This window comes from Nocardioides sediminis, assembly GCF_003047295.1.
Classification (GTDB): domain Bacteria; phylum Actinomycetota; class Actinomycetes; order Propionibacteriales; family Nocardioidaceae; genus Nocardioides; species Nocardioides sediminis.
Map to the genome: position 1 here is coordinate 282,310 of NZ_PZYZ01000004.1, position 56,184 is coordinate 338,493.

Below are 56,184 nucleotides of genomic sequence, written 5' to 3' on the forward strand. Positions count from 1 at the left end.
ACGATGACCCGGGGCGGCGTCGGCCCGGCCAGCAGTCGCCGGGTGGCCTCGACCCCGTCGAGGCGGGGCATCCGGACGTCCATCAGCACGACGTCGGCCGCGGTGACCGCGAGTCGCTGCAGCGCCTCACCGCCGTCGCCGGCCTCGCCCACCACCACCATGTCGTCCTGGCTCTCCACCAGCATCCTGAAGCCCGCCCGCACCATCTGCTGGTCGTCGACCAGGAACACCCGCACCGGTCCGCCGTCCGTCGCCCTCATCGCGCCCCCTCCCGCACCGATCGCACCGACAGGGGCAGCCTCGCAGAGACCGCGAACCCGCCGCCGGGGGCGGGGCCCGCCTCGAGGGTGCCGCCGTGGACCGTGGCCCGCTCGCGCATCCCCACCAGGCCGAGCCCGCGGCCGTCCGTGGCCGCCGCGGCCCCGCGCCCGTCGTCGCTCACCTCCACGCGGACGTCGGGACCGACGGCGACCCGCAGCCCCACCGTGGCGCCCGGACCGGCGTGCTTGCGGACGTTGGTGAGGGCCTCCTGCACGATCCGGTAGGCCGCGAGGCCGATGCCGTCCGGGACCTCGGGCACCGGGTCCGGCAGGTCGGCCTCCACGCGGGTGCCGGCCGCGCGTGCCTCGTCGACGAGGTGGCGTACGTCGCCCAGCCCCGGCTGCGGGGCGACCCCCGTGTCGCCGTCGCGCAGCAGGCCGAGGAGGCGGCGCATCTCGGTCAGCGACTCGCGACCGGTGGTGGCGATGGTCGCCAGGGTCCCGACGGCGACGTCGGGGTCCTTCGCCGCGGCGTAGCGTGCGCCGTCGGCCTGGACCACGATCACCGACAGTCCGTGGGCGACGACGTCGTGCATCTCCCGGGCGATCCGGGCGCGCTCGTCGCGGGCCGCGAGCTCGACCTCACGCTCGGCCATCCGCTCGGCCTGCTCGGCGCGTTCCACCAGCCCCGCGACGTACCTCTCCCGCTGCTGGGCGGCGAAGCCCAGCGCCCAGGCGGCGGTCACGATCGCGGAGATCGTGACGAGGTACGGGGCGAGCCCACCGAGGGTGACCCCGTAGGCGGTGTAGCCGGTGAGCCATCCCCAGGATGCGACGATCGCGCCGGCGTAGCCCACCAGCAGGGCGCTCACACCCTGCCAGCGCGGCCGCCATCGAGCCACCGAGTACACAGCGACGGGGAAGGCGACCTGGCCGATGACAGGCTCCTGCAGCAGGACGGCCTGCGCGGCACTGGCGAGCGCCACCGCGACGAAGACGCTGCTCGCGTGCCGGCGCCGCCAGTAGAGGGGCGCGACCTCGGCGATCGTGAGCAGCGCCGCCAGCGGGCGTCCCGCTGCCGCGTGGCCGAGGCCGCCGAGGACGAGCAGACCACCGGTCAGCAGCACGTCGAACCACCACCGGCCGCGCGCGCCGAGCCGCCAGGGGTGCGAGTCCATGGTGCGGACCCTAGACGGCCGCGGGGACGGGCGCGTCAGCCCGCGGGAGGACCCGAGTCCTCCCCGAGTAGGGTGCGAGCCATGACGCAGAACACGACGACCTGGGAGTACCAGGTGGCGCCGATCCCGCTCCACAACGAGGCGCTCATGCTCAACAACTTCGGCCAGGACGGGTGGGAGCTCGTGGCGATCCACACCAACGCCCAGGGCGGGCTGGTCGCCTTCCTCAAGCGCCCCAAGGCGGCCTGACGTGGGCGCGGAGGCACGGCTCGCCGAGCTGGGCATCACCGTCCCCGAGGTGGTCCCCCCGGTCGCCGCCTACCAGCCCACCGCGCGCACCGGGAACCTCGTCTTCACCGCCGGCCAGCTGCCGGCCCGTGACGGCGAGATGATCGCCGTCGGCAAGGTGGGCGGCGAGGTCAGCGAGGAGCAGGGCTACGAGTGCGCCCGCCAGTGCGCGCTCAACGCGCTCGCCGCCGTCAAGGCCGAGATCGGGTCCCTCGACCGTGTCGTGCGCATCGTCAAGGCCGTCGTCTTCGTCGCCTCCACCCCCGACTTCACCGCCCAGCCCAAGGTCGCCAACGGCGCCTCCGAGCTGCTGGGCGAGGTGTTCGGCGACGCCGGCAAGCACGCCCGCTCCGCCGTCGGCGTGTCCGTCCTGCCGCTCGACGTGCCGGTCGAGGTCGAGCTGGTCGTGGAGATCGAGTCCTGACCGTGGACCGCATCCCGCTGCCGCAGGCCCTCGTCGACCAGGCGCGCTCCTTCGAGTCGGGCGAGGCCGTGCCCGCCGAGCCGCGGCACGCCGCGACGGTGGTGCTGCTGCGGGACGGCGGCGCGGGTCCCGAGCTCTACCTCCTGCGACGTCAGGCCTCGATGGCGTTCGCCGGAGGGATGTGCGTCTTCCCCGGCGGCGGGGTCGACCCCCGTGACCACGACTCGTCGGTGGCGTGGGCGGGTCCGTCGCCCGCCGAGTGGGCCGAGCGGTTGGGATGCGAGGAGTCCCTGGCCCGGGCGCTGGTGTGCGCCGCGGTCCGCGAGACCTTCGAGGAGTCCGGGGTGCTGCTCGCCGGGCCGTCGCCGGACTCCGTCGTCTCGGACACGACCGACGACGGCTGGGAGGCCGACCGGGTCGCGCTCGAGTCGCGTGAGCTGTCGATGACCGACTTCCTGCTCCGCCGCGGGCTGGTGCTGCGCACCGACCTGCTGGGCGCGTGGTCGGGCTGGCTCACCCCGATCTTCGAGCCGCGGCGCTACGAGACGTGGTTCTTCGTCGCCGTGCTGCCCGAGGGGCAGGTGACCCGCGACGTGTCCACGGAGTCGGCGTCGGTGCACTGGACGCCGGCCATCGCGGCCGTCGAGGCGGTCGAGGCCCGCGAGATCCTGATGCTCCCCCCGACCTACCTCACCTGCCTCGACGTCGCCCAGCACCCGACCCCGGACCACGTGCTGGCCGAGGCCGCCGGGCGCACCGTCGAGATGTTCACGCCGCAGGTCGTGTCGTCCGGGGACGAGTTCGTCCTCTCGATGCCGGAGCGGTACCGGCCCCTGGTGGCCTCGCGGTGAGCTGGACGGGCGGGTCGTTCGGCGCCTCGGGGACCTGCGTGCTCGCCCCCAACGCCGACGTGATGACCCTCGACGGCACCAACACGTGGGTGCTCTCGTCCGGCGAGCGCTCGCTGGTCGTCGACCCGGGTCCCGAGATCGAGTCGCACCTCGACGCGGTCTCCGCGGTCGGCCGGGACGTCGTCGGCGTGCTGCTGACGCACCACCACGCCGACCACTCCGAGGCGGCCCGCACGTTCGCGCAGCGGCACGGCTGCGGCGTACGGGCGCTCGACCCGGCCTACCGGCTGGGATCGGAGGGCCTCGGTGAGGGCGACGTCGTCACCGTCGGCGACCTCGAGGTCCACGTCGTGGCGACCCCCGGGCACACCGCCGACTCGCTGTCCTTCGTGGTGCCGTCGGAGTCCGCGGTGCTGACCGGCGACACCGTGCTCGGCCGCGGCACCACCGTCGTGGCCCACCCCGACGGCGAGCTGGGCGCCTACCTGGACTCCCTCGACCGGCTGCACGCGCTGTGCTCGGCGCAGGGCATCACCTCGGTGTGGCCCGGGCACGGCCCGGTCATCGACGACGCGCTCGGTGCCCTCGACTTCTACCTCGCGCACCGCCGCGAGCGGCTCGGGCAGGTCCGGGACGCGTTGCGCGACCTGCACGCCATCGAGCGGGAGGGCGGGTCGTTCCCGCACGAGACCCTGCCGCGCGCGATCGTGGAGATCGTGTACGCCGACGTCGACCCGGTCCTGTGGGGCGCGGCCGAGCTGTCGGTGCGGGCGCAGCTGGCCTACCTCGCGCGCTGACCCTCGACTCCGGGGGGCCGCCGTCCTAGCGTGGCCGGCATGACCTCCGACGCCGTGACCACCCTCTCCGCGGCCCTCGACCAGGCCGGCGGGCTGCTGGCGCTCGTGGCTCCGTCGGACCTCGACCGCCCGACGCCGTGCGACGGCTGGACCGTGCGCGAGCTGGGAGACCACCTGGCCGCCTCGCCCGGCCGGTTCCTCGAGATGGCGCGCGGCGGCTCCGTCGACTGGGGCGCCGGCTCGGGGATCCCGCAGGACCGCTGGGCCACGCAGTTCCGGGCGGACGCCGCGGCACTCCTCGCGCACTGGGAGTCCCAGGACGACGCGGGCGGGGCCGACTTCACAATCGCCGAGCTCGCGGTGCACTCCTGGGACCTCGCGCAGGCGGTCGACCCGGGCCGCTCGCTCGACGACACGGTCGCCGAGCGGGCACTGGCCGTGATGCGGCAGGGCCTGACCCCGGAGAACCGTGCCGGCGTCTTCGCGCCGGAGGTGCCCGTGGCCGACGACGCGTCGGTGCACGACCGGCTGGCGGCCTGGGCGGGGCGCACGCCGCGCTGAGGCGTCGTACGAGCTGTCTCGGGGGCGTCTGAGCGGACGTCCGACGGAGCGGCGACCGGCTCGTCGGACGCAGAGCGGGACGTCCGACGAGGCGGCTGCTCCGGCGACCGGGGTGTCGGACGTCCCGGACTACGTCTGACGGTCAGCCAGGGCGCGCAGGACCGCCTCGACGTCGGCGTCGGAGTTGTAGAGGTGGAACGAGAGCCGCAGCCGCCCGGCCCGGACGGCAGCCCGGATGCCCGCCGCGGCGAGCCGCTCGGGCGCGTCGGGCGGGCAGCGCACCGACACGATCGCGGAGTCGCCGGCAGGCAGGCCGATGCCCTCGCGGAAGGCGTCGGCCAGGGCCAGGTCGTGGGCGTGGATCCGGTCGACGCCGACCTCGAGCAGCAGGTCGAGCGCGGGCGCGTGGCCGACCCAGCAACCCCAGGCGGGGGAGAGGTCGAACCGGCGGGCGTCGGGCGCCAGCCGCAGCGGCGGGCCGTAGATGGAGTCCCAGCGCGAGGCCCCGGCGTACCAGCCCGCGGCCAGCGTCGGCACCTCGTCGCGCAGCCCGGCTCCCACGGAGAGGAAGCAGGTGCCGCGGGGGCCGAGCAGCCACTTGTAGCCACCGGCCACGACGTAGTCGGCGACGAGCCCCTCGAGGGGGAGCCACCCGGCGGCCTGGGTGACGTCGACGAGCGTCCGGACGTCGTGCCGCGCCGCCGCCTCGGCGAGGCCGTCGAGGTCGAGCACGCGACCGTCGGAGGACTGCACGGCCGAGACGGCGACCAGGTCGACCTCGTCGGAGATCGCGTCGAGGAGTCCGTCCAACGGCACGAGGCGTACGTCGAGCCCGGGCGTGCGCAGGAACGGGAAGAGGACCGAGGTGAAGTCCTCCTCCGCGGCGAGCACGACCGAGCCGGCGGGGAGGGACGCCGCGACGAGCCCCACGAACTGCGAGGTCTGGCTGCCGGTGGCCACGTCGTCCGGGGACCTGCCGAGCATCGCGGCGAACGCGGCGCGACCGCGCTCGACGTACGCGTCGACCGACACGGCGTCGACCTCACCGGCGGCCCGCGCCTCCTCGAAGGCGCACATGGCCTCGAGGCTGCGCCGCGGGGCGAGGCCGAGGGTCGCGGAGTTGAGGAAGGCCCCCGCAGGAGCGAACTCCTCGGGGGCCAGGCTCACGCGCGGCGGGATGGGACTACCGGGCGCGGCGCGAGAGGCGCTCGACGTCCATGATCACGACCGAGCGCGGCTCGAGGCGGACCCATCCGCGCGAGGCGAAGTCGGCCAGCGCCTTGTTGACGGTCTCCCGGGAGGCGCCGACGAGCTGGGCCAGCTCCTCCTGGGTGAGGTCGTGGTGGACGTGCACGCCGTCGTCGGCCGTGCGGCCGAAGCGGTCGGCGAGGTCGAGGAGCGCCTTGGCGACCCGGCCGGGGACGTCGGAGAACACGAGGTCGGCGACGACGTCGTTGGACTTGCGCAGCCGGGCGGCGAGCTGGGACAGCAGGCCGCGCGCGACGATCGGACGGCCGTCGAGCCAGCGCAGCAGGTCCTCGTGGGAGAGCGAGGCGAAGGTCGCGTCCGTGACCGCGGTGACGGTCGCGGACCGCGGCCCCGGGTCGAAGAGGGAGAGCTCACCGAACATCTGCCCGGGACCCATGATCGCCAGCAGGTTCTCGCGACCGTCGGAGGACGAGCGGCCGAGCTTCACCTTGCCGTCGAGCACGATGTAGAGCTTGTCGCCCGAGTCTCCCTCGTGGAAGAGCACGTCGCCGCGGCGGAGCTTGGTCTCGGCCATCGAGCCGCGCAGCGCCGTCGCCGCCTCGTCGTCGAGCGCGCTGAAGAGCGGTGCCTGACGAAGTACGTCGTTGTCCACGAAGGTCCCTCCCGTGGTTCCGGCCGCCCATCGGGCCGCCCTGGTGGTTGCGCTGATCCTAGCCGTGGTCTGCATCACAGGTGACAGCGACGCCACCGGCGGGGCCGATCCGTGGCCCGCCTCACGCCGGCAGGGCGGTGTCGGAGGTGGCCCGTAGTCTGTCCGCGTGCCCGCCAGCGCCTCCTCGACCGCCCCCGCCCCCCGTCCCGACACGGCCCTGGTCCGGCGCGCCCGCAAGATCGACCGGGTGCTGGCGCAGACCTACCCCGACGCCCGGTGCGAGCTCGACTTCGACACCCCGTTCGAACTGCTCGTCGTCACCGTCCTGAGCGCCCAGACCACCGACCGCCGGGTCAACGCCGTCCGCCCGACGCTCTTCGCGGCCTACCCGAACGCGACGGCGATGGCCGCCGCGCCCCGCGAGCACCTCGAGGAGATCGTCGGGCCCCTCGGCTTCTTCCGCGCCAAGACCGACGCGCTGCTCAAGCTCAGCCAGGCCCTCGTCGAGCGCTACGACGGCGAGGTGCCCGGACGCCTCGAGGACCTCGTCACCCTGCCGGGCGTGGGCCGCAAGACCGCCCACGTCGTGCTGGGCAACGCCTTCGGTGTCCCGGGCATCACCGTCGACACCCACTTCGGCCGGCTCGTCCGCCGCTTCGGCTGGACCGAGGAGACCGACCCGGTCAAGGTCGAGCACGCCGTCGCGGCGCTGTTCCCCAAGCGCGACTGGACGATGCTCTCCCACCACGTCATCTGGCACGGCCGCCGCCGCTGCCACGCCAAGAAGCCGGCGTGCGGCGCGTGCCCGCTCGCCCGCCTCTGCCCGTCGTACGGCACCGGTCCGATCGACCCCGACGAGGCGGAGAAGCTGGTCAGGACCCAGGGGCCCGCGTGATCCGTTCCGTCCTGCTCGCGCTCGTCGTCGTCCTCGCGCTCACCTCCTGCTCCGCCGACGAGCCGGAGCGACCCACCACGCTTCCCGACGTCACCCTGGCGGGCTTCGACGGCGGCGAGGCCGTCGACCTCGGCGAGCTCCGGGGCCCCGCGCTGGTCAACCTGTGGGCCAGCTGGTGCGGACCCTGCCGCGAGGAGATGCCGCTGCTCGAGGAGTTCCACCAGACGTACGGCGACGAGGTCGCCGTGCTGGGCATCGACTACCAGGACCAGCAGACGGCCAAGGCGGCCCAGCTGGTCGCGGACTCCGGGGTCACCTACCCGCTCGTGGCGGACCCGGCGGGCGCGATCAACGGCAAGGGTGCGTTCCCCAACCTCCGCGGGCTGCCGTTCTGGGCGCTGGTCGACGCGGAGGGCACCGTCACCCACCTCAAGGCCGGCGAGGTCGACTCGGTCGACGAGATCGTGACGATGGCGCAGGAGCACCTCGGGGTGAGCCTGTGAGCGACCCCGTGACCGCGAGCGACGCGCTGCCCGACTGGCTGCGACCGGTCGTCGAGGCCTGCGCGGCGATCACCGTGGACGAGCTCACCCGGTTCGCGCCCCCCGAGGGCGGCGCCGCGCGACGTGGGGCGGTGCTGATGCTCTTCGCCGACACGGACGCCGACGGGGAGGGCGAGATCCTGCTCACCGAGCGGGCCCACCACATGCGCTCCCACCCGGGGCAGGTCTCCTTCCCCGGCGGCACGATCGACCCGGGCGAGACCCCGGTCGAGGCGGCTCTGCGCGAGGCCGAGGAGGAGATCGCCCTCGACCCGACCTCGATCGAGGTCTTCGGGGAGCTGCCCGAGCTCTGGCTGCCGCCCAGCAACTTCGCCGTCACCCCCGTGCTGGGCTGGTGGCGCGAGCGCGGAGAGGTCGGCATCGCCAGTCCCGACGAGGTCCACGAGATCCACCACGTCCCGATCAGCGAGCTGCTCGACCCCCGGCACCGCATCAGCGTGCGCCACCCCAGCGGCTGGCTCGGTCCGGGCTTCCTCATCGGGCCCGAGCGCGACGTGATCCTGTGGGGCTTCACGGCCGGGATCATCGCCCGCCTCTTCGACTTCCTCGATTGGTCGACCCCCTGGGACGCCGACCGGGTGCGTGACCTGCCGTCGTACATGCTGCAGGGTGATCCCACACCGGGGCAGGACCTCCGGCACCACACCAGACCGGGGGAGTGAGCATGAACGTCCTCGACTGGTGCCTGGTCGCACTGGTGGGCATCTACGCGCTGTCGGGCTACTGGCAGGGCTTCGTCACCGGCGCCTTCGCCACCGCGGGGCTGCTGCTCGGCGGACTCTTCGGCGTGTGGCTGGCGCCGATCGCGCTCGGCGACGCCGAGCCCTCGCTGTGGGTCTCGCTCGGCGCGCTGTTCATCGTGATCCTCGCGGCGTCGCTGGGGCAGGCGCTGCTGCAGTACGCCGGCGCGCGCATCCGCTCACGCATCCGCTGGCAGCCGGTCCGGGCCTTGGACGCCGTCGGCGGGGCCGCCCTCAGCGCGGCCGCCGTGCTGGTCGTCGCCTGGGCGCTCGGGGTGGCGGTCTCCGGATCGCAGATCGGTGCGATCACCCCGACCGTGCGCGAGTCGACCGTGCTGGCCAAGGTCGACTCCGTGCTGCCGGGGCAGGCCGCCGGTGTCCTGCAGGCCTTCAACAACGTGGTGGGGACGACGTTCTTCCCGCGCTACCTCGAGCCCTTCGCACCCGAGCGCATCGTCGAGGTCAAGGCAGGCCCGCGCCGGCTGCTCACCGACCCGGACGTGGTCGACGCGCAGAGCAGCGTGCTCAAGGTACGCGGCACCAACGCGTGCGGCAGCGGCCTGGAGGGCACCGGCTTCCTCTACTCCGACGGCCGGCTGATGACCAACGCCCACGTCGTCGCCGGGGTGCGGCAGCCCGAGGTCGAGCTCGGCGACGGCACCAGCGTGACCGCGACCGTCGTGCACTACGACCCCGACATCGACGTGGCCGTGCTGGCCCTCGACGACGGCGACCTGCCCTCCCTCGCCTTCGACCGCGACGCCGGGCCCCAGGACGGCGTGGCCATCGTGGGCTACCCGCAGGACGGTCCCTACGACGTGCAGGCGGGCCGGATCCGGTCCGAGCAGCGGCTCCGCTCCCCGGACATCTACGGCGAGGGCGCGGTGATCCGCGAGGTGTTCTCCCTGCGGGGCCTCGTCCGGGCCGGCAACTCCGGCGGTCCGATCCTGTCCTCGGGGGGTGACGTGGTCGGGCTGGTGTTCGCCGCCTCGGTCACCGACCGCGACACCGGCTACGCCCTGACCGCCGACCAGGTGGCGGAGTCGGCGGCGCGCGGGCTGACGGCCGAGGAGGCCGTCGGCACCGGGGCCTGCACCGGCTGAGCCGCCGTCAGGCGGTCCTCAGGCGGTTGTCGGGTCCTGCGTCAGGCCCGGCCCTTGAGGGCGGAGGGGATCTCCTTGCCCTGGTTGATCGCCCGCTCCGGCGCCTTGACCTGCTTGACCTGCCGCACGCCGATGAAGGCCAGCAGGGCGGCCACGAGGACGTAGAAGCCGAAGACGATCAGGAAGCACCACGCCAGGTCGAGCCCGGTCATGTTGATGAAGTAGGCGATCGCGACCGAGAGCATGATGATCGCCAGCACGGCGATGAAGGCCGCCCCGGCGAAGAGCCCGATCCCGGTGCCGCCGTGCTTGACGCTGACCTTGAGCTCGGACTTGGCCAGCTGGATCTCCTTGGAGATCAGCGTGGAGATGTCGCGGCTGGCGTCGACGACGAGGCCGCCGATCGTGGGATCGGTGTCCTTGACCGGGGTGGTGGCCATGTGGGTTTCCTTCGCGGGGTACGACGCTTCTCTGACGGTCGTGACCCTACACAAGGCGGCCGACGTCACCGGCCACCGATAGGATCGCCGGAGGTGAGCCGGGAAGTCTGGTCGGCCCGCGTCCAGCAGGTCGCGGAGTGACCCGACAGCGACCCCGAAAGGCCGCGTGCCGATGCCAAGCGACAAGCCCAGTGACATGGACAGCAACCCCCATGAGCACCCCGAGCTGCCCGACGACGACGTCTGGCGGTCCGGACCGACCTACCTCGCCAGCAACAAGCCGCTCGCCCGGCTCGTCGCCCGCCCGGTGCGCGAGTTCCTCCGCATCGAGGCCGCGGGCTCCATCCTGCTGCTGCTCGCGGCCACCGCGGCGCTGATCTGGGCCAACAGCCCGTGGGCGTCGTCGTACGACTCGTTCTGGCACACCGAGGTCGCCATCGACCTCGGCAGCTTCCGGCTCGAGGAGACGCTGCAGCACTGGGTCAACGACGCCTTGATGGTGATCTTCTTCTTCGTCGTCGGCCTGGAGATCAAGTACGAGATCGTCTCCGGTGACCTGCGCGACCCCAAGACCGCGGCCCTGCCCATCGTCGCGGCGATCGGCGGCATGCTGGTGCCGGCCGGGATCTACCTCCTGATCGCCGGGAGCGGGGAGGCGAGCGCCGGGTGGGGCATCCCCATGGCCACCGACATCGCCTTCGCCGTGGGTGTGCTGGGTCTGCTCGGGCGCCGGATCCCGTCCGCGGCCCGGCTCTTCCTGCTGACCCTCGCCATCGTCGACGACATCGGCGCGATCATCGTGATCGCCGTCTTCTACACCGAGGACCTCCACCTGGAGTGGCTCGGCCTCGCGGTCCTGCTCCTGGCGGTGATGATCGCGCTGCGGGTGCTGCGCGTGTGGTCGCTGTGGGTCTACGCCGTGCTCGGCTTCCTCACGTGGTTCGCGATGCTCGAGTCGGGCGTCCACGCCACCCTCGCCGGCGTGGCGATCGGCCTGATCACGCCCGCCGTCCCGCTGCTGCGCGAGGACGTCGCCCGGGGCTACGCGCAGCGTGCCCTCAACGACCGGCACCTCGACTCCGAGGAGCTCAGCCGGCTGCGGTTCCTGCTGGGCGAGTCGGTCCCCGTCGTCGAACGGCTCCAGACCGCCCTGCACCCGCTCTCGTCGTACGTCGTGCTGCCGATCTTCGCGCTCGCCAACGCCGGCGTGCCGCTCGGTGGCGGTGCGCTCGGCGACGCCATGACGTCGGCCGTGGGGCTCGGGATCGCGGCGGGCCTCGTGGTGGGCAAGCCGCTCGGCATCGTCGTGGCCTGCTTCATCGCCATACGCCTGGGGCTGGGCCGGCTGCCCGACCGCACCACCTGGCCGATGGTCGCCGGGCTCGGCTCGGTGGCGGGCATCGGCTTCACCGTGTCCATCTTCATCGCCGGCCTCTCGTTCCCCGGCTCGGAGGTCCTCACGGGCGAGGCGAAGGTCGGCATCCTCGTCGCCTCGCTGGTGGCCGCGGTCGTCGGCACCGTCGTGCTGCTCGCGGCCGCCCGCGAGCAGGACCCGGAGCCGGAGCCCGCCGAGGAGGCCGCGGTCCCGTCCGGGTCCCCCGGGGCCGGCGGGTCCTGACGCACCCCGCGCCCCGGGTAGTTTGGGACGATCTCGTAGGCGAGACCGCGGGTCGGCCAACGATTTCGTCCCAAACTAGCCAGCGCGGGCGGGGTAGTCCGGGACGAACGGACCCCGGAATCGGCTCCTGGAGGGTCCGAACGTCACGGACTACGCGGGAGGGGCGGTCAGTCCTCCGAGGAGGGCGCGCCCTCCTTGCCCTTGATCAGGTCCATCACCGTCGAGTCGGCCAGCGTCGTCACGTCGCCCACCTCGCGGTGCTCGGCGACGTCCTTGAGCAGCCGGCGCATGATCTTGCCCGACCGCGTCTTGGGCAGCTCGGGGACGATCATGATCTGTCGCGGCTTGGCGATCGCCCCGATCTCCTTCTGCACGTGCTTGCGCAGCTCCTCGATGAGGTCCTCCGGGGCAGCACCGTCGTCACCCAGCGCCGACTCGCGCAGGATCACGAACGCACACACGGCCTGGCCGGTCATCTCGTCGGCCGCGCCGACCACGGCCGCCTCGGCGACCTTGGGGTGCGAGACCAGCGCCGACTCGATCTCGGTCGTGGAGAGCCGGTGGCCCGAGACGTTCATGACGTCGTCGACGCGGCCGAGCAGCCAGATGTCGCCGTCCTCGTCCTTCTTGGCGCCGTCGCCGGCGAAGTAGAGGCCCTCCCAGCGCGACCAGTAGGTGTCCTTGAAGCGCTGGTCGTCGCCCCACAGGGTGCGCAGCATCGCCGGCCACGGCTCCCGGAGCACCAGGTAGCCGCCGGAGCCGTTCGGCACCGACTCGGCCTCGTCGTTGACGACGTCCACCTCGATGCCGGGCAGCGCCTTCATCGCCGAGCCGGGCTTGCCCGCGGTGACGCCGGGCAGCGGGCTGATGAGGATCTGGCCGGTCTCGGTCTGCCACCAGGTGTCGACGACGGGCGCTGTGGACGCGCCGATGTTCTCGCGGTACCAGACGTAGGCCTCGGGGTTGATCGGCTCGCCGACGGACCCGAGGAGCCGGATGGAGGAGAGGTCGAACTTCGCGGGGATGTCGTCGCCCCACTTCATGAACGTCCGGATCGCGGTCGGGGCCGTGTAGAAGATGGTGACCCCGTACTTCTCCACGATCTCCCACCAGCGGCCCTTGTGCGGGGAGTCGGGCGTGCCCTCGTACATCACCTGCGTCGTGCCGTTGGCGAGCGGGCCGTAGACCATGTAGCTGTGCCCGGTCACCCAGCCGACGTCCGCGGTGCACCAGTAGACGTCCGTCTCCGGCTTGAGGTCGAAGACCGCCCAGTGCGTCCACGACGTCCCGGTGAGGTAGCCGCCCGTGGTGTGCAGGATGCCCTTGGGCTTGCCGGTCGTGCCCGAGGTGTACATGACGTAGAGCGGGTGCTCGCTGTCGTGCATCTCGGGCTCGTGGTCGGGGGAGGCGGTGTCGACGACGTCGTGCCACCACTTGTCGCGGCCCTCGTCCCACTCGACGTCCTGGCCCGTGCGGCGTACGACGACCACGTGCTCGACGAGGTCGCCGGTCTTGGCGACCGCCTCGTCGACGGCCGGCTTGAGGGCGCTCGGCGCGCCGCGCCGGTAGCCGCCGTCGGCGGTGATGATGACCTTGGCCTCGCAGTCGGTGACGCGGGAGGCCAGGGCGTCGGCCGAGAACCCGCCGAAGACGACGGTGTGCGGGGCGCCGAGGCGGGCGCACGCGAGCATCGCGACGGCCACCTCGGGGATCATCGGCATGTAGATCGCGACCCGGTCCCCCTTCTTGACGCCGAGTTCCGTGAGCGCGTTGGCGGCGCGGGAGACCTGGTCCAGGAGGTCGGCGTAGGTGAGGTCGCGGCTGTCGTCCTCGGGCTCGCCCACCCAGTGGATGGCGACCTTGTCGCCGCGGCCGGCCTCCACGTGCCGGTCGACGCAGTTGACCGAGGCGTTGATCGTCCCGCCGACGAACCACTTGGCGAAGGGGGCGTCCGACCAGTCGAGCACCTGGTCCCACGTGCGGCCCCAGTCGAGGCGCTCGGCCGCCTCGGCCCAGAACGCCTCCCGGTCCGACGCGGCCCGGTCGTAGGCCTCCGCCTTCACGTTGGCGTCGGCGGCCAGGTCGGCGGGCGGCTCGAAGCGGCGGTCCTCGGTGGACAGGTTGGCGAGTGCGTCGGTCTTCTGCTCGGTCATACGTGCTCCGTCTCGGGTCGATGCGGGCTGGTACGGGCGGTGACGTGCGCCGTCGGACGGCCGCCTCGAAACCTACGCTGAGTTGGTTGGTCGGTCGATGGGTACGACGCCCGGACCGGCGCGTGCGGCCGGTCCGGGCGTCGTACGCCGGTGGGTCAGTGGTGCACGGCGCCCTCGGCGCCGGCACCGGTCAGGGCGCGGACCTCGAGCTCGGTGAAGCGGTCCTCCGCCGCGGGCTCCCGGCCGGTCACGGTGCCGATGTAGCCGAGCAGGAAGCCCAGCGGGATCGACACGATGCCCGGGTTGTTGAGCGGGAAGATCGCCCAGTCCGAGTCGGGGAACAGCGAGGTCGGGCCGCCGGACATCACGGGCGAGAAGAAGACCAGCCCGACGGCGGCGATGAGGCCGCCGTAGATGCTCCACGTGGCGCCGCGGGTGTTGAAGCGCCGCCAGAACATGTTGTAGATGATTGCGGGCAGGTTGGCCGACGCCGCCACGGCGAACGCCAGCGCCACCAGGAAGGCGATGTTGAGCCGCTGCGCCGGGATGGACAGCGCGATCGCGATGGCGCCGATGACGAACGCGGCGATCCGGGCGACCCGGACCTCGTCCTGCTCGGAGACCTTCTGGTCCTTCTTGATGACGCCCTTGTAGAGGTCGTGCGCCACCGACGAGGACGACGCGAGCGTCAGGCCGGCCACCACCGCGAGGATCGTGGCGAAGGCCACCGCGGCGATGAGGGCGAGCAGGATCGCACCACCGGTGGACCCGTCGCCGCCGCCGACGGCCTCGGCGAGCAGCGGGGAGGCGAGGTTCTGGTTGCCGCCCTCGACCGGGTCGACCTGGGAGCGGTCCAGCATGGCTGCCGCGCCGAAGCCCAGCACCAGCGTCATCAGGTAGAACGCGCCGATCAGGCCGATCGCCCACAGCACCGACTTGCGGGCGTCGCGCGCCGTCGGGACGGTGTAGAAGCGGATCAGGATGTGCGGCAGGCCGGCGGTACCGAGCACGAGGGCCAGGCCGAGCGACAGGAAGTCGATCTGCGAGGTCAGCGAGCTGCCGTACTGCAGGCCGGGCTGGAGGAACGCCTCGCCCTTGCCGGAGTTGTCCGCGGCCGCGCCGAGCAGCGAGGACAGGTTGAAGTTGAACTCCGCCAGCACCAGCACGACGATCAGCGCCGAGCCGAGCATGAGCAGCACGGCCTTGACGATCTGGACGTAGGTCGTGCCCTTCATGCCGCCGACGACGACGTAGAAGATCATCAGCACGCCGACGCCGATGATGGTGATGTTCTGCACCGCCTGGCTCTCAACGCCGAGCAGCAGCGCCACCAGGGTGCCGGCGCCGACCATCTGGGCGAGCAGGTAGAAGATCGACACGACCACGGTCGAGATCGAGGCCGCGGTGCGGACCTTGCGCTGGTTCATCCGGAAGGCCAGCTGGTCGGCCATGGTGTAGCGACCGGCGTTGCGCAGCATCTCGGCAACGAGGAGCAGCGCCACGAGCCATGCGACGAGGAAGCCGATGGAGTAGAGGAAGCCGTCGTACCCGTAGAGGGCGATGGCTCCGGAGATGCCGAGGAACGAGGCGGCCGACATGTAGTCGCCGCCGATGGCCAGGCCGTTCTGGAAGCCGGAGAAGGACCGGCCGCCGGAGTAGAAGTCGGTCGCGGTCTTGGTCTGGCGGCTGGCCCAGAAGGTGATGCCGACCGTCAGTGCGACGACGCTGAGGAAGAGGGCCGTGGTGAGGAACTGGTCGCTCATGCCTGGCCTCGCTTCGCGTCGACGCCGGCCTGCTCGCGGTAGGCCTCCTCGAGGTTGCGCGCGAGCGGGTCGAGCTTGGCGTTGGAGTAGTTGCTGTACAGCCAGGCGAGGCCGAACGTGGTCACGAACTGGAGGAGCCCGAAGATCAGGGCGACGTTGATGTTGCCGACGACCTTGGTGTTCATGAAGTCCGGCGCCCAGTTCGACATGACGACGTACAGCAGGTACCAGGCCAGGAACGCCACGGTGGCGGGGATGACGAAGCCGCGGTAGCGACGTCGCAGCTCGGTGAACTCCGACGTCTCGTGCAGCCGGTCGTAGACAGGATCGTGGCGCGCAGCCTGTTCATGGGTCTCGGGTGTCACGGGGGTTCCTTCCGCGCGGGGCCACCGAGGTGTGACCGCCGTCACCGTCGCACCGCCGCGGCCGGGTCCGGGAGGGGGTCGAGGGCGTACGTCGGCGGGCGGGGGCGGCGCGTCGCCGAGCGGTCGGTTGCGCACGACGAGCGGTCGACGGACCGCCCGCGCCGCCGGGCGACGCGGGGAGGTCCGGGCCGGGGCTACGGCTTGCTCGACGCGGCCTCGGCGAGCGACTCGTGCGGACCGTCGCCGTTGGACGTGCCGGTGGCGTGGCCCACGGACTTCTTGATGAGCGCCTCGAGGTCGAGGCCGGTCGACGTCTTGAGCATGTTGAGGGTCTGCACGACGTTGTCGTTGACCTGCCGCGGCAGCGCGCCGGCACCGTCGGGCGAGATCACCGTGAGCTGGTCGATCGCGGCCATCGGCGAGGCGACCTCGCGGGCGATCTGGGGGAGCACCTCGATCAGCATCTGCAGCACGGCCGCGTCGTTGTAGTGCGCGAACGCGTCGGCGCGCTTGTCCATCGCCTCGGCCTCGGCCTGCCCGACCGCCAGGGTCGCGGCCGCGGTCGCCTCGCCCTCGGCACGGGTCGCCTCGGCCTCGGCGGTGCGGCGGGCCTTCTCGGCCTCACCACGGCGCGCGCCCTCGATGGCCTCGGCCTCGGCGAGCGCCGTACGCCGCGACTTCTCCGCCTCGCCGCTCAGCCGCGCCTCCTCGGCCTTGGCCTGCGCGGCGGCGATGGTGGCCGCCTTGCGGGCCTCGGCGCCCGCGATCTCGGCGGTGCGCTGGGCCTCGGCCTCCTGCTCGACCTTGTAGCGGGCGGCGTCGGCGGGCTTGCGGACCTCGGTCTCGAGGTTGCGCTCGGTGAGTGCCGCCCGGCGTACGGCGACCTTCTCCTGCTCGAGCAGGATCGCCTGGTCGCGGTCGGCCTGGGCGAGCGGGCCGGAGGCGGCAGCGGTGGCCGCGGCGGCGTCGGTCTCGGCCTTGATCTCGGCCTGCTTGAGGGCCAGGGTCCGGGTCGAGACGGCGATCTCCTGCTCGGCGGCGATCCGGGCCTGCTCGGCCGCCTGGCGGGCGTTGGCCTCGGCGATGGACGCGGCCTGCTGGATCCGCGCGGCCTCGGGACGGCCGAGGTCGGCGAGGTAGGTGCCGTCGTCGGTGACGTCCTGGATCTGGAAGGTGTCGAGGATGAGCCCCTGGCCGGTCAGGGAGTTCTCCGACTCGTCGGCGACGCGCTGGGCGAACGCCGCGCGGTCGCGGATGATCTGCTCGACCGTCAGGCCGCCGACGATGGAGCGCAGGGCACCGGCCAGCACCTCCTGGGTGAAGGACTCGATCTCGCCCTGCTGGGCGAGGAAGCGCTGGGCCGCCAGTCGGATCTGGTCGGCGTTGCCGCCGACCTTGACGATCGCGACGCCCTCCACGTTGAGCTTGATGCCCTGCCCGGAGACCGCACCGCGGATCTGCACCGAGATGCGGCGCGAGGACAGGTCGAGGGTGGCGAGCTTCTGGACGAACGGGATGACGAACACGCCGCCGCCGAGGATGACCTTCTGCCCCGAGAGGTCGTGGCTCAACGCGCCGGTCTCGGGGTTGAGGACCGCCTTGCCCTTGCGTCCGGTGACGATGTAGGCCTGGTTGGGCCCGGCCACCTTGTAGCGGCTCGTGACGAGCAGCAGGAGCAGGACGACGAGGACGACGAGGCCGCCGAGGGCGACGACGGGGCTGGACAGGTCCACTGGGTTCTCCTAGGCGTGGCGCGGGTTCGCGGGTGGTGGGGGTGTCAGGGGAGCTCGGGCCACACCGGGGCGACCGTGACCGAGGTGGGCGAGAGGACGCTGGTGACGTGCACCGGCGTCCCGGGCTCGATGGGCTGCTCGGCGCGCGCGTTGAGCCGCATCACGTGGCCACCGACGAGGACGTCGACGACGCCGAGGCCGTCGGCCGGGATGGGCGTGACCACACGCGCGTCGCGGCCGATGGTGTCGTCGGTGGTCGGGGTCGAGTCGCTGCTGCCGTCCCGCAGCAGCCGGGTGAGCCACCACGCGAACCAGGCGAACGCCGCCCCGGTGACGAGGCCGACCGGGACGGCCACGGCCGTGCCGACGACGCCCTGCGCGGCGGCCGCGCCGAAGCCGGTGGCGGCGACGAAGGCGCCGACCACGGCGCTGGAGAAGACGTCACCGGCGAGGGCGTCGAGGGCGCCGTCGAAGAGGTCGCCGACGAGGAGCGAGACCAGGAGCAGGCCGAGTCCGGCCAGCCCGATCACGATGAACGTCGTCATGCCACCCCCGTGGTGCAACCCCGTTGCCCCGACGGGGCGCGCCCAGCATGGCAGACGTGGCCGCCCGGCGCGCGGGAAACCCCGGGGCCCGGCCGATCCGGCGTACGACGCCTCAGCGCGCGAGGTCCACGGCCTCCGGCGTGTGCAGCCGGACCATGAACCGACCCGCGTGCGCGGGGATGCGGGACCGCGTCGCCCGGCTCACCACGACCATCGTGGCCAGGGCCGCCGGCACGCTCCAGGCAGCCGGCTGGCCGAGCAGCACCGCCGCCCAGCCCGTCGTGGCGCTGGTCAGCAACGTCCACCCGACGGCGCAGCCGGACCCGATGCCGCCCACCAGCAGCCCGGCCACGGCACCCGCCGCCGTGAGCCCGCGCCACCAGATGCCGAGCAGCAGCAGCGGGCAGAACGTCGAGGCGGCCACCGCGAAGGCCAGCCCGACGGTCCGGGCCACCCCGACGTCAGGAGCGGCGATGGCCACCGCGCACGGCACGACCACCGCGGCGACGCCCGCGACCCGGAAGGCGGTGATCCCGGAGAGCCGACGGCTGGCGACGTCCTGGCTGAGCACGCCGGCGACGGCGATCGTCAGGCCCGAGCTGGTGGACAGGAAGGCCGCGAACGCGCCGGCCGTCACCAGGCCGGTCAGCAGCTCGCCGCCGAGCCCGGGGACCATCAGCCGGGGCAGCTCGAGCACGAGGACGTCGGAGGCGCGCACGATCGAGTCCGACGCGTAGAGCCGGCCCAGCGCGCCGTACACGGGCGGAAGCAGGTAGAAGACGCCGAGCAGGCCCAGCACCACGAGCGTCGTACGCCGCGCGGCGCGGCCGTCGGGGTTGGTGTAGAAGCGGACCACCACGTGCGGCAGGCCCATGGTGCCGAGAAACGTCGCGATGATGAGCGAGTAGGTGACGTAGAGGCCCTGCGCGCCGCCGTCGCCGAGCGGGAGCGACCAGAAGGCGTCGCCGGGGATGGCCGCGTCGGCCGGGTTGGGCGCTCCGTCGCCGGCCCAGACCGCGAGCAGGACGCACGCCGGGACCAGCAGGGCGGTGAGCTTGAGCCAGTACTGGAACGCCTGGACGAAGGTGATGCTGCGCATGCCGCCGGAGGTGACGTTGATGAGCACGACCGCCGCCACGATCACCGCGCCTAGCCAGGGCGGGGCGCCGATGGTGGCGGCCAGGGTGACGCCGGCGCCCTGGAACTGGGGGAGCAGGTAGAGCCAGCCGATGCCGACCACCAGCGCCGAGCACAGGGACCGGACCCGTCGCGAGCCCAGCCTGGCCTCGGCGAAGTCCGGCAGCGTGTAGGCGCCGCTGCGCCGCAGCGGGGCCGCGACGAGGACCAGCAGGACGAGGTAGCCGGCGGTCCAGCCGACGGGGTACCAGAGCATGTCGGCACCGAAGACGAGCACCAGCCCGGCGATGCCGAGGAAGGATGCCGCCGAGAGGTACTCCCCGCCGATCGCGCTCGCGTTGAGGCCCGGACGGACGGTGCGCGAGGCGACGAAGAAGTCGCTGGTCGTGCGCGAGAAGCGCAGCCCCCAGGTGCCGATCGCCAGCGTCGCGACGGTCACCAGGACGACCGCGACGATGCCGGGGGCGGTGGTCACGGCGTCGTTCATCGCTCGTCCGGTTGGTCGGCGACGAGGTCGGCGAAGTCGCGCTCGTTGGCCTCCGCGCGGCGGACGTAGAACCAGCCGAGCACGATCAACCAGGGGTAGACCAGGACGCCGAGCAGCAGCCACGGCACCGGGACGCCGAGCAGGCGCAGGTCGCTGAGGTGCGGGAAGACGTGGAAGACCAGCGGCAGCACCCCGACGGTGAGCCCGAGCGCCACCAGCACGCCGGCCGCGAGCCGCAGCTGCTCGCCGAGCAGCGAGCTCATGTAGACGGCGCCCAGCTCGGAGTCCGCGTCGATCTCGCGCGACGCCGTCGGTCGTACGCCGCTCGCGCGCCGCCGCGGGGGACCGGTCACCCGGACCCGGGCCGGCCGCCCGCCCGTGCCGCTCGTGGGCTCGGCGCTCACCCGGACCGCCGGGTCAGCAGGTCGCGCAGCTCGCGGGTGTGTCGGCGGCTGACCGAGAGCTCCTGGCCGGCGACCACCACCGAGACCCGGCCCGACTCGGTGCGGACCTCCTCGATGTGGGGGAGCGAGACGAGCAGGGAGCGGTGGATGCGCACGAACCCGGCCGGCGCCCACTCCTCGGCCAGGGTGGACAGCGGCGTCCGCACCAGGTGCGAGCCCTCGGCGGTGTGCAGCCGGGCGTAGTCACCCTGCGCCTCGACGTGGGTGATGTCCGAACGCTGCACGAACCGGGTCACCCCGCCCCGCTCGACGGCGATCTGGGCGTCGCCCGACGGCGCCGGCGTGCCCGCGTCGACCACGCGTCGTACGGCCTCGGCGAGACGCTCGGCCCGCACCGGCTTGAGGACGTAGTCGACCGCCGCGAGCTCGAAGGCGGACACGGCGTGCTCCTCGTGCGCGGTGACGAACACGATCGGGGGCGGCGACTTGAAGCGGGACAGCACCTGGGCCAGGTCGAGGCCGGTGAGGCCGGGCATCTGGATGTCGAGGAAGACCGCGTCGACCTCGAGGTCCTGCAGCACCCGCAGCGCCTCGGTGGCCGAGTCGCAGCCCAGCACGCCGGCGACGCGGGGGTCGCGCTCGAGGAGGTAGGTCAGCTCGTCGAGGGCGGGCCGCTCGTCGTCGATGACGAGGATGCGCAGGCCGCTCATGGGCACGCAGCCTACGTTCGAAACCGGGCTCCTCGGGCGGCTCAGACGCTCGCGGCGACCCCGGGTGCGAACTTGGGCACCCGCACGACCACCTTGGTGCCGGCACCCGGCGCGGTCTCGACGACCAGCCCGTAGTCGTCGCCGTAGGCGTTGCGCAGCCGCGCGTCGACGTTGCCGAGCCCCACCGAGTCCATGGAGGCGTCGCCGGCCAGCGCGCGGCGTACGCGCTCGGGGTCCTCGCCGGTGCCGTCGTCCTCGACCTCGATCACGCACTCCTGGTCGAGGTCGCGGGCCAGGATGCTCAGCCGTCCGACACCGTCCTCCTTGTCGACGCTGGCCTCGAGGCCGTGCCGCACGGCGTTCTCGACCAGCGGCTGGATGCACAGGAACGGCACCGCGACGGGCAGCACCTCCGGAGCGATGCGCAGCGTCACCTGCAGCCGGTCGCCGAACCGCGCCTGCTCGAGCAGCAGGTAGCGCTCCACCGAGCGGAGCTCCTCGGCGAGGGTCGTGTACTCCCCGTGGCGGCGGAAGGAGTAGCGGGTGAAGTCGGCGAACTCCAGCAGCAGCTCGCGCGCCCGGTCGGGGTCGGTGCGCACGAAGCTGGCGATGGCACCGAGGGAGTTGTAGATGAAGTGCGGACTGATCTGGGCGCGCAGCGCGCGGACCTCGGCCTCCATGAGGCGCGTGCGCGAGGCGTCGAGCTGGGCGAGCTCGAGCTGTCCCGAGACCCACAGCGCCACCTCGTCGGCGGCCCGGATGAGGCCTCCCGTGGCGTACGCCGCGCCGACCACCAGCGCGCCGACGATCGTCTCCTCGACGACGAGCGGCGCCAGCACCACCTGCCGGACCTCGCAGCGCGGGTCCTGGCAGGCCAGGTCGGCGACCCGGGTGCGGCCCGTCTCGACGAGGTCGGGGAGGAAGCGCGGCACGTCCTCGGCGTGGTGCTGGCCGGAGCCGTCCCACGCCAGCACCCCGCTGGCGTCGGTCAGCGCCGCGGCTGGGGTGCCGAGCAGGGCGCGGAGGTGGCCCAGGCTGCGCTCCGCGCTGTCGACCGTCAGCCCCGCGCGCAGTGCCGGGCTGGCCAGCGACGCGTTGTGCAGCGCCCGGAACGTCGCCCGGTCGGCCTGGGAGCCCAGCGCCGTGCGCCGGCTGTCGGACCGTCGCCAGAGCCGGGGTCGCGCCATGCGGGGGAGACTACTCAGGGGGCAGCTGTCGGAGTCACCGCTTCAGCGGTGACTCTGGCGCTTGCTGGCCGATGCAACGGCCAGCAAGCGTCAAGGTCGGCCAGCAAGTACGCCGCGGGCCCGTCCCGGTCCCGCTGGGCTACCGGAAGTCGATGAGCAGCATGTCGGTGTCGGTGCCGTCGGAGATGATCGGTCCCTCGTGGGACGCGTCGTCGTCCGGTTCGGTCGACAGGTCGTCCTGGCGGTCGACGACCTGCGCGCGGAAGCACTCGGTGCGGTAGGCCAGCTGCATGCCGTCGTGCCCGCGGCCGTAGTCGTCGTACAACGCCCGCACCCGGTCCAACCGTGCCTCGCGGGCCGCCTCGTCGAGGCTGGCGATGTAGGAGCGGGACGCGACGATGTCCACCAAGGTCTCCCGGTTGACGTCCTGCCAGTGCGCGAACGTCTTCTCCTCCACGAAGCCGAAGAGGCTCGATGTCACCAGGGCCTCGTGCGACGACGAGGTCATGCCCTGCTCGCCCATCGCCTCGACCAGGCGTCGTACCCAGGGGATCCGCTGGTCGAAGAAGTTCCACGCCAGTGCCAGGTGGCCGCCGGGCTTGAGGACGCGCGCGATCTCCGGCAGCGCCACCTCGTGGTCGAACCAGTGGAACGCCTGGCCGGCCACGACGACATCGACCGAACGGTCGTTGGCCGGGATCTCCTCGGCGCCCGCGACCTTGGCGCTGCAGCCGGGGACGTTCGCCTCGAGGACCTCGAGCATGGCGGCGTCGGGCTCGGTGGCGTAGACGGCGTGCCCCTGCGCGACCAGCTCGCGGGTGAGCTTGCCGGTGCCGGCACCGAGCTCGAGCACGACCTTGGCCTCACCGCCCACGAGCCAGGAGACCGCGTCGGCGGGGTACGTCGGACGCCCCCGGTCGTAGGTCCCGGCCACGGCCCCGAAGGACCGGGACCACCGCTTGACGTCCTCGGGGGTGGGCTGCTCGTCGCTCATCCCCTGCAGGCTACTAGCGTCGTGCCTCGTGACGACCGATCCCTTGGCCTGGCTGGTGGGGCTGGAGGGCGTGCCCTCGGGGTACGCCGCGGCCCGCGACGGCATCGACGTGATGCTGCGCGACCGTGGGCTGCGCCGCACCTCGCCGGAGATGACCGCCGAGTCCCTGCTGCGCGGCGCGCACGCGTCGGCGGTGCTCGAGGGCTCGACGTCCTCGCTCGCCGAGCTGCGCGAGGGTGCCGGGGACGCCGTCGCGACCGATGCCGTTCGGATGTCCGCCTCGCTGCTGGCGCTCGCGCCGCTGCTCAAGACCGCGCCCCTGCAGGCGATGGCGCGCATCCACAGCGTGGTCGGCTCGGCCTCCTTGGACCCCGAGGAGCTCGGGCGTCCGCGGGACGCGGCGTCCGCCGACCGGCTGCGCGGCGTCGCCGAGCTGCTGCTGGCGCCGACGTCCGCCCCGGCGCTGCTCGTCGCCGCCGTGGTGCACGCCGACCTGGCGACAGCCGCGCCGTTCGCGTCCCACAACGGCATCGTGGCGCGCGCCGTGGAGCGGCTCGTGCTGGTCTCGCGCGGCGTGGACGCCAAGTCGCTGGTCGTCCCGGAGGCCGGACACCTGGCGCTGCGGGCGCAGTACGAGTCCAACCTCGGCGCCTACCGCGACGGCGGGCCGCGCGGCGTACACGCGTGGGTCCTCTACGCCTCCGAGGCCTACGCCGCGGGGGCCGAGGCGTCGCCTCTCCGGCGCGACGCCGCGGAGTGAGGGCGGCATGCGAACGGCACCTGATCATGGATCAGGTGCCGTCGCTGACACGTGACGCCGTGGCTACCAAGCGTGCAACATCCAACTGCTGTCCCGGTCATGGCCGGTGACTCGCGCCCTTGTGCGAAGGGTAGATCGCCGCGTGGGTACCCGGCTCACGTGCTGCCTGTGGAGTTGTGTGTCTCCGTTGTACGCCGCCGCGGGGCCGCCTTCAAGGGTTGACTTATCGGCCGTTCGATGCGGTGTCAGGCGCCGTCGCGGCGCTTGCGGGCGTTGGACCACAGGACCCCGCCGGCGGCCATCGCACCGCCGACGGCGAGCGCGGTGAGGGTGGTCCGGGCAGGGGGGAGCGGGACCCGGGAGCGGAGCGCGACGGGCTTGTCGAAGACCAGCACTGGCCATCCCTCGGCCACCGCCGCCCGGCGCAGCTCGCGGTCGGGGTTGACCGCGTGCGGGTGCCCGACGACGCGCAGCATGTGCACGTCGGTGACCGAGTCGCTGTAGGCGTAGCACTCCGCGAGGTCGTAGCCGACGAGGTCGGCGAGGTCCTCGATGGCGCGGGCCTTCTCCTCGGCGTAGGCGTAGTACTCGATCTCGCCGCTGTACTTCCCGTCCACGATCTCCATGCGGGTCGCGACCACGCGGTCGGCGCCGAGCATCTCGCCGATGGGCTCGACCACCTCCGACCCGCTGGTCGACACGATCACGACGTCGCGACCAGCCTGGTGGTGCTCCTCGATGAGACTCACCGCCTCGTCGTAGACGATGGGGTCGACGACGTTGTGCAGGGTGTCGGCGACGATCTCGCGGACGGTCGCGACGTCCCAGCCGGCGCACAGGGCGGACATGAACGCCCGCATCTTCTCCATCTGGTCGTGGTCGGCGCCGCCGACCAGGTAGACGAACTGGGCGTAGGTGCTGCGCAGCATCGCGCGCCTGCTGATGAGCCCGCCGGCCTGGAAGGGCTTGCTGAAGGCCAGCGTGCTCGATTTGGCGATGATCGTCTTGTCGAGGTCGAAGAAGGCCGCGGTGGGGCGGGACATGGTCGCCATCGTAGGGCGGGCGTCCATGCTCGGTGCCGATCGCGGACCAGCAGCCGTCCACCGACCCGGTCGCCGGGTCCGTCGTCCACAGGGCTGTCGCGCCACCCGGCGCGGTGTCGGTGAGCGCGGGGAGCCTCGACGCATGCAGCCCCTCCTCCTGACCCGAGATCCGGCACTCGTCGACGAGGTCGCCCGGCTGAGCGCCGCCGCCGGCGTCCGTCCCGAGGTGTACGACGACCCGCTCGCCGCGCTCCGGGCCTGGCCCACCGCGGCGCTGGTGCTGGTCGGCGTCGACCTGGTCGGTGAGGTGGCGGCCGCGCGGCCGGCCCGGCGGGACGGGGTGCACGTGGTCGGCTGGACCCCCGGCGACGGGGTGTTCCGTGCGGCGCTGGTGATCGGAGCCGGCACGGTCGCGGAGCTGCCGACCTGCGAGGCGTGGCTGGTCGACCTGCTCGCCGACAGCGAGGAGGTCCCGGGTCGTGGGCGCACCATCGGGGTGATCGGCGGTGCCGGTGGCGCGGGCGCGTCGACCTTCGCGTGCGCGCTGGGGCAGGTGGGGGCCGCGCGCGGGACGGCCCTGGTGGTCGACACCGACCCGCTCGGCCCGGGCCTGGACCGGATGCTCGGTCTGGAGTCGGTGCCGGGCGTGCGCTGGTCCGACCTCGCGTCGGGCTCCGGGCGACTCGGGGCCCGATCGCTCCGGGAGGCGGTGCCGAGGCCGCCCGGCGACTCCTCCGGGCCGGGGGTGCTCACCTGGCCGTCCGGTTCGGCGGCCCAGCCCGAGGCCGGCGTGGTCCGTGAGGCGGTCGCTGCCGCCCAGCGTGGCCACGACCTGGTGGTCCTCGACCTCGCTCGCCACGTCGGCGTCCTGGTCGACGAGCTGGTCGCCCGCTGTGACCGGCTGCTGGTCGTGGTGCCGGCCACCCTCGCCGGGGTGGCCTCGACGGTCCGGCTCCTCGACCGGCTCGGCCCGGGGCGGGGCGCCTCGCTGGCCGTTCGCCGGGGTGGCGTCACGTGGGAGGACGTCGAGCGCGCGACCGGCCTGCGCGTCTCGGTCGAGGTGCCGGAGCAGCGCGGCCTCCCGGAGGCGGTCGACCTGGGCCTGGGGCCCGTGCGTCACCGCCGCGTGCCTCTCGCCCGGGCTGCCCGCCAGGTCCTCGAGGAGGCCGCATGACCACGACGGCGGCCGTCGCGCCCGCGGTGCTCGACGAGGTGCGCGAGCGCCTGGCGGCCGCACCCGGAGACCTGTCCCCGCACCGCGTGGCCGAGGCGCTCCGTGCCGCCGGCCGTCCCGTCGGCGACGCGATGGTCCTCGCGGTCCACGACCAGCTGCGCCGCGACGTGCTGGGCGCCGGCCCGCTCGAGCCGTTGCTGCGCCGGCCCGGGGTCACCGACGTGCTGGTCAACGGCGCCTCCGAGGTCTGGGTGGACTGCGGGGACGGGCTGGAGCTCACCGGGGTGCGCTTCCCCGACGATGCCGCGGTCCGACGCCTGGCCCAGCGGCTGGCCTCCACCGGTGGCAGACGGCTGGACGACGCGACCCCGCACGCCGACGTACGACTGCCGGACGGCACGCGGTTCCACGCGGTGCTGGCGCCCACCGCCCGACCGGGGACGGTGGTGTCGTTGCGCGTCCCGCGGGCGCGGGTCTTCACCATGGCCGACCTGGTGGAGGCGGGGGCCCTGACCGACGAGGGCGCCGAGCTGCTCGCCGCGATCGTGGCGTCCCGGTCCGCCTTCCTGGTCACCGGTGGGACGGGCACGGGCAAGACCACGTTGCTGGCGGCGATGCTGTCCCTCGCCGACGCGGGTGAGCGGCTGGTCCTGGTCGAGGACTCCAGCGAGCTGCGGCCGGCGCACCCGCACGTCGTCGGCCTCGAGGCGCGTCCGCCCAACGTCGAGGGAGCCGGTGAGATCACGCTGCGCACCCTGGTGCGGCAGGCCCTGCGGATGCGCCCGGACCGGCTGGTCGTGGGCGAGGTGCGCGGTGCCGAGGTGGTGGAGATGCTCGCGGCCCTCAACACCGGCCACGCCGGCGGTTGCGGCACCGTGCACGCCAACTCCGCGGCCGATGTCCCGGCCCGTCTCGAGGCGCTGGCGCTCGCCGCAGGTCTGCCGCAGGCCGCGGTGCACAGCCAGCTGGCGGCCGCCCTGGACGTCGTCGTGCACGTGGCGCGAGCAGCCGACGGGATCCGCCGGGTGGCACAGATCGGGGTTCCGCGACGGGGACCCGACGGGCTGGTGGTGCTGGAGGCCGCGGTGTCGTTCGACGTCGACGGCCGGCTCGAGCGGGGACCGGCAGCGGGCGAGCTGTCGCGACGGATCTCGCGGTGACCGGCGCCTGGTGGCTGGTGGCCGCGCTCGCGGCGGCAGCGGCCTGGCTGGCGTGTCCCGGGCCGACCGGCTCGACGACTGGCGGGCGGCTGCCCGCTCCGTCCCGACGCGTCGGCATCGTCCCGGCCCTGGCAGTCCTGGCCGGGACGGTCACCCTCGCGACGGCGGGTGTCCTGCCGGCGCGACTGCTCGTCCTGGCCGTGATAGGCGGCCCCGTCCTGCTCGGTGCCCGCCAGGTGTGGCTGCGTCGTCGCGTGCGGGTCGACTCCGACGCCACGGCGCGACACGTCCTGGACGCGTGCGAGGTGGTGGCCGCGGAGCTGGCTGCCGGACGGCCGCCGGATGCGGCCCTGACCCAGGCGGCCCGACGCTGGCCGGGGATCGCCCCCGTCGTCGAGGCCCATGCGCTGGGATCGGACGTGGCGGAGGCGTTCCGCCGGCTGGCCGCGACGCCCGGCGCCGACGAGCTTCGCGTGGTCGGCTCGGCGTGGCAGGTGTCCCAGCACTCCGGCCACGGCCTCGCCGACGCCCTGGGCCGGGTGGCCGCCCGCATCCGGGCGCGTCGGCAGACCCGCCGTGTGGTGACCTCCGAGCTGGCGTCGGCCCGTGCCACGGCGCGCCTCGTGGCGGTGCTGCCCGTGGTCGCGCTCGGCATGGGCAGCGGGGCCGGCGGGGACCCGTGGACCTTCCTGCTCGGCACCTCACCGGGCTGGGCCTGCCTCGCCCTGGGCCTGGGCTTCGGCCTGCTCGGCCTCTGGTGGATCGAGGTCATCGCGGACGCCGTGGACCGTCCGTGACCACACCGGAGCAGCTGGCCCTGGTGGTGGCGGCGGCCGCGACCGCGCTGGCGGTGCTCCTCGCCCTGCCCCCGCCGTCCCGCTGGGCCGACGGGTCGCCGGTGCCCGACGGGGACGGGTCCGTCCGCGCCCGACCACCCTGGTGGCCCGCGCTGCTCTCGGGACTGGCCGGGTGCGGGGCGGCCGTCGTCCTGGGAGGACCGCTGGGCCTCCTCGTCGGGGCCGGCGCGGCAGGCGCCGCGTGGGTGACCCTGGGGCGGTCGGAGACCGCCGCTGCGAGGGGTGCCCGGGCCGAGGCCGTCCGCGACCTGCCGCACCTCGTCGACCTGCTCGCCGCGACCCTGCGCTCGGGAGCAGCGCCGGCCGCTGGTCTCGCGGTCGTGTGCGCCGCCTGTCCGGGCGCCGCGGCCGACCGGCTCGAGCCCGTGCTCGCGCGGTTGCGGGTGGGCCTGCCCGCCGCTGAGGTGTGGCGCGTGCTGGCGACCGACGAGGTGCTGGCCCCCCTGGGCCACACCCTGGCGCGGGCTGAGGTGAGCGGCTCGTCGGTGGCCGAGGCCGTCGAGCGGTTGGCCGACGACCTCGAGCGCGAGGCGCTGGCCACCGTGGAGGACCGTGCCCGCGCGGTGGGCGTCAGGGCAGCGGTTCCGCTGGGACTGTGCCTGCTGCCGGCGTTCATCCTCATCGGGATCGTGCCGACCGTGGCGGGCCTGCTCGCGACCCTGCGGCCCGGGTCATGAGCCGCCTGCCCTCCACAGGACCCACCGGCGAGACGCCTCCTCCACAGCTCCGGGCCACCGGCGTGCGGGCGTCGGCCGGGAGTCCCAGAGTTCCCCGAAGACGGTCCGCAACGATCCGGACCGCGACCGAGAGGACACGACATGCACGAGACCGTTCGCCCCACCCCACGCGACGAGCGCGGCATCACCACGGCGGAGTACGCCGTGGGCACTGCCGCGGGTGCCGGATTCGCCGGGCTGCTCTACCAGCTGCTCAGCGGCGGCTTCGGCGACAAGCTGCTCAAGACGCTCTTCGACCACGTCATGGGCCTGCTGGGCATCGGATGAGGCGGCGGTCCGAGCGGGGAGCGGTCACCGCCGAGCTCGCCCTCGGGCTGCCCGTGCTCCTGGCCGTCACCGTCGGGCTCGTCTGGCTGCTCGCGGCCGGCGCCGCCCAGGTGCGGGTCGTCGATGCCGCGCGCGAGGCGGCGCGGGTCGCGGCCCGCGGCGACGGGACCGCGGCGGCGGTGGCGGTCGGCCGGCGGATCGCCCCCGCGGGCGGTGAGGTCTCGGTGCAGGTCTCGGGTGCGGAGGTGAGGGCCGAGGTGCGAGCCCGGGTCGACGGGCCGGGCGGGCTGTTCGCCTTCCTGCCCGGCGTCACCGTCCGGTCGAGCGCGGTCGCCGTGCCCGAGGACGGCTGATGGGCGCGCGGCCCGACGGCGGCGTGCGCGGCGGGGAGCGGGGAGCGGCGACGGTGCTCGTGGTGGGTGCCGCCGGACTGCTGCTCTTCGTCGGACTGGCGCTCGCCGGGGTGGCCGCCCTGGTCGTCGTCCAGCGCCACGCCCAGGCGGCGGCCGACCTGGCCGCCCTGGCGGGCGCCGTGGCCGCCGCGGAGGGCGGGGACGCGTGCTCCGCGGCGGACGGCAACGCACGGGCCAACGGCGCGACCCTGGTCGACTGCACCGACGCCGAGGGGGACGTCCGGGTCAGGGTTGAGGTGCCCGGACCCGAGCTCCCGGGTGGTGCTCCGCGCGTGCGCGCCGAGGCCCGGGCGGGGCCGGGCGTCGCCTCACGTGCGCTCGTCGCGCGTCGGCGGGGGAGTGTCGTCCTCGCGTCGGTCGCCGTCGACCCGGTCGAGCTTCTCGCTCAGCCGGCTCAGCTCCTTGCGTTCCCGGCGGTGCGCGAGGCCACGCTTGGTCCCCCACTTGAGGATCGAGTAGCCCCAGAGCACGGCGGCACCGGCGGCCACGCCCACGAGGAAGACCGAGAGCGTGCTCATGTCGATGCCCAGCAGCTCGCCGCGACCCTCGCTGACGAAGATCGCCGACAGGATCGCGATCACGCCGAGGATGATCAGCAGCAGTCCGAGAATCACCATGGCGGCAGGTTACCCACCGTGGGCATGGGTGAGCAGCAGGTCAAGCAGCGCCACGGCGCCGGCCTTGTCGAGGGGGTTGTTCTGGTTGCCGCACTTGGGGGACTGGATGCACGAGGGACAGCCGGCCTCGCACTCGCAGTCGGCGATCGCCGCGCGGGTGGCGGTGAGCCACTCGCGGGCGGCGTGGAAACCGCGCTCCGCGAAGCCCGCGCCCCCCGGGTGGCCGTCGTGGACGAAGACGGTGAGGCGTCCGGTGTCGGCGTGCAACGCGGTCGAGACCCCGCCGATGTCCCAGCGGTCGCAGGTGGCGAAGAGCGGCAGCAGCCCGATCGAGCAGTGCTCGGCGGCGTGCGCAGCACCGGGCAGGTCGGCCGAGGCCAGGCCCGACTCGGCCAGCAGGTCGGCCGGGACCGTCCACCACACGGCCGTGGTCCGCAGCGATCGCTCCGGCAGGTCCAGGGGCTCCTCGCCGAGCACCTCCCCGCCCGGCTGGCGTCGCTTGAGGAAGGACACCACCTGGTGCGAGACGTCGACCTCGCCGAGCGAGAGACGGCAGGCGCCCCAGTCACGGTGCTCCCGCTCGGCGAGCACCGTGATGTCGGTGACCTCGCGGGCCGAGGTGGAGTAGGCGGGCTCGGCGGGATGCATGGCCGCGACGTGCTCCTCGAGGTCCAGCGACTCCACCAGCCAGGTCTCGCCGCGATGGACGTAGACGGCCCCGGGATGGGCGGTGCCGTGGGCGCTGGCGCCGTCGACGGTGCCGATGACCCGCCCGGTGGACGACTCGATGAGCTGCACCTGCGCGCCGCCCGTCGATCGGATGTCCGCGAGGTCGCTGGCTCGCCTCCGGTCCGTCCAGAACCATCCCCGCGGGCGCCGACGCAGCAGACCACCGCCGGTGAGGCCGTCCACGACGTCGCGGGCGGTCGGCCCGAAGAGCGGCAGGTCGTGCTCGGTCAGCGGGGCCTCCTGTGCTGCGGCGCACAGGTGAGGGCCGAGCACGTAGGGGTTGGTCGGGTCGAAGACCGTCGCCTCCACGGGCCGGCCGATCAGGGCCTCGGGGTGCCCGACCAGGTAGGTGTCCAGCGGGTCGTCCCGGGCCACGAGGATCCCCAGGGCGTCCTGCGCCCCGCGTCCCGCGCGTCCGACCTGCTGCCAGAGGGCGGCGCGGGTGCCGGGGAAGCCCGCGACCAGCACCGCGTCGAGCCCGCTGATGTCGATCCCCAGCTCGAGCGCGTTGGTGGCGGCCAGCCCGGTCAGCTCCCCACGCCGCAGGGATGCCTCCAGTGCCCGCCGCTCCTCGGGCAGGTAGCCACCCCGGTAGGCAGCGACGCGCGAGGGCAGCGCGGGGTCGACCTCGGCCAGCAGCTCCGCCGCCGTGAGCGCGACCTGCTCGGCCCCGCGCCGCGACCGGATGAAGGCCAGTGTCCGCACGTCCTCGGCGACCAGGTCGGCCAGCAGGTCGGCCACCTCGGACGACGCCGCCCGGCGCACCGGGGCACCGTTCTCCCCGGCATGGCTGACGAACGGCGGTTCCCACAGCAGCAGCGAGACCTGGCCGCGCGGCGAGTGGTCGGCCGTGACGGCCTCGACGGGGAGCCCGGTGAGCCGGCCGGCCGCCACCTCGGGGTCGGAGACCGTGGCCGAGGCCAGCACGAAGGTGGGGGACGTGCCGTACATGGCGCAGATCCGCCGCAGGCGGCGCAGCACGTGCGCCACGTGGGCGCCGAAGACCCCGCGGTAGTGGTGGCACTCGTCGACCACCACGTACTGCAACGAGGCGAAGAACGACGCCCAACGGGCGTGGCCGGGCAGCAGCGACCGGTGCAACATGTCGGGGTTGGTGAGGACGTACTCCCCGAAGTCGCGGGTCCACTCCCGCTGCTCGCGGGGGCTGTCGCCGTCGTGGGTCGCGGCGCGCACGTCGAGGCCGAGTCCATTGATCGTCGCCAGCTGGTCGTGGGCGAGCGCCTTGGTCGGCGCGAGGTAGAGGACGCCCGCACCGCGCTGGCCGCGAGGACCGCGCGACGTACGGATCGCGGAGAGTGCCGGGAGCTGGTAGGCGAGGGACTTGCCCGAGGCCGTCCCGGTGGCCAGCACGACGTGCCGCCCGGCGTGCGCCGTGTCGGCTGCCGCTGCCTGGTGCTGCCAGGGCTGGACGATCCCCGCTGCCACGAAGGCATCACGCACGTCCGCCGGTGCCCAGTCCGGCCAGTCGGCGAGACGCGCCTCGCGGCGGGGGAGGACCTCGAGGTGGCGCAGCCGGTCCTCGCGCCCCGGGACACCGGTCAGGCGGTCGACGAGGGCGGCGACCGAGCGGTGTGCAGGAGTCGCTGTGGCCACCCCTCCAGTCTCGCAAACCCCACCGACATCCCGGTCGGTGCCGGGCACGGAGAGACGTCTCGGGTGAGGGTGCCGACGGGGGCATGGAGATGCGGGCTCACGGGTACGCCTGCGCGGTTCGCCCCCACGTGGTTTGATACTGCCGACAGCATTCGGGGCGACGGGCTCCGAGTGACTCTTCTCTGGGACCTGGAGCAGTCGTGGATCTGACCCTTGCGACCCGCGAGGTGGACGGCCGTGCCGTCGTCGCGGTGGGCGGCGAGATCGATGTCTACACGGCCCCCAAGCTGCGGGACCAGATCACCGAGCTGGTCGGCGCCGGCTCCTACAACATCGTCATCGACCTCGAGGCGGTCGAGTTCCTCGACTCGACGGGGCTCGGCGTGCTGGTCGGCGGGCTCAAGAAGGTCCGCGCCCACGACGGCTCCCTCGAGCTGATCTGCAGCCAGGAGCGGCTGCTCAAGATCTTCCGCATCACCGGGCTGGCGAAGGTGTTCGTGATCCACGACTCCGCCGACCCGTCCGTCGCCACGGGCTGACGGACACCCTCGCCCGGACAGCGTCAGGGCGTCGTACCCGGCACGCCATGTCGTGCCGGGCTGCAGCCGTGTCCGCGACCGCTCCACACCGACGTGTGTCCCGCGTCACGTGTCGCGCGTGATCTGTGACACATCTGCGTAGACTCCCGCGCGTTCGCACACTTGGACCACTGCCAGGAGGACGCACATGACGGGGATCAACCCGGTCGTCGTGACGCCGGAGCTCGCTGACGGCAATCTCGTGCTGGTCGTCGTCGTCGCCGTGATCGCGCTCGCCGCGCTCGCGATGGCCGCGATGTTCCGCCAGCAGGTGATGGCTGCCGCCGAGGGCACCGACAACATGAGGACCATCGCCAGGGCCGTGCAGGAAGGCGCCAACGCCTACCTCGCCCGCCAGTTCCGCACGCTCGCCATCTTCGCGGCCATCGCCTTCTTCGCGTTGCTGGTCCTGCCGGCCGACGACACGGTCGTGCGGATCTTCCGGTCGGTGTTCTTCCTCGTGGGCGCAGGCTTCTCCGCCGCTGTCGGCTACCTCGGCATGAACCTCGCCGTGCGCGCCAACCTCCGGGTCGCGGCGGCGGCCGAGACCACGGGTCGCGAGCCCGCCATGACCATCGGCCTGCGGACCGGTGCCATGGTCGGCATGCTGACCGTGGGCCTGGGCCTCCTCGGCGCGAGCCTGGTCGTGCTCTTCTTCCAGGACGAGGCCCCCGTGGTCCTCGAGGGCTTCGGCTTCGGCGCCGCCCTGCTCGCGATGTTCATGCGAGTCGGCGGCGGCATCTTCACCAAAGCCGCCGACGTCGGGGCAGACCTGGTCGGCAAGGTCGAGCAGAACATCCCCGAGGACGACCCGCGCAACGCCGCGACGATCGCCGACAACGTGGGCGACAACGTGGGCGACTGCGCCGGCATGGCCGCCGACCTGTTCGAGTCGTACGCCGTCACGCTTGTCGCTGCGCTGATCCTCGGCTCGCAGGCGTTCGGCGACAAGGGCCTGGTCTTCCCGCTGCTCATCCCGGCCATCGGTGCCCTCACCGCGGTGGCGGGCGTCTACCTGACCAGGCCCCGGGCCACCGAGAACGGCCTGACGACCATCAACCGGTCGTTCTACCTCTCCTCGGGGATCGCGGCCGTCGCCAGCGTCGTGCTGTCCTACGTCTACCTGCCCAGCAGCTTCGCGGACTTCACCAACATCTCCGAGACCCTGGCCTCCAGCGACGGCGACCCGCGGTTCATCGCGTCGGCCGCCGTCGTCATCGGCATCGTGATGTCGGCGGGCATCCTGGCGCTCACCGGCTACTACACCGGCACCGAGCACCGCCCGGTCAAGGACGTGGGCAAGACGTCGCTGACCGGCCCGGCCACGGTGATCCTGTCCGGCCTCTCGGTCGGCTTCGAGTCGGCCGTCTACACGACCCTGGTCATCGGCTCGGCGGTCTTCGCCGCCTACCTGCTCGGTGGCGCGGCGCTGACCGTCTCGCTGTTCGCGGTGGCGCTGGCGGGCTGCGGCCTGCTGACCACCGTCGGCGTGATCGTGGCCATGGACACCTTCGGTCCCGTCTCCGACAACGCGCAGGGCATCGCCGAGATGTCCGGCGACGTCAGCGAGGAGGGCGCCCAGATCCTCACCGAGCTCGACGCCGTCGGCAACACCACCAAGGCCATCACCAAGGGCATCGCCATCGCCACCGCGGTGCTGGCGGCCACGGCGCTCTTCGGCTCCTACGCCACGTCGGTGTTCGAGGCGCTGGTCGATGCCCAGCCCGCGCAGGACGAGTTCCTCCAGTTCGACGTGTTCAACCCGGCCGTCCTGGTCGGCGTCCTGCTCGGCGCCTCGGTCGTCTTCCTCTTCTCGGGCCTGGCGATCAACGCCGTCGCCCGGGCAGCGGGTGCTGTGGTCTTCGAGGTCCGGCGCCAGTTCCGCGAGATCCCCGGGATCATGGAGGGCACCGGCCGCCCGGAGTACGGCCGCGTGGTCGACATCGTCACCAAGGACTCGCTGCGCGAGCTCGTGACCCCCGGCATCCTGGCCGTGCTGGCCCCGATCGCGGTCGGCTTCGGCCTCGGCGTGACGGCTCTCGCCGGCTTCCTGGCCGGCGCGATCGGCACCGGCACCCTGATGGCCGTCTTCCTCGCCAACGCGGGCGGCGCCTGGGACAACTCCAAGAAGCTCGTCGAGGACGGCCACCACGGCGGCAAGGGCTCGCCGGCGCACGAGGCGACCATCATCGGCGACACGGTGGGCGACCCCTTCAAGGACACCGCCGGCCCGGCCATCAACCCGCTGATCAAGGTGATGAACCTCGTCTCGCTCCTCATCGCGAGCGCGGTCGTCTCCATGAGCGTCGGCCAGGACCAGAACGACGTCCTGCGGATCGTCATCGCGCTCGTCGCGGTGGCCATCATCGCCGGGGCGATCTTCATGTCGAAGCGGCGGGAGATCGCCATCAGCGACGACGGCGACAACACCGGCAGCTCCTCGATGGCGCCGCACGCGCACACCTGAGCCAGCACCGCCCACCGGCCCGTCGCGCACCCGCGCCGCGGGCCGGTGGCGCGTGGCGGCCGAGCAGCCGGCGGCGTACGACGGGTGCTCCTCCCGCCGACGTGGCGGCCGCCGCCAGTTGCCGCAGGGCGCCGCGGACCCGGCTGCGAGGATGGCGCGCATGGAGCGCATCGCGTTGATCTCGGACGTGCACGGCAACCTCACCGCCCTCGAGGCGGTGCTGGCCGACGTCGAGAGACGCGGGATCGAGCGGGTCTTCAACCTCGGCGACTACGTCGGCAAGGGGCCGCGCGGCCGCGAGGTGATCGACCTCTGCCGGGAGCGCTGCGAGGTCAACCTGCTGGGCAACTGGGACGACTTCCTGCCCGATCCTGACCGCGAGTTCGACAACGAGGCGCTGCGCTTCTGGCTCGACCAGCTCGGCCCTGGCCAAGGCGAGTGGCTGCGCGCGCTGCCCTTCAACCACGACTTCTGGCTCAGCGGCCGGCGGGTGCGCCTCTTCCACGCCAGCGAGGAGACGGTGCACCGGCGGGTGCGCTACGTCCGCAGCCAGAAGGAGTTCGAGGGCCTCTTCGCCAACACCGCGGCCACCGGTGACGGGCCGCCGCCCGACCTCGTCGGCTACGCCGACACCCACGACCCGCTCTACGAGTGCCAGCTCGAGGGCCGCACGACGTTCAACACCGGCAGCGTCGGCAACTGCATGGGCGACCCGACCCCGATGTACTGCATCCTCGAGGGCGAGCTCGGCAGCGAGGACCCGGCGCCCTGGTCGGTGTCCTTCGCGCGCGTCCCCTACGACGTCGAGGCCGAGCTCGCCGTGGCCCGTGAGATGGGCGTCCCGCACTACGACGGCTACGAGGTCGAGCTGCGCCACGGGATCTACCGCGGCGAGCTCGAGGAGTGGCGCTCCGGCGAACCCATGACCGGCTACCACGAGAGGCAGGCAACGGCATGAGCACCGACTACGCCGGCCCGCTGCGCGACGCCCTCGTCGCCGCGGACTTCACCTACGACGGGGTCGCCGGCCTGATGGGTGAGGCGCCCCACCGCGCGCTGAGCCGCAACGAGACCACGCCGGGACTGCGTCGTACGACGGACGGCAGCCCGCTCGCGACCCTCACCCGGCTCTTCCTGCTCCAGGCCCCGGTGACCCACGAGGCCGCCGAGGCGGCGCTGCCCGGGCTGGTCGACCGGCTGTGCAACGCCGGGATCCTGGAGCAGAGCGTGGGGGAGGTGGCCGCCCGCCTCGACTGCCGCCCCTACCGCACCGACGACCAGGACCTGTGGATCGTCTCCGACCTCACGCCGGGGCTGGACGGCGCGCCCAACCGCGTCGGCAGCGACCACGTCCTCGGCATCTCCAGCGCCTCCACCAGCCTGGCCCAGCTCACCATCCGCGAGCCCGTGGGGCGGGCCCTCGACCTCGGCACCGGCTGCGGGGTCCAGGCGCTGCACCTCGCCGCCCACGCCGCCGAGGTGGTCGCCACCGACGTCAACACGCGCGCGCTGTGGATGACCCGCCTCAACGCGGCCCTCAACGAGGTGGACGTGGACGTGCGCGAGGGCTCGTTCTTCGAGCCGGTGCGCGGGGAGCGCTTCGACCTCGTCGCGACCAACCCGCCGTTCGTGATCTCGCCGGCCACCGGCGAGCGGCTCGTCTACCGCGACTCCGGCCTGCCCGGCGACCGCGTGGTCGAGGACATCGTCCGCCAGGCGCCGGACCTGCTGGCCGACGGCGGCTGGTGCCAGGTCCTCGGCAACTGGGTCATCGAGCGCGGCCGGGCCTGGGACGAGCGGCTCGCGTCCTGGCTGGACGCCGGCTGCGACGCGCTGGTCGTGCAGCGCGAGGTCGTCGACCCCAGCGAGTACGTCGAGCTGTGGCTCAAGGACGCCGGCCTGCACGGCAGCGACGACTACGTCCGCCGCTACGACACGTGGCTCTCGTGGTTCGACGAGCATGGCATCGAGGGCGTGGGCTTCGGCTGGATCGACCTGCACCGCACCGGCGGCGGCCGGCACGAGCTCCTCGACTGGCCCTACGACGTCGAGCAGCCCATCGGCCCGGCGATCGCCGAGTGGGGGGCGGCCGTCGGCACCGAGGTGTCTGTCGACGACCACCTCGTGGCTCGCCCGGACCTCCTCCAGGAGACCCAGGGCCGTCCCGGCGCCGAGGACCCCTCGACGATCGTGCTCCGCCAGCAGCGGGGCCTGCGCCGGGCCCGCCAGGTCGACACCCTCGAGGCGGCCTTCGTCGGTGCCTGCGACGGGGACCTGTCGGTGGACCAGATCGTCGGCGCACTGGCGCAGATCCTCGGGCGGGACGCTGGCGACGTACGCCGTGAGCTGCTGCCGCTCGCCGGCGAGCTGGTCGCGGAGGGGTTCCTCACCCGGGGGTGACCCGGGTCCGCCGGGCGTCGTACGAGGTCCCGGGCGACGTCCCGGGCGACGTCCCGAATGACGTCGCGGGTGCCCACCGGCGGCCGTCGCGGCTGGTGTTGTCGTGGGGGAGCGCTACGGTTGCGGCGCATCACCGGACCAGGAAGCAGGAATCACGTGGCACACAAGCTCGTCATCGTCGAGTCGCCCAAGAAGGCGCAGATGATCGGCGGCTACCTCGGCAGCGGGTATGTCGTCGAGTCGTCCATCGGTCACATCCGGGACCTGCCCAACAACGCGGCGGACACCCCGGCCAAGATCAAGGACAAGCCCTGGGGCCGGCTCGCCGTGGACGTCGACCACGGCTTCGAGCCCTACTACGTCGTGCCGCGCGACAAGAAGAGCCACATCACCAAGCTCAAGAAGCTCCTCAAGGACGCCGACGAGCTCTACCTCGCCACCGATGAGGACCGCGAGGGGGAGGCCATCGCCTGGCACCTGCTCGACGAGCTGGACCCGAAGGGCATCCCGGTCAAGCGGATGGTCTTCCACGAGATCACCAAGCCCGCGATCCTGGCCGCGGCCGAGAGCCCCCGCGAGCTCGACATGCACCTCGTCGAGGCGCAGGAGACCCGCCGGATCCTCGACCGCCTCTACGGCTACGAGGTCAGCCCGGTGCTGTGGAAGAAGGTCATGTCCGGCCTCTCCGCGGGCCGCGTGCAGTCGGTCGCGACCCGGCTGGTGGTCGACCGCGAGCGGGAGCGGATGCGCTTCCGCATCGCGTCCTACTGGGACCTCGAGGGCACCTTCGACGCCGGCAGCAAGCACGAGCAGCGGATGTTCCCCGCCAAGCTCCACTCCGTCGACGGCGCCCGCGTCGCCCGCGGCTCCGACTTCGGCCCCGACGGACAGCTGAAGAAGTCCGACGTCGCCCACCTCGACCGCACCCGGGCCGAGGCGCTCGCCGCGGCGCTGGAGGACACGACGTACGAGGTGCGCTCGGTCGAGTCCAAGCCCTACCGGCGCTCGCCCTACGCCCCGTTCCGCACCACCACCCTCCAGCAGGAGGCGGGCCGCAAGCTCGGCATGAGCTCCAGCGTGACGATGTCGGTGGCGCAGCGGCTCTACGAGGGCGGCTACATCACCTACATGCGTACCGACTCCACGACGCTCTCCGACGCCGCGGTCGGCGCGGCGCGCGACCAGGTCCGCGAGCTGTACGGCGCGGAGTACCTTCCCGACAGCCCCCGCACCTACGCCTCCAAGGTCAAGAACGCCCAGGAGGCGCACGAGGCGATCCGGCCAGCCGGCGACACCTTCCGCACCCCCGCGCAGACCGGCCTGACCGGCGAGCAGTTCCGGCTCTACGAGCTGATCTGGATGCGCACGGTCGCCTCCCAGATGAAGGACGCCACCGGCCACACGGTCTCGATCCGCCTCGGCGGCACCGCGGCCACCGGCGAGGACGTCGTCTTCGGGGCCAGCGGTCGGGTGATCACCTTCCACGGCTTCCTCAAGGCCTACGTCGAGGGCACCGACGACGCCGCCTCGGCGCGCGACGACCAGGAGACCCGCCTGCCCGACCTGACCGAGGGCGAGCCGATCTCTGCGGCCTCGGTCACCGCGGCCGGCCACGAGACCAAGCCGCCGGCGCGCTACACCGAGCCGACCCTGATCAAGGAGCTCGAGGAGCGCGAGATCGGCCGCCCGTCGACGTACGCCTCGATCATGGGCACCATCGTCAACCGCGGCTACGTCTACAAGAAGGGCTCGGCGCTGGTGCCGGCCTGGCTGGCCTTCTCGGTCGTGCGACTGCTGGAGGAGCACTTCCCGCGGCAGATCTCCTACGAGTTCACCGCGACGATGGAGGACGTCCTCGACGACATCGCCGGCGGTCGGCGCGACCGTCGCACCGAGCTCGCCGAGTTCTACTACGGCTCCGGCGACGTCGAGGGGCTCAAGACGCTGGTCAACGAGCTCGGTGACATCGACGCCAAGGAGCTCGCGACCTTCCCGATCGGCGAGGACTCCGGCATCGTGCTGCGCGTCGGCCGCTACGGCCCGTACGTCGAGGGGCCGGGCGAGGACGGCGACGCGGCGGGCGTGCGCGCCAACGTCCCCGAGGACCTGCCGCCCGACGAGCTGACCGTCGCCAAGGCCAAGGAGCTGCTCGCCAACCCGGCCGGCGAAGAGCAGGTGCTCGGCACCCACCCCGAGACCGGGCTGACGATCGTGGCCAAGAACGGCCGCTTCGGCCCCTACGTCACCGAGCAGCTGCCCGAGGACGCGCCCAAGTCGGCCAAGCCGCGCACCGGGTCGCTCTTCAAGTCGATGACGCTCGACACCGTGTCGCTGGAGGAGGCCGTCAAGCTGCTCTCCCTGCCGCGCGTGGTCGGCGTGGACGACAACGGCGACGAGATCACCGCGCAGAACGGCCGCTACGGCCCCTACCTCAAGCGCGGCACCGACTCCCGGTCGCTGACCAGCGAGGACCAGATCTTCGACATCACCCTCGACCAGGCGCTCGCGATCTACGCCCAGCCCAAGCAGCGTGGCCGGGGTGCGGCGACCGCGCCGCTCAAGGAGCTCGGCAACGACCCGGTCTCCGGGCAGCCGGTGGTCGTCAAGGCCGGCCGCTTCGGCGAGTACGTCACCGACGGTGAGTACAACGCCACCCTGCGCAAGGACGACACGGTCGACTCGCTGACCCTCGAGCGGGCCGCCGAGCTGCTGCAGGAGCGCCGCGACAAGGGCCCGGCCAAGAAGACGGCCAAGAAGGGCGCGAAGAAGGCGCCGGCCAAGAAGACCACCGCAGCGAAGAAGACGACGGCCAAGAAGGCGACGACCAAGAAGGCGACGACCAAGAAGGCCGCGGCCAAGAAGTCCTGAGGCCCAGTCGCAGACACGCGGACACAACCCGCCCGGTCCCTGCCGGTCCACGCTCGGCGTGACCGGCCGCCGGGAGTTGTGTCCGCGTGTCTCCGCGGGTCAGGTCGCGGCGGAACCGCCCCCGAGGAGCAGGGCGAGGAGGAACGCCCAGCCCCCGGTGAGCCACACCCGAGTCGGGTCGCGGGGGCGGAGGAGGCCGGTGGGCCCGCCGGCCAGCAGGTAGGCCGCGATGCCGTAGGGCGGCACGAGCAGGATCAGCCACCCCCATGCCCACGGCGTCGCCCTCCACGGACGGGGTCCGCCGTTGAGCACCAGCGTGGCACCCAGCAGCACGACGTAGACCAGGCCCACCCATCCCGGCGCCTGCCACCCGCCCATCTCGAAGGACGACGAGCGGAAGCCACCCCGGGTGAACCGGACGTCGGGGTCGAGGGCGGACAGGTGGGCCTCGACACTGCCCACGACCACCGCCCTGTCGGCGTCGCCCTCCCGTCGGGCCCGGGCGGCCTGCCGGTCGTCGCTCGCCTCGGTCACGTGGGCGGTGTCGACGGTCCACCCCTCGCGCCACCGGACCTCTACGCCGGCCCAGCCCTGCCACCCCTCCGAGTCTCCGAAGCCGCCGACCACCTCGACCTCGGTGACCTCGCCGGCGGCGACCAGGTGCTCGAGCCGGTCGAAGTCCGAGACCCGGTGGCCGGTGAGGAGCGCGGCGACGAGCAGGGCGGTCCAGGCCCCGGCGAGCACCCAGCCGGCGATCCGGTCGCGGCGGCCCCAGTCGTCGATCTGCGCGCCCCGCGGTGTCGACGCCGCGCCCGCCGCCGTGTCGGTCATGCCGCCCCCTCGTGCTCCCGTGGACGCAGCGTAGGGCCTGTCGGGCCCGTCGACACGCGGACACAAGTCGCCCGGTCCGTCCTGCTCCAGCCGTGCGACGGGACGGCGAGGTCGGTTGTGTCCGCGTGTCTCCGTGGTCGGTAGCGGCGGATCGTCAGAGGGGGACGGCGCGGTTGACCCAGGTCGACGCGACCTGCATCCCGACCTTCTCGTAGAGCCCGCGGGCACCGGCCCGGGTGTCGGTGGACAGGTAGCAGCGGACGGCGCCGTGCTCCCGGGCCCGGGCGAAGGCATCGACGAGCATGGGCGGGGCCAGGCCGAGGCCGCGGTGGTCGGGGCGCACGACGATCCGGGCGACGTAGGCGCCGTCACCGGACAGGAAGACGTGGGTGGCACCGACGAGCTCGCCGCCGGACGAGACCAGCAGGCGCAGGTTCCACGGCTCGAAGCCGGGGCGATCCCAGACCCGGGCGCCGAAGTCGGCCAGGCTCATCCGCTCGCGCTCCGACCACTCCAGGAAGCAGTCCTCGACCAGGGTCCAGGCCGCCTCCCGGTCTGACTCCTCCGCGTCGCGGACCGTGAACCCGTCGGGCAGCGGCCGGGCGCTGATCTCCCGCTCCGGCGGCAGCTCGAGGTCCCACGCCGTCCAGCGCACCTCGTAGCCGAGGTCGCGCATCAGCCGGTCCGCCGCGCTGCCCTCGGGCACCTGCGTGCCGATCCGGGGGGACCCGGCGGTTCGCGCCTTGGCCTGCAGCCAGTGCGCGATCGCCGTACCGATGCCACGACCCTGGTACGACGGCAGCACGGCCGTGTAGGCGACGTCGGTGTCGCTGTGGTCGCCGTACGCGACGAGCAGGTCGCCGTCGAAGACGCCGACGGTGCTCGCGGCGACGTCGTAGCTGGGGCGCTGCCAGTCGGCCAGGACGTCCTCGACGGTCATCTCGGGCTCGCCGAGGTCGACGACCTCCTCGGCGGCGATCACGGCCTGCACCGCCTCGGCGTCGGAGAGGGACAGGGGCCGGGTGGTGAGGCCCTCGGGCAGGCCGTCGACGGTGGTCATGGGGAGAGTCTGCGCCGGCCGCCTTGCGGTCGTCTTGCGGCGCGCTTGCCGTCGGGAGGCTCCTCGACCACCGCCGCTGTCCCAGCCCGCCCGTAGGGTGTCCGCGTGAGCGAGAGGGTCTATGCCGACACCGGCGTCTTCGTCTGCTTCGAGGGCGGCGAGGGCGCGGGCAAGTCGACCCAGTCCAAGCTGCTCGCCGGGTGGCTCGAGGAGCGGGGGCGCACGGTGCTGCTGACCTTCGAGCCCGGCGACACCGAGGTCGGCAAGGCGCTGCGGCAGATCGTGCTCAGCCCCGAGACCGGGGAGCTCTCGCACCGCACCGAGGCGCTGCTGTACGCCGCCGACAAGGCCGAGCACGTCGACACCGTCGTGCTGCCGGCGCTGGCCCGGGGCGAGGTCGTCATCACCGACCGCTACGTCGACTCGTCGCTCGCCTACCAGGGGGCGGGACGCGACCTGCTGCTCGCCGACGTGGAGCGGGTCAACCGCTGGGCGACCGGCGACCTGCGGCCGCACCTGACCGTCGTGCTCGACCTCGCGCCGGAGGCCGGGCTGGGCCGCCTGACCGGGCGCGACCGGATCGAGGGCGAGTCCGTGGAGTTCCACCAGCGGGTGCGGCAGGGGTTCCTCGACCTCGCGGCCGCCGACCCCGAGCACTACCTCGTTCTCGACGCGCGGGCACCCGTGGAGGAGATCGCCGCCGCCATCCGCGCGCGCGTGGAGGTGCTGCTGCCGTGAGCGTGTGGGACGACCTGGTGGGCCAGCGGCCCGTCATCGAGGCGTTGCGCCGGGCCGCGGGCGGCGACGGCATGACGCACGCGTGGCTCTTCACCGGCCCGCCCGGGTCGGGACGCTCCAACGCCGCGATCGCCTTCGCGGCGGCGCTGCAGTGCGAGACCGGCACGGGCTGCGGCACCTGCAAGTCGTGCCGCACCGTGATCGCCGGCAGCCACGGCGACGTCAAGGTGGTGCGCACCGAGAAGCTCTCGATCGGCGTCGACGAGGTGCGCGACCTGGTCCGCAGCAGCGCGCTCGCGCCGTCCGGCGACGCCTGGCAGATCATGGTCGTCGAGGACTCCGACCGGCTCACCGACCAGGCCTGCAACGCGCTCCTCAAGGCGATCGAGGAGCCGACGGCGCGCACCGTGTGGCTGCTCTGCGCGCCGACCACCGAGGACGTGCTGCCGACCATCCGCTCGCGCTGCCGGCTGGTGTCGCTGACGACCCCGACCGCCGCGGACGTCGCGGCCTTCCTGGTGCGGTCTCTCGGCGTGACCGAGGAGCTGGCCGCGCACGCCGCCCGGGCCAGCCAGGGGCACATCGGCCGGGCGCGCGCCCTGGCCCGTGACGAGGAGACCCGCCGCCGCCGCCGCGAGGTCGTCTCGTTGCCCGCCCGGCTGACCACGCTGGGTGCCTGCATGACGGCCGCCACCAACGTGGTCGAGGTCAGCAAGGTCGAGGCCGAGGTCCAGACCGCCGACCTCGACGCGCGCGAGAAGGCCGACCTCGACACGGCGTACGGCGTGGAGGCGCGCGGTCGCCGACCGCGCGAGTACGCCCCGGCGCTCAACGCCCTGGAGAAGGGGCAGAAGACCCGCGCCAAACGGCGGGTCCTCGACGTGGTCGACCGGGCGCTGATGGACCTGGTGTCGGTCTACCGCGACGCCATCGCGGTGTCGGTGGGCGCGCCCGGCGACCTGGTCAACGAGGAGATCCGCGCCGACGTCGCCCAGCTGGCGCGGGTGGCGACGCCCGAGGAGCTGCTGCGGATGATTGACGCGATCTTCACTGCGCGGGAGCAGATGCTGGAGTTCAACGTGCAGCCGCAGCTGGCGCTGGAGTCGATGATGGTGGCCCTGCGGCTGCCGACGGGGGCGGGTCGATGAAGAAGGTCGTGGCGCTGGTCGTGGTGGTGGCGATGGTGTTCCTCGCCGTCGGCGCGGGCGCGGTCGTCATCTGGAACTCCGTGGCGGGCGACTCCTCCGGCTCGAGCCGAGCGCCCGGGGAGCGGGTCGAGCGCGCCGAGGCGCCGGACGCGCGCGAGGCGCCGGACGCCGCCCTCCAGTCCTTCTACGACCAGGAGCTCGACTGGGAGGCGTGCGAGGGCGACCGCGAGTGCGCGACCCTCGAGGTCCCCGTCGACTACGCCGACCCCGGCGGCGACACCATCGACCTCGCCCTCCTGCGGGTGCCGGCGACCGGTGACCTGCAGGGCTCGCTGGTGGTCAACCCGGGAGGTCCCGGTGCGCCCGGCACCGACTACGCCGCCGCGGCCGGGCAGGTCTTCCGCGCACCGCTGCTGCGGGCCTTCGACGTCGTCGGCTTCGACCCCCGCGGCACAGGCGACTCCAGTCCGGTCGACTGCCTCGCCGACGACGAGCTCGACGCCTACCTCGCCGGCGACCCCGACCCCGACGACGCGGCCGAGGAGCAGCAGTACGCCGCCGACGTCCGCGCGTTCGGGCGGGGCTGTGCCGCCGCGGGCGAGGTGGCCGCGCACGTGACCACCGCCGAGGCGGCCCGCGACATGGACGTGCTGCGGGCGGCGCTGGGGGAGTCGACGCTGACCTACCTGGGGGCGTCGTACGGCACCAAGCTCGGCGCGACCTACGCCGAGCTGTTCCCCGACCGGGTGGGGCGCCTCGTGCTCGACGGCGCCGTCGACGTCTCGCTCGACAACCGCCGGCTCGGGCTCGAGCAGGCCGAGGGCTTCGAGACCGCGCTGCGGGCCTACGTCCAGAACTGCGTCGACACCACCGAGTCCTGCTTCCTCGGCGACAGCGTCGAGGAGGGCCTCGCCACCATCGAGGGCCTGCTGGCCGACATCGAGGAGTCGCCGCTGCCCACCAGCGGGGACCGCGACCTGGCGATCGGCAATGCCTTCTACGGCATCGTGGCGCCGCTCTACAACCGCGACTACTGGTTCATCCTCAGCGCGGCCCTCGGCAGCGCGCTCGACGGGGAGGGGCAGGCGCTCCTGGAGCTCGCCGACCTCTACTCCTCGCGGGGCAAGGGCGGCTACAGCAACAACTCGACCGAGGCCAACGTGGCCATCAACTGCCTCGACGACCCGTCGTCGGTCCCGTTCGACGAGGTGCGCGAGGCCTACCCGGCCTACGAGGAGGCATCGCCGACCTTCGGCCGGATCTTCGCCTGGTCGCTCACCACCTGCCAGGGCTTCACGCTGCGCTCGAGCCAGGAGCCGCTCGACATCCGCGGCGAGGGCGCCGCGCCGATCCTGGTGACCGGCACGACCCGCGACCCCGCCACCCCGCTGAAGTGGGCCGAGGCACTGGCCGACCAGCTCGACTCGGGCGTCCTGCTGCGCCGCGACGGCGACGGCCACACGGCGTACAACTCGGGCAACGAGTGCGTCGACACCGCCATCGAGGCCTACCTCCTCGAGGTTGAGGTGCCGGCCGACCCGACCGACTGCTGAGGCGATACTGGCCGGCATGTCCTCCTCGATGACCTTCGGCTCCCTGACGATCGGGTACGACGAGCGCGTGCTCGAGCCGCGTCCCTGGGTGCTCGTGCAGTCGGAGTGGGCCCGCGAGCTGCTCGCCGACGCCCCGCCCGGCCCGGTGCTCGAGCTCTGCACGGGCGCGGGGCACATCGGGCTGATGGCGCTGGTCGGCAACGACCGGCGCCTCGTCGCCGTGGATGCCAGCCCCGACGCCTGCCGCTGGGCACTCGACAACGCGGAGGCAAACGGCCTGGCCGACCGGGTCGAGGTCCGCCAGGGTCGCCTGCAGGACGCCTTGCGCCGCGACGAGCGCTTCGCCCTCGTCGTCGCCGACCCGCCGTGGGTGCCGCGGGCCGAGATCGGGCGGTTCCCGGAGGACCCGGTGCTGGCCATCGACGGAGGCGACGACGGCCTCGACGTGGCGCGCGCCTGCCTGGACACGGCCGCTGCCGCCCTCGAGCCGGACGGGTCGCTGCTGCTGCAGCTCGGCAACGACGCCCAGGCCGAGGCGCTGGCCGACGCGCGGTTCACCGAGGTGGAGCGGCGGCACGGCGAGCGCGGCCTGGTCGTGCGTCTGCGTCGCGCGGGCTGATCAGCGCTCCCGCGCCTCCGTGACGAGCTTGTGGGTGCCGTCGCACCATGGCGCCCTGGACGTCCGGCCGCAGCGGCAGACCGCGCTGACGGGCCGGGTGGTCCGATGCTGGGTGCCGTCGGCGTCCTCGACGACCACGTCGCCGCGCACCAGCATGGGGCCGTCGGGACACATGACGATGTCGGCCCGGGTCTCGGGCTGCTGCGGGCCGGTCACGCCACGCCCCACCGCTTGAGCATCGCCGTCGCCGTGCGCGCCTCGAGGTCGAGGCAGGTCCACGCGCCAAGGAGCACGTCCTCGGCCAGGTCCGGCTCACGCTCGACCAGGGCGCCACAGATGTCGCGCAGCGCCACCTGCTCGTGCACCGCGTCGGCCTCGACGTGCTCGTCGTAGTAGGCACGGACCTCGACCGGGAGGCCGAGCCGCTCGAAGCCCTGCACCAACTGCCGCGACGGCAGCGAGCTCGTGGACTCGAACGCCGCGAAGTGACCGAGCGCGGCCCCGCGCAACCGCCGGTGCAGGCCGAACATCGAGGTCGCGTTGTTCTGCTCGAGCACCTCGGTGATCGCGTCGTCGACGTAGGCGTTGGGCTCGCTGCTCAGGCCGCACGCCTCCATCCCGCGGGCGAAGAGGTCGTGGTGCAGGCGGGCCGGGTCGCCGGCGCCGTACTCGTCGTACTGGATCTCGACGAGCGCGGCCTTGGCGCGGCCACCCTCGAGGCGAGGGATGACCCAGCTCGTGGGGTCCGCCTCCTTGAGGTGGTAGATCGAGCGCTGCCGGAGCAGGTCGTGCGCCTGCTCGACCGAGCCGTGACGCTGGAGGTGACGGGCGAGGGAGGGCGCGTCGTCGTCGGCGATGATCCGCAGGAGGTCGGCCACGACGTCGCCGGTGCGGTCGGTCGCCGGCATGCGCTTGCGCAGCCGCTGCTCGAGCTCGCCCTCGAGGCGCCAGCGTAGGGCGAGCAGGTCGGGGTGCCACTCCCAGCGCTCGTCGACGCCGGTGAAGCCGCGGTAGGCCAGCTCGTGCAGGGTCCACAGGGACAGCGCGTCGTCGGCGACGCGCACCGGGTCGGCGGGGTCGTCTCCCGCCGGCTCGGGCCAGGCGGTGAGCTGCTCGACGAAGTTGCCGTCGAGCACGGAGACGAGCACCTCGCTGACCGGCCCGCGAGGGGTGGGGAGGGAAGCCATGACTGAATTGTGCCGAGGGCGCGGTGACGGTGGCACCCCCCTGAGGTGGGGCACGACCGTGGTGGAGGACACGTGCGCGCGGGGACCTTCGGCCCTGCGGGCCGCGACGCGCGCCTCCTAGCGTTGCCGGCGTGAACGTCCCCCAGTGCCCGGTCCGCCCGGGCGACGCCTGCTCGCTGTGCGTGCCGGGTGCCACCGGTCCGCAGGACTGCCACTTGGTCGCGATGGTGATGTCCGACCCCGACCTCCGCGCTCGGCTCGCGGAGCTGCGCCGGGAGTGGCGCGAGGGTACGGCGGCCTGATTTCGACCCGCGCTGGGGCGGGCGGTATCCTGCTCCAGTTGCCCGGCCGGTCTGACCTCAGCCGGGCAGCGCGCCGCCTTAGCTCAGTCGGTAGAGCGAATCACTCGTAATGATTAGGTCGTCGGTTCGATTCCGACAGGCGGCTCCACGAAAAAGGCCTCTGACCTGCGGGAACGCAGTGTCGGAGGCTTCGTCGTCTCCACCCCGATTTGCCTCGATTCCGTGGATACTCCGGTGAAACCCCCGGAACTGCCGTGCAGAGGCGGGTCGTCTTCGGGACCAGAAGCACCCTCGGTGACGAAGAAGCGATCCAGCAGGGACCTCAGATCGGGTGCGACGCGGCGCGCGGCGACGTAGCGCTGGTAGGTGACGCTCGGGTCCGAGTGACCCAGCTGTTCGCGGGTGGCGTCCAGCCCGGCCTCGTGGGCCACGAGGGTGCCCACGGTGCGGCGCAGGGTGTGCGGTGTCGTGCCATGCAGGTCGCTGATGCCGGAGACTGCCTGCCGGAGCCGGGTGCGGATGTTGTTGGGCCACAGCCAGGTCCCGGTGCGAGAGGCGAAGACGGGGTCATCCGGACGGCGCCACATGGTCAGCCTGCGGCGGGCCGCCAGCCCTTCGACGACGGCTGCCGGGAGGATCAGGGTCCGGTCCTGGCCGGTCTTGGTCCCGTCCTGACGGGTCAGGGTTGCCACGTGTCCCCGCCGCGGTTCGAGGAGCGTGCCCGACACATGGACGGTGGGAGGGTCGCCAGACAGGTCGAGGTCCTGCCAGCGCAGCGCTAGCGCCTCTCCGATGCGCATGCCGGTGCCGAGCAGAACGTCGACCAGGTCGGCCAGGTCGTGGTTGGGTCCCCGGTGGCCGGGTGCCCGCCGGTGGTCCGGGTCGACGACGCGGCGCAGTCGGCGAGCCTCATCGACATCCAGGGCCTGGACCTCGCGAGGCGCTCGGGCGGGCTTCTCGACCAGCAGCATCGGGGACGCCTGGATGGCACCGTGCCGGGCCGCCAGACCGAGCATCTGGTTGAGCACCGACCTTGCCTGCACCGTCGACCGGCCGCCGGCTTCGATGTCGGCAAAGGCTGCCTCCAGGACGCCGACGCTCAGCTCACCGACGCGGAAGCCACCGAGCGCCGGCACGACGACCGTTCGCAGGACCGCGTCATACGCACCCATGGTCGATGGCCGCAACCTGCCGGCCTGACCGGCCCGTCCATGAGTCTGCCGATGGGCGAGCCAGAAGGACGCGAGCGTCTCCACCGTCATGTCGGCAGTCACACCCGCGGTGACGGGGTCCCGCCGCACCTCGAGCCGGCGTACGAGCGCACGACGTGCCGCGCCCTTGGAGTCTGCGGTGGCCGAGACCTCCCGGACGCGGCCGTCCCGGTCACGGACCCGGGCCCTGGCCTGCCAGCGACCGTCCCGGGACTGCTGCACCCACACCTCCCCGTGCTCCCCGGGCGCGAGTCGCGGTCGAGCCATCTCAGGAAGCCATCCAGCGTCGAGCCGCGGTGGCCTGCTCGTCCACCCAGGTCTGGATGTCGCAGAGGCGGTAGCGGACGTAGCGGCCGATGCGCAGCGGCAGCGGGCCGTGTCGGTCGCTGCGCCACTGCGCCAGTGTCTTCTCCGGCACGCCGAGATACTCCGCCACTTCGGCGGGTGTCAGCAGTCGGTCAGGCATGGGCGGCGCGTTGTCTTCCGTGGTCGGGATGTTGGTCGTCGTCATGAACTCTCTCCCTTCGGGTCTGTCGTGAGGTCGCATCCCGCCGGCGCACCGTTCGGAGGGCACAAGTTGGCGGAAGAGGGATGCATGTCGTGACAGGCGACCCCCGCGGGAAGTCTTCGGACATCACTCCTTGTGATTCAGTCCGCGAGCCGTGTCGGGATCGTCGATGACATCCCGACAGGTGCCGTCGCCGGCACCTCCAGGGCTGATGCTGGCCGTGGCACATCCTTCCGGACCATCACGGTAGTCCGCCGACCAGTCGGGGCACGCACGATGGACGGACCCTGTGGATCAACCTCCGGAATCTGACGTTGTGGAGGGATAGCGCACTCGTGTCACGCGATGGGGACCGCCTGCCTGACTTACCCATCAGAGGCCCCAAACGCCGGGTACGTCCGCTCGTTCCCCAGGCTGTCGTGTCGCGTGGGTGGCGGCTGCTGGGCCGCGAGCGCTCGACTCTGCGGGACGTCGCCATCGCATCCTCGGCTCACCACGACCCTCACCAATGAGGACTCGCGCTCACCACGACCCTCACCAGTCAACCTGGTTGCTGTCGACTCGACCCCACCGCGATCGCCGAGGAGCCACCTCGCCGCGGCTCGGCGCAGTCGCCGGCATCGTCCGGGTGCCGCTGCCCGATTTCATGGCTGGACGGCGCGGTGAGGGACCGTACCGTTGAGCCATGGACGTCGCACCGGCCTCGAGCATCACCCTCGGCACTACCTTCGCCGACGAGCTGCCGGAGCTGGCCGTGGGCTGGCGGGCCGCGGAGTTCCCCGAGCCGCGCCTGCTGCTGCTCAACGAGGCGCTGGCCGTTGACATGGGACTCGCCCCGGCGTGGCTACGGGCGCGCGAGGGTGTTCAGCTGATGGTGGGCGGCGGGGTACCCGACGGTGCCACCCCGGTGGCGCAGGCCTATGCCGGGCACCAGTTCGGCGGCTATGTCCCTCGCCTCGGGGACGGCCGGGCCATCCTCCTTGGTGAGGTCACCGACACCGAGGGCCGGCAGCGTGACCTGCACCTGAAGGGCTCGGGCCGGACACCGTTCGCTCGCGGCGGTGACGGCCTGGCCGCGGTCGGACCGATGCTGCGAGTACATCGTGAGTGAGGCGATGCACGCGATGGGTGTCCCTACCACCCGGTCGCTGGCCGTGGTGGCGACCGGACAGCGGGTCTTCCGCGATACAGCCCTGCCCGGGGCGGTGCTCGCCCGCGTGGCCAGCAGCCACCTGCGGGTGGGCACCTTCCAGTACGCCCGCGCCACCGGCAACGTCGAGCTGCTGCGCCGGTTGGCCGACCACGCCATCGCGCGCCACCACCCGGCTGCAGCCCGGTCCGAGCGGCCCTACCTAGCGCTGTTCGAGGCGGTCGTCGCGGCCCAGGCGTCACTGGTCGCCCGGTGGATGCTGCTCGGCTTCGTGCATGGGGTGATGAACACCGACAACATGACGATCTCCGGTGAGACCATCGACTACGGCCCATGCGCGTTCATGGACGCATTCGACCCGGCCACGGTGTTCAGCTCCATCGACCACGGTGGTCGCTACGCGTATGGCACCCAGCCGGCCGTGGCCGAGTGGAACCTCGCCCGCTTCGCGGAGACCCTCCTGCCCTTGATCGACGCCGACGAGGAGCGCGCGGTCGAGCTCGCGGTGGAGTCGCTGGGCGGCTTCGGGCCTCGGTACAGCGACGCGTGGTCGACCGGCATGCGCGCCAAGCTCGGGCTGCCCGACGGCCTGGACCAGGCTGTTGTCTCCGCCCTGGTCGACGACCTGGTCCTGCTCCTGCGCGAGGGTCGTGTCGACTGGACTGGCTTCTTCCGCGCACTCGGCGCCGCCGCCCGCGCCGAGACCGGCCCGGCGCGAAGCCTGTTCCTCGACCTGGCGGGGTTCGACGCGTGGGCCCAGCGGTGGCGGGCACTCGGTCCGGAGACAAACGCGATGGACCGGGTCAACCCCGTCTACATCCCACGCAATCACCTGGTCGAGGAGGCGTTGACGGCGGCCACCGATGGCGACCTCGATCCGGTCCGGCGGCTGTTGGAGGCGGTCTGCTCGCCATACGACGAGCGGCCCGGCCTGGAGCGGTACGCCCAGCCGGCACCGGAGCACTTCGGCGCCTATCAGACGTTCTGCGGCACCTAAATGCCCCCAGCTGCAGAGCTCACGCACGTCACGTCGACCTGGTCCTTCCCGAGAGGCATGACGCTCACGATCGTTTATCCCTCCCGCCCTTCGCCATCGCAGCGCGATGTTGCGCATCAGGAGTGTGGTCAAGCCGCGGCCGCAGACGGCTGTCCCAAGATCCGCAGCGACGTCACCGCACCACGCGGTTCGACTGGGCTCCAGCGTCGAGGGGCTCCTGGTCTCACCGGGTGCCCGTCGCCGCCCGACTGCGTAAGCGAGCACCCTCGGGCACCCGGTGAGCAGGGCTAGGTCTACTCCCCAGATCGCATCGGCACAACCATGGTTGAACGGGCGACTTTCTCGCCCGCACAGAGACGAGCGGTCTGCGAGCGAGAACGGGAATCACGCTTGATGGCCAGTCCCAGAGGGCGACCCAATGCGTTCTTGGGCCGCGTTCGGATGGCCCCACACGAGGGATCGCCGATCCGCCGTGACGCAGTACGCCTTATGAGTCCATGACCGACTTTCGTCCCGACGTTAGACAACTGCCTCCCGACGCCTGTCCTCGATGCGGAGCGCCGATCGTGAGGAAGCAGCGGGGGAGACCTCCGAAGTGGTGCTCGCAGCGGTGCCGTCGCGCCGCGTATGAGGAGCGCCGAGCAGCCGCCAGTGGGGTGGTGGCGATCGAACTCGTGCGGGCGGCTGCGGTGGTGAGGGAGCACGACCTGGGCGAGTGCGTGGTCCGTGTTTCCGCGTCCCCGACAGCGTGCAAACGGGTCTTGCAGGCGATGGCCGAGCAGGCCCGCGCAACTGATCTGCGCGGGGATCCGAAGTGGGAGGGCGCGGTCGCCGCGCTGTTCAGTGACCGAAGCACTCATGCATCCCGGGCGTTCCCAGTCCCGGTTCCTGCGCTGAGATCTCGCGCAGATGGCCCCGTGAGTTGCGTACGGACGGATAACCACACCGACAGTGCATGAGGTGTGCAGGCCTGCGACTTCGTCGCTGCGTTGGGGGATGAGAATCGGTGGGTCGCTCGGCGACGTCGGATCACACTGGTGCGGGGCGAGCCCGTTGAGGTGTCTGACGCGGGGTCTTCGGGTGCCTTTGGATTGTTGCCGTGAGCACGAGGGTCTGTATCCCGGCAGAGGACCTTCCGGGCGACACCCGGCCCCGGCCGCCCGGGCGGGCCGGCGGGTCTGGTGAGGGAGCTGATCGGCATGGAAGTGCGCTACGAGAGGGTCGTGGGGCTGGACATCGGCAAGGCGACGTTGACGGCGTGCATGCGCAAACCGGGCGCGCGACGGGTGTCACCAGGAGAGGTGGAGGTTCAAGCAGGACGGCTCGCTGCTCTGAGCAGGACTGGTTGCTGGCGGATGGGTGATGACTGCCGTGATGGGTCGGCCTCGACGTACTGGAAGCCGAAGCACTCCTAGGCTTCAGCGCATCGCTAGGTCGGCGTCGGACTGGTGGGAGAACGGCGGATAAGAGCGAGTTGTCTGCTCAAGTCGAGGACGGCCCAATCCGCGCCTTGGGTGCTCCGGGTCGCCTCGGACGAAGCGCGGCGGTGGACCGCGCCAGGACGGCGCCCCACCACAGTCCGGTGCCGTAGGCGAGGTCGTCGAGCCGGCGGCCGACGAGCAGGACCCCTAGCGACGGGCCGTCGGCCGGGCGCTCGGTCACTGCGACGCAGGTGTCCACGACGATGGCCGTCAGCAGCGCGCGGCGCGCGTGGGACGAGGGGAGGCCGAGCGCCGCGAGCGGCCACCAGTGGCGCAGGAGGAGGGCGGACTCCTGGCGCACGGCCCAGCCGACCCCGCTCACCGACATGCCGGCACCGACCCGGGCCCGGGTGGCCGTGCCCAGCCCGTCGGGGAGTGCCCGGTGCACGGACCGGGTGGCGCTGACGATGCCCAGGGCCACGACCGGCGCCGACCATCGGCGCCGCAGCAGCACGGCGCTGGCGGAGAGTGCCATGACGGGCGACAGGACGGCCGGGGCGGTGCGCGAGCCGTGTCGCCGGGCCAGGGCCGCGCCTCCCGAGCCGTAGACGAACTTGCGTCCGAGCCAGCCGCGGACGGTTCCCCGTACGTCGTGGTGCGCGACGACCTCGGGCGCGTAGCGCACCCGGTGTCCCGCGTCGGCGAGACGCCACACGAGGTCGACGTCCTCCCCGACGCGCATGGTGGCGTCGAAGCCGGAACCTAGCAGTGAGACGCGCCCGACGAGGCAGGCGCTGGGCAGCCAGGCGACCGCGGCTCCTGGACGGACGTTGCAGGGGCGGTCGCCGAGGGTGAGCGAGGAGGCGGCGGCGTCGTACCGCTCGAACCAGCGCGACCGCTGTGAGCGTGCGCGGCCCGCGACCTTCGGGGCCGCGAGGGCGACCGACGGGTCCGCGAGGTGCCGTGTCAGGCGCAGCAGGTCGGCGGCGGTGACCTCGACGTCGGAGTCGACGAAGGCGACCAGAGGCGTCGTGACCTCTGCGAGGCCGGCGTTGCGCGCGCAGGCCGGGCCCACGTTGACCTCCAGCGGCAGCAGCCGGGCCCCGTGGCGTCGGGCGACCTCGGCGACGGATGCCGGATCGCGGGACGCGTCGTCGACGACGACCACGGGGAGCGGTGCCAGCGCGGCCAGGCACCGGTCGAGCTGCTCCGCGCGGTCGCGCACCGGTACGACGACCGTGAGGGTGTCGGCGGGAGCGTCGTGCGTGGCGGTGACGACCGGGTGGCCGAGGTTGGTGTCGAGCAGCCGGGAGGCGAGGTGGGAGGAGACGGCATCGGTGACGAGCACCGCTCCGTCGACCACACGGGCGCGGGCGGCGGGAGCCAGCCGCACGGCGGTGATCGGAGATCCACCCACCAGGACGTGACCCGAATCCAGGTGCCGGACCTTCGGATCGAGCTCCACGCGGAAGCCGATCGGCAGCGAGGCCGTCATCCGGTGAATCCGCCGTCGGCGTGGAGCACGGTGCCGTTGACGACGCCACCGGCCGGGGAGGCGCAGAAGGCGATCGCGGCAGCGACCTCGGCCGGGTCGATGGCACGGCGGATCAGCTGGTGGTGCACGAGCTCGTCGACCGGGACGTCGTAGAGCTCGGCGGTCGCGCGCAGCATGTCGGTGTCCGTGGAGCCGGGGGAGACGGCGCTGGCGGTGACGCCGGTGCCCACCAGGTCGGCGGCGAGTCCCCGGACGATCCCGACCACCGCGTGCTTGGCCGCGGTGTAGGCCGCGAGCCGGAACAGCCCGCGGTCGGACGCCGCGGAGGCGACGGCGACGAAGCGGCAGCCGTGCGGGTCGGGGCCGGCGAGCATGGCCGGGACCGTGGCCGCGGCGACGTTCCACACCCCTTTGGCGTCGACGGCCCAGAGCGTGTCGAGGTCGTCCTCGGACGTCTCCCACAGGGGACGTCCGCCGCGTAGGACCGCCGCGGCGGCGACCGCCACGTCGAGGCGGCCCCAGGTTCGCACGGTCTCGGCGACCGCCGCCTCGAGGGCGGGACGGTCACGGACATCGACCACGCGGCACACGACCTGCTCCCCGTGCCGCTCGGCGAGTGCCTCGAGGTCCTGCTCGGTGGCGAGCGGCGGGCCCTCGCACGAGTCGAGGGCCATCACGCGGCAGCCGTCCGCCACGAGGCGGGACACCGTGGCCGCACCGATACCGCGAGCGGCACCGGTGACGAGGGCGACCCTGCTCACGACCGGACCGCGGTCACGCGCCGGACGACGTCGTCCACCATGGCCGCCAGGACGGCGGCCCCCTCGGTGGCGGTGGCACCGGTGGGGTCTCCGAGCACGCCGTTGGGGGAGACCGCCGCGACGCCGCCGCTCATCAGGGCCGGCAGGATCTCGGCGAGGGGCCGGCGGTCGCCCGCCTCGACGAGCCCGACCCGGACCTGCTCGGGGCACAGGTGGAGCAGCAGCGAGGTCTCGGTGCGCCCGGCGTGCAGGTCGACGTCCTCGGTGGCGCACGCGACCCAGGCGACGTCGTGGCCCTCGGCGGCGAGCTGGCCGACCGCGGAGCGCAGCGCGTCGAGGTTGCCGCCGTGGGCGTTGACGAGGACGACCCGTGGACACCAGGTGCGCATCGACCGCACGAGCTCGACGACCACGGTGCGCAGCGCGTCGGTGCCGATGGAGCAGGTGCCGGGGAACGACTGG

Annotated in this window: 56 protein-coding genes, 1 tRNA gene and 1 pseudogene (2 of these 58 cut by a window edge); 31 read left to right on the plus strand and 27 right to left on the minus strand. The window is 73.0% G+C overall.

Annotated features, from left to right (window positions below):
* Together DAI17_RS12030 and DAI17_RS12035 are read right to left on the minus strand one after the other, a co-directional pair.
* A protein-coding gene (locus DAI17_RS12030; protein ID WP_107773192.1) for a response regulator crosses the window boundary here: on the minus strand, positions 1-260 show its 5' portion. 418 nt of this gene lie to the left of the window's left edge; the window shows 260 of its 678 coding nt (coding positions 1-260); it begins with the start codon at positions 258-260; its stop codon lies beyond the left edge, outside the window.
* Positions 257-1,438: a sensor histidine kinase gene (locus DAI17_RS12035; protein WP_107773194.1), complete on the minus strand. Its 1,182-nt coding sequence runs from the start codon at positions 1,436-1,438 to the stop codon at positions 257-259. Before DAI17_RS12035 ends, DAI17_RS12030 begins: the two co-directional genes overlap by 4 nt.
* Positions 1,439-1,519: 81 nt before the next feature.
* Between DAI17_RS12035 and DAI17_RS21285 the strand changes: the two genes are divergently transcribed.
* Genes DAI17_RS21285 through DAI17_RS12055 form a run of 5 tightly spaced genes read left to right on the plus strand, consistent with a single transcriptional unit; the run spans position 1,520 to position 4,359 of the window.
* Positions 1,520-1,687: a hypothetical protein gene (locus tag DAI17_RS21285; RefSeq protein ID WP_199905084.1), complete on the plus strand. Its 168-nt coding sequence runs from the start codon at positions 1,520-1,522 to the stop codon at positions 1,685-1,687.
* A gap of 1 nt (position 1,688) precedes the next feature.
* Complete coding sequence (locus DAI17_RS12040; RefSeq protein WP_107773196.1) at positions 1,689-2,150, plus strand: RidA family protein; 462 nt, start codon at positions 1,689-1,691, stop codon at positions 2,148-2,150.
* A 2-nt stretch (positions 2,151-2,152) separates the two neighbouring features.
* On the plus strand, positions 2,153-3,001 hold the full coding sequence (locus DAI17_RS12045; protein ID WP_325049869.1) for an NUDIX hydrolase: 849 nt from the start codon (positions 2,153-2,155) through the stop codon (positions 2,999-3,001).
* Positions 2,998-3,798, plus strand: a complete 801-nt coding sequence (locus DAI17_RS12050; protein ID WP_234412466.1) for an MBL fold metallo-hydrolase — start codon at positions 2,998-3,000, stop codon at positions 3,796-3,798. The genes DAI17_RS12045 and DAI17_RS12050 overlap by 4 nt, the downstream gene beginning before the upstream one ends.
* A gap of 39 nt (positions 3,799-3,837) precedes the next feature.
* Positions 3,838-4,359: a TIGR03086 family metal-binding protein gene (locus tag DAI17_RS12055; RefSeq protein ID WP_107773198.1), complete on the plus strand. Its 522-nt coding sequence runs from the start codon at positions 3,838-3,840 to the stop codon at positions 4,357-4,359.
* Positions 4,360-4,488: 129 nt separating this feature from the next.
* On the opposite strand, the gene DAI17_RS12060 is transcribed toward DAI17_RS12055, so the two are convergent.
* Both DAI17_RS12060 and DAI17_RS12065 read right to left on the minus strand, forming a co-directional pair.
* Positions 4,489-5,526, minus strand: coding sequence for an aminotransferase class V-fold PLP-dependent enzyme (locus DAI17_RS12060; protein WP_234412467.1), 1,038 nt, complete (start codon positions 5,524-5,526; stop codon positions 4,489-4,491).
* A gap of 16 nt (positions 5,527-5,542) precedes the next feature.
* Entirely contained in the window at positions 5,543-6,220 is a 678-nt protein-coding gene (locus tag DAI17_RS12065) for a Crp/Fnr family transcriptional regulator (RefSeq protein WP_107773200.1), read from the minus strand.
* Between the two features lie 166 nt (positions 6,221-6,386).
* Between DAI17_RS12065 and nth the strand changes: the two genes are divergently transcribed.
* The 4 genes from nth to DAI17_RS12085 are packed head-to-tail and all read left to right on the plus strand — an operon-like array spanning position 6,387 to position 9,521.
* Positions 6,387-7,115 carry an endonuclease III gene (gene nth, locus DAI17_RS12070; RefSeq protein ID WP_107773202.1) on the plus strand — a complete coding sequence of 243 codons (729 nt, stop codon included), beginning with the start codon at positions 6,387-6,389 and terminating at the stop codon, positions 7,113-7,115.
* Positions 7,112-7,618: a TlpA family protein disulfide reductase gene (locus DAI17_RS12075; RefSeq protein WP_159081502.1), complete on the plus strand. Its 507-nt coding sequence runs from the start codon at positions 7,112-7,114 to the stop codon at positions 7,616-7,618. The genes nth and DAI17_RS12075 overlap by 4 nt, the downstream gene beginning before the upstream one ends.
* Positions 7,615-8,340: an NUDIX hydrolase gene (locus DAI17_RS12080; protein WP_234412468.1), complete on the plus strand. Its 726-nt coding sequence runs from the start codon at positions 7,615-7,617 to the stop codon at positions 8,338-8,340. Before DAI17_RS12075 ends, DAI17_RS12080 begins: the two co-directional genes overlap by 4 nt.
* A 2-nt stretch (positions 8,341-8,342) precedes the next feature.
* Positions 8,343-9,521 carry a MarP family serine protease gene (locus DAI17_RS12085; RefSeq protein ID WP_107773206.1) on the plus strand — a complete coding sequence of 393 codons (1,179 nt, stop codon included), beginning with the start codon at positions 8,343-8,345 and terminating at the stop codon, positions 9,519-9,521.
* Between the two features lie 41 nt (positions 9,522-9,562).
* Here the strand turns inward: DAI17_RS12085 and DAI17_RS12090 are convergent, their stop codons facing one another.
* Entirely contained in the window at positions 9,563-9,961 is a 399-nt protein-coding gene (locus tag DAI17_RS12090; RefSeq protein WP_107773208.1) for a phage holin family protein, read from the minus strand.
* Between the two features lie 196 nt (positions 9,962-10,157).
* On the opposite strand from DAI17_RS12090, the gene nhaA reads away from it, so the two are divergent.
* The gene (gene nhaA, locus DAI17_RS12095; protein ID WP_107773209.1) at positions 10,158-11,579 is read left to right on the plus strand and encodes a Na+/H+ antiporter NhaA; all 1,422 of its coding nucleotides are present in this window, start codon (positions 10,158-10,160) and stop codon (positions 11,577-11,579) included.
* A gap of 167 nt (positions 11,580-11,746) precedes the next feature.
* Here the strand turns inward: nhaA and acs are convergent, their stop codons facing one another.
* The 10 genes from acs to DAI17_RS12145 form a co-directional block, all read right to left on the minus strand.
* The gene (gene acs, locus DAI17_RS12100; protein ID WP_107773211.1) at positions 11,747-13,732 is read right to left on the minus strand and encodes an acetate--CoA ligase; all 1,986 of its coding nucleotides are present in this window, start codon (positions 13,730-13,732) and stop codon (positions 11,747-11,749) included.
* A gap of 155 nt (positions 13,733-13,887) precedes the next feature.
* Positions 13,888-15,495, minus strand: a complete 1,608-nt coding sequence (locus DAI17_RS12105; protein WP_107773213.1) for a solute symporter family protein — start codon at positions 15,493-15,495, stop codon at positions 13,888-13,890.
* The gene (locus DAI17_RS12110) at positions 15,492-15,860 is read right to left on the minus strand and encodes a DUF485 domain-containing protein (protein ID WP_107773215.1); all 369 of its coding nucleotides are present in this window, start codon (positions 15,858-15,860) and stop codon (positions 15,492-15,494) included. The genes DAI17_RS12105 and DAI17_RS12110 overlap by 4 nt, the downstream gene beginning before the upstream one ends.
* Positions 15,861-16,054: 194 nt before the next feature.
* The gene (locus DAI17_RS12115; RefSeq protein WP_199905085.1) at positions 16,055-17,593 is read right to left on the minus strand and encodes a flotillin family protein; all 1,539 of its coding nucleotides are present in this window, start codon (positions 17,591-17,593) and stop codon (positions 16,055-16,057) included.
* 44 nt (positions 17,594-17,637) lie between these two features.
* Positions 17,638-18,138 carry an NfeD family protein gene (locus tag DAI17_RS20985; protein WP_159081503.1) on the minus strand — a complete coding sequence of 167 codons (501 nt, stop codon included), beginning with the start codon at positions 18,136-18,138 and terminating at the stop codon, positions 17,638-17,640.
* Positions 18,139-18,250: 112 nt separating this feature from the next.
* The gene (locus DAI17_RS12125) at positions 18,251-19,750 is read right to left on the minus strand and encodes a sodium/solute symporter (protein WP_325049870.1); all 1,500 of its coding nucleotides are present in this window, start codon (positions 19,748-19,750) and stop codon (positions 18,251-18,253) included.
* An 8-nt stretch (positions 19,751-19,758) separates the two neighbouring features.
* Positions 19,759-20,166, minus strand: a complete 408-nt coding sequence (locus tag DAI17_RS12130; protein ID WP_107773219.1) for a hypothetical protein — start codon at positions 20,164-20,166, stop codon at positions 19,759-19,761.
* Entirely contained in the window at positions 20,163-20,876 is a 714-nt protein-coding gene (locus DAI17_RS12135) for a LytR/AlgR family response regulator transcription factor (RefSeq protein WP_107773221.1), read from the minus strand. The genes DAI17_RS12130 and DAI17_RS12135 overlap by 4 nt, the downstream gene beginning before the upstream one ends.
* 41 nt (positions 20,877-20,917) lie before the next feature.
* Entirely contained in the window at positions 20,918-22,063 is a 1,146-nt protein-coding gene (locus DAI17_RS12140; protein WP_107773223.1) for a histidine kinase, read from the minus strand.
* Between the two features lie 139 nt (positions 22,064-22,202).
* Entirely contained in the window at positions 22,203-23,057 is an 855-nt protein-coding gene (locus tag DAI17_RS12145) for a class I SAM-dependent methyltransferase (protein ID WP_107773225.1), read from the minus strand.
* A 28-nt stretch (positions 23,058-23,085) separates the two neighbouring features.
* Here DAI17_RS12145 and DAI17_RS12150 point away from each other — a divergent pair, with 28 nt between their 5' ends.
* Complete coding sequence (locus tag DAI17_RS12150; protein ID WP_107773227.1) at positions 23,086-23,817, plus strand: Fic family protein; 732 nt, start codon at positions 23,086-23,088, stop codon at positions 23,815-23,817.
* Positions 23,818-24,062: 245 nt separating this feature from the next.
* Here the strand turns inward: DAI17_RS12150 and DAI17_RS12155 are convergent, their stop codons facing one another.
* Positions 24,063-24,860 (minus strand): HAD family hydrolase, encoded by a 798-nt coding sequence (locus DAI17_RS12155; RefSeq protein ID WP_199905086.1) that lies wholly within the window; start codon positions 24,858-24,860, stop codon positions 24,063-24,065.
* Between the two features lie 142 nt (positions 24,861-25,002).
* Here DAI17_RS12155 and ssd point away from each other — a divergent pair, with 142 nt between their 5' ends.
* From ssd to DAI17_RS12190, 7 genes and pseudogenes are all read left to right on the plus strand, one after another.
* A complete protein-coding gene (gene ssd / locus DAI17_RS12160; RefSeq protein WP_107773231.1) occupies positions 25,003-26,034 on the plus strand; it encodes a septum site-determining protein Ssd in 1,032 nt (343 codons plus the stop codon).
* The gene (locus tag DAI17_RS12165; RefSeq protein WP_107773233.1) at positions 26,031-27,194 is read left to right on the plus strand and encodes a TadA family conjugal transfer-associated ATPase; all 1,164 of its coding nucleotides are present in this window, start codon (positions 26,031-26,033) and stop codon (positions 27,192-27,194) included. Before ssd ends, DAI17_RS12165 begins: the two co-directional genes overlap by 4 nt.
* On the plus strand, positions 27,191-27,991 hold the full coding sequence (locus DAI17_RS12170; RefSeq protein WP_107773235.1) for a type II secretion system F family protein: 801 nt from the start codon (positions 27,191-27,193) through the stop codon (positions 27,989-27,991). Before DAI17_RS12165 ends, DAI17_RS12170 begins: the two co-directional genes overlap by 4 nt.
* Positions 27,988-28,728, plus strand: a complete 741-nt coding sequence (locus tag DAI17_RS12175; protein ID WP_234412470.1) for a type II secretion system F family protein — start codon at positions 27,988-27,990, stop codon at positions 28,726-28,728. The genes DAI17_RS12170 and DAI17_RS12175 overlap by 4 nt, the downstream gene beginning before the upstream one ends.
* Before the next feature lie 141 nt (positions 28,729-28,869).
* A complete protein-coding gene (locus tag DAI17_RS12180; protein WP_107773237.1) occupies positions 28,870-29,055 on the plus strand; it encodes a DUF4244 domain-containing protein in 186 nt (61 codons plus the stop codon).
* Positions 29,052-29,408 (plus strand): TadE family type IV pilus minor pilin, encoded by a 357-nt coding sequence (locus DAI17_RS12185; protein ID WP_107773239.1) that lies wholly within the window; start codon positions 29,052-29,054, stop codon positions 29,406-29,408. The genes DAI17_RS12180 and DAI17_RS12185 overlap by 4 nt, the downstream gene beginning before the upstream one ends.
* Positions 29,408-29,755, plus strand: a pseudogene (locus DAI17_RS12190) (Rv3654c family TadE-like protein); the annotation flags it as partial. The gene DAI17_RS12185 and the pseudogene DAI17_RS12190, both read left to right, overlap by 1 nt.
* 21 nt (positions 29,756-29,776) lie before the next feature.
* Here DAI17_RS12190 and DAI17_RS12195 read toward each other — a convergent pair.
* Both DAI17_RS12195 and DAI17_RS12200 read right to left on the minus strand, forming a co-directional pair.
* Positions 29,777-30,085, minus strand: coding sequence for a hypothetical protein (locus tag DAI17_RS12195; protein WP_107773241.1), 309 nt, complete (start codon positions 30,083-30,085; stop codon positions 29,777-29,779).
* A gap of 9 nt (positions 30,086-30,094) precedes the next feature.
* Positions 30,095-32,428 (minus strand): DEAD/DEAH box helicase, encoded by a 2,334-nt coding sequence (locus DAI17_RS12200; RefSeq protein WP_107773243.1) that lies wholly within the window; start codon positions 32,426-32,428, stop codon positions 30,095-30,097.
* Positions 32,429-32,628: 200 nt separating this feature from the next.
* Here DAI17_RS12200 and DAI17_RS12205 point away from each other — a divergent pair, with 200 nt between their 5' ends.
* The 5 genes from DAI17_RS12205 (at position 32,629) to topA (ending at position 40,741) form a co-directional block, all read left to right on the plus strand.
* Positions 32,629-32,967 (plus strand): STAS domain-containing protein, encoded by a 339-nt coding sequence (locus DAI17_RS12205; protein ID WP_056888214.1) that lies wholly within the window; start codon positions 32,629-32,631, stop codon positions 32,965-32,967.
* A 187-nt stretch (positions 32,968-33,154) separates the two neighbouring features.
* Complete coding sequence (locus DAI17_RS12210; RefSeq protein WP_107773244.1) at positions 33,155-35,473, plus strand: sodium-translocating pyrophosphatase; 2,319 nt, start codon at positions 33,155-33,157, stop codon at positions 35,471-35,473.
* A 160-nt stretch (positions 35,474-35,633) separates the two neighbouring features.
* Complete coding sequence (locus DAI17_RS12215) at positions 35,634-36,431, plus strand: metallophosphoesterase family protein (RefSeq protein WP_107773246.1); 798 nt, start codon at positions 35,634-35,636, stop codon at positions 36,429-36,431.
* Positions 36,428-37,873: a DUF7059 domain-containing protein gene (locus DAI17_RS12220; protein ID WP_107773248.1), complete on the plus strand. Its 1,446-nt coding sequence runs from the start codon at positions 36,428-36,430 to the stop codon at positions 37,871-37,873. Before DAI17_RS12215 ends, DAI17_RS12220 begins: the two co-directional genes overlap by 4 nt.
* Positions 37,874-38,029: 156 nt before the next feature.
* Positions 38,030-40,741: a type I DNA topoisomerase gene (gene topA, locus DAI17_RS12225; RefSeq protein ID WP_107773250.1), complete on the plus strand. Its 2,712-nt coding sequence runs from the start codon at positions 38,030-38,032 to the stop codon at positions 40,739-40,741.
* A gap of 99 nt (positions 40,742-40,840) precedes the next feature.
* Here topA and DAI17_RS12230 read toward each other — a convergent pair whose 3' ends face one another.
* The gene (locus DAI17_RS12230) at positions 40,841-41,572 is read right to left on the minus strand and encodes a hypothetical protein (RefSeq protein ID WP_107773252.1); all 732 of its coding nucleotides are present in this window, start codon (positions 41,570-41,572) and stop codon (positions 40,841-40,843) included.
* 154 nt (positions 41,573-41,726) lie between these two features.
* On the minus strand, positions 41,727-42,632 hold the full coding sequence (locus DAI17_RS12235) for a GNAT family N-acetyltransferase (protein WP_107773254.1): 906 nt from the start codon (positions 42,630-42,632) through the stop codon (positions 41,727-41,729).
* A gap of 105 nt (positions 42,633-42,737) precedes the next feature.
* Between DAI17_RS12235 and tmk the strand changes: the two genes are divergently transcribed.
* From tmk to DAI17_RS12255, 4 genes are read left to right on the plus strand one after another with little or no spacing between them, the layout of a single operon-like run.
* Positions 42,738-43,370, plus strand: coding sequence for a dTMP kinase (gene tmk / locus DAI17_RS12240; RefSeq protein WP_107773256.1), 633 nt, complete (start codon positions 42,738-42,740; stop codon positions 43,368-43,370).
* Positions 43,367-44,518 (plus strand): DNA polymerase III subunit delta', encoded by a 1,152-nt coding sequence (locus DAI17_RS12245; protein WP_107773258.1) that lies wholly within the window; start codon positions 43,367-43,369, stop codon positions 44,516-44,518. Before tmk ends, DAI17_RS12245 begins: the two co-directional genes overlap by 4 nt.
* The gene (locus DAI17_RS12250; protein ID WP_107773260.1) at positions 44,515-46,071 is read left to right on the plus strand and encodes an alpha/beta hydrolase; all 1,557 of its coding nucleotides are present in this window, start codon (positions 44,515-44,517) and stop codon (positions 46,069-46,071) included. Before DAI17_RS12245 ends, DAI17_RS12250 begins: the two co-directional genes overlap by 4 nt.
* Before the next feature lie 16 nt (positions 46,072-46,087).
* On the plus strand, positions 46,088-46,690 hold the full coding sequence (locus DAI17_RS12255; protein ID WP_107773262.1) for a N5-glutamine methyltransferase family protein: 603 nt from the start codon (positions 46,088-46,090) through the stop codon (positions 46,688-46,690).
* Here the strand turns inward: DAI17_RS12255 and DAI17_RS12260 are convergent, their stop codons facing one another.
* Both DAI17_RS12260 and DAI17_RS12265 read right to left on the minus strand, forming a co-directional pair.
* Entirely contained in the window at positions 46,691-46,906 is a 216-nt protein-coding gene (locus DAI17_RS12260) for a CDGSH iron-sulfur domain-containing protein (RefSeq protein ID WP_234412471.1), read from the minus strand.
* Entirely contained in the window at positions 46,903-47,877 is a 975-nt protein-coding gene (locus DAI17_RS12265; RefSeq protein WP_107773264.1) for an iron-containing redox enzyme family protein, read from the minus strand. The genes DAI17_RS12260 and DAI17_RS12265 overlap by 4 nt, the downstream gene beginning before the upstream one ends.
* Positions 47,878-48,008: 131 nt before the next feature.
* Here DAI17_RS12265 and DAI17_RS20990 point away from each other — a divergent pair, with 131 nt between their 5' ends.
* Positions 48,009-48,179: a DUF6767 domain-containing protein gene (locus tag DAI17_RS20990; RefSeq protein ID WP_159081504.1), complete on the plus strand. Its 171-nt coding sequence runs from the start codon at positions 48,009-48,011 to the stop codon at positions 48,177-48,179.
* Between the two features lie 72 nt (positions 48,180-48,251).
* Positions 48,252-48,327: transfer RNA gene (locus DAI17_RS12270), tRNA-Thr, on the plus strand.
* Here DAI17_RS12270 and DAI17_RS12275 read toward each other — a convergent pair.
* Complete coding sequence (locus DAI17_RS12275; protein WP_159081505.1) at positions 48,293-49,612, minus strand: tyrosine-type recombinase/integrase; 1,320 nt, start codon at positions 49,610-49,612, stop codon at positions 48,293-48,295. The genes DAI17_RS12270 and DAI17_RS12275 overlap by 35 nt on opposite strands.
* A gap of 46 nt (positions 49,613-49,658) precedes the next feature.
* A complete protein-coding gene (locus DAI17_RS12280; RefSeq protein WP_234412472.1) occupies positions 49,659-49,901 on the minus strand; it encodes a helix-turn-helix transcriptional regulator in 243 nt (80 codons plus the stop codon).
* Positions 49,902-50,583: 682 nt separating this feature from the next.
* Between DAI17_RS12280 and DAI17_RS21670 the strand changes: the two genes are divergently transcribed.
* Positions 50,584-51,009: a protein adenylyltransferase SelO family protein gene (locus DAI17_RS21670; RefSeq protein WP_267894725.1), complete on the plus strand. Its 426-nt coding sequence runs from the start codon at positions 50,584-50,586 to the stop codon at positions 51,007-51,009.
* Positions 51,002-52,045, plus strand: a complete 1,044-nt coding sequence (locus DAI17_RS12285) for a protein adenylyltransferase SelO (protein WP_267894726.1) — start codon at positions 51,002-51,004, stop codon at positions 52,043-52,045. Before DAI17_RS21670 ends, DAI17_RS12285 begins: the two co-directional genes overlap by 8 nt.
* A gap of 1,482 nt (positions 52,046-53,527) precedes the next feature.
* Here DAI17_RS12285 and mftF read toward each other — a convergent pair.
* The 3 genes in view from mftF to mftE are tightly spaced (each overlapping or abutting the next) and all read right to left on the minus strand, a layout consistent with a single transcriptional unit that may run on beyond the window.
* Entirely contained in the window at positions 53,528-54,961 is a 1,434-nt protein-coding gene (gene mftF / locus DAI17_RS12295) for a mycofactocin biosynthesis glycosyltransferase MftF (protein WP_107773270.1), read from the minus strand.
* Positions 54,958-55,722: a mycofactocin-coupled SDR family oxidoreductase gene (locus DAI17_RS12300; RefSeq protein ID WP_107773272.1), complete on the minus strand. Its 765-nt coding sequence runs from the start codon at positions 55,720-55,722 to the stop codon at positions 54,958-54,960. The genes mftF and DAI17_RS12300 overlap by 4 nt, the downstream gene beginning before the upstream one ends.
* Positions 55,719-56,184, minus strand: partial view of a mycofactocin biosynthesis peptidyl-dipeptidase MftE gene (gene mftE / locus DAI17_RS12305; RefSeq protein WP_234412473.1) — the 3' portion only. Its footprint extends 230 nt past the window's final position; only the last 466 of its 696 coding nucleotides appear in the window; the start codon falls outside the window, past its right edge — the gene reads right to left on this strand; its stop codon occupies positions 55,719-55,721. The genes DAI17_RS12300 and mftE overlap by 4 nt, the downstream gene beginning before the upstream one ends.

Bases quoted from the DNA above. Each gene is read 5' to 3' on its own strand.
- DAI17_RS12035 (WP_107773194.1), bottom strand. From the start codon at position 1,438: ATGGACTCGCACCCCTGGCGGCTCGGCGCGCGCGGCCGGTGGTGGTTC.
- DAI17_RS21285 (WP_199905084.1), top strand. From the start codon at position 1,520: ATGACGCAGAACACGACGACCTGGGAGTACCAGGTGGCGCCGATCCCG.
- DAI17_RS12055 (WP_107773198.1), top strand. From the start codon at position 3,838: ATGACCTCCGACGCCGTGACCACCCTCTCCGCGGCCCTCGACCAGGCC.
- DAI17_RS12085 (WP_107773206.1), top strand. From the start codon at position 8,343: ATGAACGTCCTCGACTGGTGCCTGGTCGCACTGGTGGGCATCTACGCG.
- DAI17_RS12090 (WP_107773208.1), bottom strand. From the start codon at position 9,961: ATGGCCACCACCCCGGTCAAGGACACCGATCCCACGATCGGCGGCCTC.
- nhaA (WP_107773209.1), top strand. From the start codon at position 10,158: ATGGACAGCAACCCCCATGAGCACCCCGAGCTGCCCGACGACGACGTC.
- acs (WP_107773211.1), bottom strand. From the start codon at position 13,732: ATGACCGAGCAGAAGACCGACGCACTCGCCAACCTGTCCACCGAGGAC.
- DAI17_RS12105 (WP_107773213.1), bottom strand. From the start codon at position 15,495: ATGAGCGACCAGTTCCTCACCACGGCCCTCTTCCTCAGCGTCGTCGCA.
- DAI17_RS20985 (WP_159081503.1), bottom strand. From the start codon at position 18,138: ATGACGACGTTCATCGTGATCGGGCTGGCCGGACTCGGCCTGCTCCTG.
- DAI17_RS12135 (WP_107773221.1), bottom strand. From the start codon at position 20,876: ATGAGCGGCCTGCGCATCCTCGTCATCGACGACGAGCGGCCCGCCCTC.
- DAI17_RS12140 (WP_107773223.1), bottom strand. From the start codon at position 22,063: ATGGCGCGACCCCGGCTCTGGCGACGGTCCGACAGCCGGCGCACGGCG.
- DAI17_RS12145 (WP_107773225.1), bottom strand. From the start codon at position 23,057: ATGAGCGACGAGCAGCCCACCCCCGAGGACGTCAAGCGGTGGTCCCGG.
- DAI17_RS12155 (WP_199905086.1), bottom strand. From the start codon at position 24,860: ATGTCCCGCCCCACCGCGGCCTTCTTCGACCTCGACAAGACGATCATC.
- ssd (WP_107773231.1), top strand. From the start codon at position 25,003: ATGCAGCCCCTCCTCCTGACCCGAGATCCGGCACTCGTCGACGAGGTC.
- DAI17_RS12165 (WP_107773233.1), top strand. From the start codon at position 26,031: ATGACCACGACGGCGGCCGTCGCGCCCGCGGTGCTCGACGAGGTGCGC.
- DAI17_RS12180 (WP_107773237.1), top strand. From the start codon at position 28,870: ATGCACGAGACCGTTCGCCCCACCCCACGCGACGAGCGCGGCATCACC.
- DAI17_RS12185 (WP_107773239.1), top strand. From the start codon at position 29,052: ATGAGGCGGCGGTCCGAGCGGGGAGCGGTCACCGCCGAGCTCGCCCTC.
- DAI17_RS12195 (WP_107773241.1), bottom strand. From the start codon at position 30,085: ATGGTGATTCTCGGACTGCTGCTGATCATCCTCGGCGTGATCGCGATC.
- DAI17_RS12210 (WP_107773244.1), top strand. From the start codon at position 33,155: ATGACGGGGATCAACCCGGTCGTCGTGACGCCGGAGCTCGCTGACGGC.
- DAI17_RS12215 (WP_107773246.1), top strand. From the start codon at position 35,634: ATGGAGCGCATCGCGTTGATCTCGGACGTGCACGGCAACCTCACCGCC.
- DAI17_RS12220 (WP_107773248.1), top strand. From the start codon at position 36,428: ATGAGCACCGACTACGCCGGCCCGCTGCGCGACGCCCTCGTCGCCGCG.
- DAI17_RS12230 (WP_107773252.1), bottom strand. From the start codon at position 41,572: ATGACCGACACGGCGGCGGGCGCGGCGTCGACACCGCGGGGCGCGCAG.
- DAI17_RS12235 (WP_107773254.1), bottom strand. From the start codon at position 42,632: ATGACCACCGTCGACGGCCTGCCCGAGGGCCTCACCACCCGGCCCCTG.
- DAI17_RS12250 (WP_107773260.1), top strand. From the start codon at position 44,515: ATGAAGAAGGTCGTGGCGCTGGTCGTGGTGGTGGCGATGGTGTTCCTC.
- DAI17_RS12255 (WP_107773262.1), top strand. From the start codon at position 46,088: ATGTCCTCCTCGATGACCTTCGGCTCCCTGACGATCGGGTACGACGAG.
- DAI17_RS12265 (WP_107773264.1), bottom strand. From the start codon at position 47,877: ATGGCTTCCCTCCCCACCCCTCGCGGGCCGGTCAGCGAGGTGCTCGTC.
- DAI17_RS12280 (WP_234412472.1), bottom strand. From the start codon at position 49,901: ATGACGACGACCAACATCCCGACCACGGAAGACAACGCGCCGCCCATG.
- DAI17_RS21670 (WP_267894725.1), top strand. From the start codon at position 50,584: ATGGACGTCGCACCGGCCTCGAGCATCACCCTCGGCACTACCTTCGCC.
- mftF (WP_107773270.1), bottom strand. From the start codon at position 54,961: ATGACGGCCTCGCTGCCGATCGGCTTCCGCGTGGAGCTCGATCCGAAG.